The following is a 57671-nucleotide window of genomic DNA, read 5'->3' on the forward strand; positions in this document are numbered from 1 at the left end:
CAGACACGGATACCGATGCCGACACTGACACCGACACCGATGCAGATACGGACGCTGATGCGGATGCAGACACTGATACTGACGCTGATGCCGACACCGACGCTGACGCGGATGCAGACACAGATGCGGACACGGACACAGATACCGACACGGATGCAGACGCTGACGCAGATACGGATGCCGATGCAGACACAGACACCGACACTGACGCAGATACCGACGCCGATATTCATTTGAGCGTGAGCGTCACGCCGGCGGGTGATTCAGAAAATACGTCTGACAGCGGTGTTCTGCATATCAACGGCGGCAGCGACGATCCGAATGGCTACGACGTGAAGGATGGCGTGATCGTCTCTATCGGCGACAATGTCCAGATCTGGCTGACGCCGGACAGCCCGGACGGCGCGATCCAGGGCGATCACGTACCGGAAAGCAGCAATCCCGATCAGATCCACTATTACGACAGCAACGGTAACGTCAACGCAAGTTCGGGCGAACACACGGATATCTTTGTTGTTGGCGATCATACCGGTGGTTATTACCAGCAGGGCGACTGGTCAAACGATCACTACGACTTCAGGCCGGTGAACAATATCACCGGCAACCAGGGCGTTCCTGAAGGTGAGGCGGGCAAAGACTACATCTTTGTGAGTGGCGACAGCGCCAATTACAACGTGACGGGCGTCGATCATCCTGACAATCATCAAAACAACTCGGTTGATAATGTACAAATCACCAACAATGCAAATGGATCTCACCCGATAGGAAATGCCAACGGTATCGAAGGGATCGTCTTTGCCGATGGCCCGTCCGCCACGCTGGGTGGCGACACGGACATTAGCCATTCGGTAGCGCTGGACGTGGATATCGATCTGCAAAGCCCGGACAGCAGCGAACATATCAACTCTGTGACGATCGATGGCCTGCCCGAAGGCGCGCAATTTAGCGGCGAGTACGAGAGCGTCACCTACGATCCTGAAAACGGCTCGTACACCCTGACGTTTGATGAAAACAGTACCCATTATGAAGGGCAAATAACCGTTGCGTTGCCGGAAGGGCAAACGCTCGGTGAGATAACCCTGGATGTCAACTCGACGGCTTCCGATCAAATCGATCACGAATTTACGTTTGATGGCGAGGAAGGCGGGCAGTTTGCCAGCGCATCGGACACCGGCGAAAGCAGCGAAGCCGCACCGGAAGAGACCACCGATCTTACGTCTCTGATGGCCGACAATGTTCTTGCAGGCGAGGCTGAGCACGATGACGGGCAAGCGGCGGCCACGCCTGAGGAGTCAGCAGGCGCAACCGTGGACGTGGAAGATACCGCCCTGGTGTCGTTAATCTCCGACGTCAGCCCTACCAGCGCCGAAGCCGTTGATGTACACCTGCTGGTCGATGTCACACCGGGTAACAGCTCCGACTCACCCGCTGACAATAGCATTATGCATATCAATGGCGGCAGCGACGATCCGAACGGCTACGACGTGCAAAACGGCGTCATTATTTCAATTGGCGACAACGTGCAAATCTGGCTAACACCAGACAGCCCGGACGGCGCGATTCAGGGCGATCATGTGCCGCAGAGCAGCGATCCAGGCCAGATCCACTACTACGACAGCCACGGTAACGCCCATGCCACGGGCGGAAATGCGCACACCGACATCTTTGTCGTGGGCGATCACACCGGTGGCTACTACCAGCAGGGCGACTGGGCAAACGATCATTACGACTTCAGGCCGGTGAACAGCATCACCGGCAATCAGGGCGTGCATGAAGGCGAGGGCGGCAAAGACTATATCTTTGTGAATGGAGACAGTGAGAATTATCACGTCACAGGGGTGGATCATCCGGGCAATCATCAATACAACGCTATTGATAACCTGCAAATCACCCATGCCGAAAATGGCTCGCACCCGATCGGTAACGCGAATGGTATCGAAGGGGTTGTCTTTGGCGACGGGCCATCCGCAACGCACGGCGGTGATACTGACGTCACTCACTCGGTCACGCTCAATATTGATGTCAATCTGGAAAGTGCAGACAGTAGCGATCATTTGACATCGCTGACCTTAAACGGCCTGCCGGAAGGGGCTGAGTTTAGCGGTGAATATAGCGAGGTCGCGTATGACAGCGACAGCGGTTCTTACACCCTGACCTTTGATGAGCACAGCTCCCATTATGACGGGCAGGTCTCCGTTGAATTGCCACAAGGGCAGCACGAGATAGGCGATGTCTCGCTGGAGGTGAACTCCACGGCTTCTGAACACCATGACACCACCTTCGACTTTAACGGCGAAGAGGGCGGGCAATTTGTCAGCGGCACGGATACCACCGGTAATGAAGAGCAACCTGCCGACGAGACGCATGAGGCCCCGACTGAGATAGCAAGCCTGGGTACGGATGATCTAGCTCCGGATGCGGCCCACGGCGAAACCGATATCAACCCGGACGCGAACGGCCACCAGCCGATGCTTATCGACAGCCAGGATTTCTATATGGACTTTGGCGGCGAGGGCGTTCAAACCCACGCCGAACAGAGTCTGGCGATGGCCCCTGACTCGTCGCTGAATAATCTGCTGGAAGGTCATGACGGCGGCGATAACGATTCGCAACCTGATAGCAGCACGGAGCCAGCAGGCACGGAGCTGGCGCAAGCCGACACGAGCGATAACGGCACATTCAGCCTGAATCAGGAACAGCCCGTCAGCTTCAGCGACATCATCCTTGATGGCGACGAACATCAGGATCTGGCAAGCCTTATTAAGGGGGCCAGCGCACCGATCGAGGCGGCACAAACAGACCAGGCCGTGCCGATCGATCCGGCGGCAGACGGTATTAACGTCGCAGACAGCGACGGCGGTGGCGGTCACGATGATATGGATAACCTAATTGCTAAACCTGACACCGATGCAAATTCCTGATGAAAAGCAAAGGTGTTTTGTGCTTCACCATCGTTGATGCGTCTCGATTAAGGAACATGAACGCGGACCAGGAGGCATTATGTTATATCGCAACATGCTGTTATACGGAGCCTGGCTCCCGCTGCTGCTCGGTGCAGACGCGGGCGCGACCACGCTTGAACAGGCGGTAAAAGACGCCATCCTCTGGCATCCGGAGGTCAGTTCATCCAGTAATCGTCGCTTTTCCGCAGAGCAGGATCTGCGTGCAGCCAGGGGAGGGTATTACCCGACTGTAGATCTGAACGCCGGCACGGGCTGGGAGCAGACGGATAACTCCTCGACGCGCGCGTCAGGGCAGCATCTGCGTGATTTGCATCGCAGCGAATCCAGTATCACCGTCACGCAGAATCTGTTTAACGGTTTTGCGACGCAAAGCGAAATAGCCCGCCAGACGGCGACGGTAAATTCCCGTGCATGGACGGTGATGGACACCAGTGAAAACACGGCGCTGACGGCTATTCAAATCTATCTCGATGTGCTGCGCGGCCGCCAGATGGTCAAGCTTGCAGAAGAAAACCTGAAAAACCACGAACGGATTTTTGACCAGATTCGCCTGCGTACCGAGCAAGGCGTTGGCCGCCAGGCTGACTACGAGCAGGCCGAAGCGCGCCTGGCGCAGGCGCGCAATAACCTCCTGACCGAGCAGACCAACCTTGAGGACTCGCAGGCCAATTATTTCAGCGCGGTCGGCAAAGAGGCGGATGAACTTGTTATGCCGCCAGCGTTCCCGGCGCCCGCTTCGCTTGATGCTGCGCGCGAAGAGATGCTGCAAAACAGTCCGTTATTAAAACAGGCCGAAGCGGATGTTGAAGCCACTCGCCAGCAATATGAGACGGCAAAATCACGCTTTTACCCAAACGTAAATCTCGAGGTGGGGCGCACCATGGATAACAATATCGACGGCACGCGCGGCCATAGCCAGGAGTGGCAGGCGATGGTGCGGATGCGTTACAACCTCTATAACGGCGGCATCGATCAGGCGGCTTTACGCTCTGACGCGTACAAAATGCAGGAGGCGCAAGATGTCAAAAGAAATGCCATCCGCCAGTCAACGGAAGAGTTACGCCTTGCCTGGAATGCGTTAAAAAACGCCGAAAAACAGGTACCCATCGCTAAAGATTACGCCGAGCGTAGCAAAACGGTACGCACCGCGTATCAGGAGCAGTTCAGCCTTGGCGACCGTTCGCTTCTGGATATGCTTGACAGCGAAAACGAAGTCTTCACCTCGCAGCGGCGCTATGTAGAGCTGCAATTTACCGAAATGTTCTCTTCCTATCGTATCAGCGCGCGAACCGGAAAATTACTCCGGGCGCTGAATATTCAGCCGCCGACCCCGGCGCTGCCACTGGAAAAGACGCAAACAACCAACGCGGAGTTACCCGACATGAAATAGCTGGTCGGGTCAGGAGCGGGGGATGTCAGCCAGTCTCTCGCGGAATGTTTTCACCATAGCGGGCTTGCCGCTGGCCTGAGAGGTCAGAATATGACGCAAAATAGTGATTTTCACGATAATGCTGCATCGCCTTCTGATGACATTCTCAGAAGCGATCCGCGGCAGACGCATGATGATCCTCTGTTAGATTGTCTGATGATCGTCTGTACGCTACATAACATTATAACGACGCGGCATGCTCTGACGTCCGGGCTGCCGCTGAAAAATCATTCGTTGATCCTCAGCATTTTCCCCCGCGCGGCCCAGCGTGCGGGTTTGAAAGCCAGAACGCTCCAGCGATCGCTTGAGAGCATTTCCGTCCACTCGCTACCGGCTATCTTATTGCTGAAAAACGATCAGGCCGCCGTACTGATTGCCTGGGATGGTCAACAGGCGCGGCTGCTACCCAGCGAAACGGAAGGCGGAGAGATCACGCTTACGCGTGAAGCGCTGGAGGAGATGTACACCGGCAGGGCGATTTTTCTCCAGCCGGAACATGAGTACGATACGCACCCGACCGCGATGATCCCGCGTACCAAAAACTGGTTCCAGGACACGCTGAAACTCTCCAAATTCCTCTATGTCGATGCCATTATCGCCAGCCTGCTTATCAATATTATTGCGCTGGCCGCACCGCTGTTTGTCATGAACGTGTATGACCGGGTGGTGCCTAACCAGGCCACGGCGACGCTCTGGGTGCTGGCGATTGGTATCACGATAGCGTTTGTTTTTGACCTGATCCTTAAGACATTGCGCGGCATGTGCCTCGATCTGGCGGGGAAAAAGACCGATCTTATCGTCTCCGCTGCGCTATTTGAACGAATGCTGGGGATGAAAATGAAGCTGCGACCCAACCGCGTCGGGAGCTTCGCGCAAAACTTCCAGGAGTATCAGTCGGTGCGGGATTTTCTCTCCTCGCTGACGTTGACCGGCATGATCGATTTCCCGTTCACCCTGCTGATCCTGGTGGTCATTGGCGTTATCGGCGGCCCGCTGGTGGCTATCCCGCTGGTGGCTTACCCGGTGGCGCTGATTGGCAACTGGTTACTGCAACAGCCGCTGATGTCCCGCGTGCAGAAAACGTTCCGTCTGTCCAGCGAACGCCAGGCGATGCTGGTGGAAACGTTAACCGGGCTTGACGCCATCAAAGTCAATAACGCCCAGAGCGAGCGTCAGTATCAGTGGGAGCAGATAATTAGCCAGCTCAGCAAGCTGGAGCTGAAAGTGAAATCCCTCTCGTTTGTGGCGGTCAATTTTACCTCGTGGATACAGCAAGCGAGCGGCGTGGCGATCATTGTGCTCGGCGTGTATGTGATTATCAGCGGCAACCTCAGCCAGGGCGGGCTGGTGGCCTGCTACCTGTTACATCGCCGCGCCATGATGCCGGTCGGCCAGCTTTGCGGGCTTATCACCCGTTATCAGCGGGCAAAAACCACCAAAGCCACGGTCGATAAGATGATGGAGCTGGAGCAGGAGGTGCACGAAGAAGACGTGCCGCTCAAGCGCGAAAAACTCTCCGGCGCGATGGAGTTCCGCGATGTCACGTTCCGCTACCCATCTAACCAGTACAACTCGCTCAACGGTATCTCGCTGACCATCAAACCCGGCGAGAAAATTGGCATCATCGGGCGCAGCGGCTCGGGCAAAAGCTCGCTGGCGAAACTGCTGGTGGGGTTCTATCAGCCCGATGAAGGCAGCATCCTGATTGATGAAATCGATTCCCGCCAGCTCGATGTCCACGAACTACGCCACAACATCGGCTACGCGCCGCAGGATATCCACCTGTTTAGCGGTACGCTGCGCGACAACCTGCTTTACGGCGCCAGCTATATGGATGAAGAGACGATGCTACGGGTGGCAACTATCACCGGAGTGCATGAGTTTGCCCGCCGCCATCCGTCCGGCTACAACATGCGCGTGGGCGAACGCGGCATGAATCTCTCCGGCGGCCAGCGCCAGGCGGTGGCGCTGGCGCGGGCGCTGCTGCTCGATCCGCCCATTTTATTAATGGATGAACCGACCAGTTCGATGGATAACACCAGCGAAGAGCTGATCAAAAAAGCGCTCGGCCCGGTGGTGGCAAATAAAACCTTGCTGCTGGTAACTCACCGCGCCTCGCTGCTGTCATTGGTTGAGCGACTCATCATTCTGGATAACGGCAAAATCATCGCCGACGGGCCGAAAGAGAGCGTGATGAGCGCACTGAAAAAGGGGCAAATCCATGCGAATCGTTGATACGCTTAGCCGCCTGATGGGCTGGCTTTTCGGCGATCGAAAATCCTCGCCGATCGCCATAAACGAAGTCAATCAGGCCGTGATTGATGACTCTCCGCGCGTTATCCGTATTACGCTGTGGGCGATTCTGGCCTTTTTCATCGTGATGTTTCTCTGGTCAGCTATTTCACAGATTGATGAAGTCACGCGCGGCGAAGGCCGGGCTATCCCTTCGGCGCGTCTGCAAAAAATTCAGAACCTCGAAGGCGGCATCGTGGCGCAGGTGTATGTGCAGGAAGGCGATGTGGTGAACGCAGGCGCGCCACTCATTCGCCTGGATGATACCCGCTTTCGTTCCAACGCGGGCGAGACCGATGCCGATCGCCTGGCGTTGCTGGCGCGTGTTGAACGCCTGACCGCACAAATTAACGGCAGCACGACCCTGACGTTATCCCCCGAAATCACCCAACAAGCGCCGGATATTGCCAAAGGTGAAATGGAGCTGTTTGCCTCGGTCAATAATCGCCTGACCAGTACTATTGCCGGACTGAATGAGCAACTGGTGCAGAAAAAGCAGGAGCTTATCGATTTGCAGGCCAAAGCGGAGCAATACCGCAAAAGTCTTGGGCTGTTACAGCAAGAGATTAGCTTGTCTGAGCCGCTGATCGCGAAAGGGGCGATTTCACGCGTGGAAGTGTTACGCCTGCGGCGCACCGAAGTGGAGACGCGCGGGCAACTGGATTCCACGACCGTTGCCATTCCAGGGGCGAGTGCTGCGGTGAAAGAGATAGAGAGCAAGATAAGCGAGACGCGGGACACCAATCGTAGCGATGCCCTGACGCAGCTTAATGAAGCGCGCACCGATCTCAGTAAAGCGCAGGCAACTGGCAAAGCCATCGAAGACCGGGTCAACCGCACCATGGTGACGTCGCCGGTGCGGGGCATTGTGCAACAGATTATGGTCAACACCATCGGCGGCGTTATCCAGCCGGGCAGCGATATGGTGGAGATTGTCCCGCTCGATGATACGCTGCTGATTGAAGCGAAAATCCGCCCGCAGGATATTGCGTTTCTCCATCCCGGCCAGCAAGCGATGGTGAAGTTCTCAGCCTATGATTATACGATTTACGGTGGTCTGCCGGGGAAACTGGTACAGATAAGCCCGGATACCGTGACCGATAAAGACGGCAACAGTTTTTATGTTATTCGCCTGCGTACCGAGAGAAATCACCTGGGCACCGATGCAAAACCGCTGCTTATCATTCCAGGCATGGTGGCGTCCGTTGATATCATTACCGGCAGCAGAACCATTTTACACTACCTGCTCAAACCTATCCTGCGTGCCAGAGAGGATGCGTTGCATGAACGGTAAAGTCTAGAGTAAACAAGGTGTTATAATCGTAAAGGCCCCTTTATTCACGTGATGGGGCTTTTACGGTAGAAGATAATTTTACTTAATCGCTTGCTTTCATATTCATAATATGAGTAAATGCATTCGTCGGTTTGATGCAACATCATTATCCCCAGTAGTTCACTAAAGTTTTTCTCATATCTAAGTACCTCCTTGCTACTTCGTGTTTGGGTCATCGCTTTACACTCTGAAAGAAATAATGTCTCAGACCATTAATTGCCAAAATGGCTCACGAAATACAAGGTAAGAAAACATGTCTACTAAAATGACTGGTATCGTAAAATGGTTCAACGCTGAGAAAGGCTTTGGTTTTATCACGCCTAAAGATGGCGGCAAAGATGTGTTCGTACACTTCTCTGCTATCCAGAGCGATAACTACCGTACTCTTGACGAAAATCAGGAAGTTGAGTTCTCCATCGAGAACGGCCCTAAAGGCCCGGCTGCGGCCAACGTCGTACCGCGCTAAGGATTAGCTATTACTAATCGCACGCATTTTCGCTGCCCGTGCTGTGACGGGTCGCAATATAGAATTTCCAGTTATGATATGACTGAAAAAAATCCAGCAGGCGCTAAATGTATTTTCTGCAAATCTGCAATGAGTATATTTAATAATTTCGCCGCTTTTATTCAGTCCGGGCAAACCCCACTGGATTTTCGCAAGTAAAAAAACAGGCCATTTTTATGGCCTGTTTTTTTTTGCCTTATTTTCCCCTCCCGCTCTATCTTTCCTGCTTTCATAAATACCGCTTAGCCAAAAAAACACCGTTTTGTTTGATCTTGCAGCACTCTAATGCGCGACATATAGTCTTTTGCAGGAGCGTTTTCATCACACTCAAGAAGGAAAACACGATGGCAGTCGATCACCATGCATTAACAAGGCAGCAGTTTGGCGACCAGGCACAGGCTTACCTTACAAGCCAGGTGCATGCCCAGGGGAATGACTTGCTCATGCTGGCGCAATGGCTAAGTGATGATGCTGATGCTTCTGTCCTGGATTTAGGCTGTGGCGCCGGGCATGCGAGCTTTGTTGCAGCGGCGGCGTGCCGGGAGGTCGTGGCTTATGATTTGTCGGAAAAGATGCTTAATGTGGTGCGTGAAGCCGCCGCAGAACGCAAGCTTTCCCATCTCAGCACCGTCCACGGCGCGGCGGAAGAATTGCCCTTCGATAAGAACACATTTGAGGTGGTTATCAGCCGCTATTCCGCGCACCACTGGCACGATGTGCCGCAGGCGATGCGTGAAGTGAAGCGTGTGCTGAAACCGGGCGGGAAATTTATCCTGATGGATATCACTTCGCCCGGTCGCCCGGTGCTGGATATTTTTTTGCAAACCATCGAAGTGCTGCGTGACCCGTCGCATGTGCGCAACTACTCTCCGGCCGAGTGGTTACAGATGGCGCAGCAGAGCGGGATGAGCGTGCAAAAGCTGCTTACCGACCGGCTGGTGCTGGAGTACAACTCATGGGTTGAGCGCATGAAAACGCCGGAGCTGCTCCGTTCGGCCATCCGTTACTTACAGGAAAACAGCTCCCACGAAGTCAAACAGCACTTCGCACTCTGTGAAGACGGCTCGTTTACCTCCGACACCATCATGTTTGAGCTTCGGGCCTGAAACACAGTGCGCCCGTGCAGGGCGCACAAAACCTCAACCTAACACCTCTTTAATACGCTTTGCTATCCAGGGCGCATGTGTCTCCAGTGCAAAATGCCCGGTATCGAGTAGCTCAACCACCGCATTAGGGTTGTCGCGCTTATAGGCGTGCGCGCCAGGCGGGATAAAAAACGGATCGTGCTCGCCCCAGATAATGAGCGCGGGCGGCTGCACGGTGCGGAAAAAGTGCTGAAATTCCGGGTAGCGTTTCAGGTTGTTGGCGTAATCGAGAAACAGATCGAGCTGGATATCTTTGTTGCCGGGACGCTCCATCAGCAGCGTATCGAGATAATACCCCTCCGGCGCGACGGTTTCCGGCTCTTTGACCCCGTGCAGATACTGCCAGCGGGTGCCCTCCAGATTCAGCATCGCATCTGCCAGGCGCTGGCGGTTTTCCTGCGTTGGGTTGTCCCAGTAAGCGCGCACCGGCGCCCAGGCATCCCCAAGACCTTCCAGATAAGCGTTACCGTTTTGCGACACAAACCCGCTCACCCGCTCCGGGTAACGCAGCGCCAGGCGCAGACCCGTCGGCGCGCCGTAATCGAACACATACATGGCATAACGCGTGAGTTCGAGCGCATCGACAAACGCCGCCAGCGTCTGTGCCAGGGCGTCGAAGCTGTAAACATAGCGCCGCTCGTCAGGCACGTCGGTGAAACCAAACCCCGGCAGGTCAGGGGCTATCAGATGGAAACTCTCCGCCAGGTGTGGGATCAGCGCGCGAAATTGATGCGACGAGCTGGGAAACCCGTGCAGCAGCAGGAGCACGGGTTTTTGCGGATCGCCTGCTTCACGGTAGAAAACACGGACACCGTCGGCCTCGGCAAAACGGTAGCGTACAGGAAACTGCGATGTGTCAGCCATAGTGATACCTCATTTTGAAACCGGTTAAAGTGCGTTTAAATGGTTACGGCAGAGGTGAGTATGGTTGAACATTGTAACTGTGTAAAATGCTTTTTATCGGTTACAATGCAAAGAAAGAAAAAACAGCAAGGGGAGAGAATGGCACAATCAACACCGGCGCGGCCTGAGGGGCCGTGGTTTATCGCAGAAAATATGGCGCTGGATTTTATCAATACGCTGGCGATGTCCGAAAAGGGCCAGTATGACTTTTTGCAGTCGGATGACGATGTGCGCGACTGGTTGCAGCAAGCCGGGGTGCAGGCTGCGCCCGATAAGCCAGGCGCACTACTGGCGCAAGCGCGGGCGTTGCGCGAGGCTATTCGCCAGCTCATCGAGGCAAGGAAAAACGGCCATCCTCTGACGTTGGATACGCTGAACGATTTCCTTGCCACCGCGCAGAGCCACCTGCAACTCAGCGCGGATGAGAGCGGCACGGTACAGGTGCAGCGCCTGTTCCCGCACAACCCGCTGGGCGTTATCGCCGAGCAGGCTGCTGAATTACTGGCGCACGGGCAGTTTGCGTATATCCGCCAGTGTGAGCACCCGGAGTGCACGTTGTGGTTTTATGATAAAACCAAAGCACATCGCCGACGCTGGTGCAGCATGGCGCTGTGCGGCAACCGGGCGAAAGTCGCGCGTTTTCGCCAGAACAAACAGGCAGAGCAGCGCTAAGCGTTACTCAGGGATGACCTTTTCCTGTTTCAGGCGATCGAACAGCCGGGTGAAGGCATCCAGCGTGCTGCGATAACCGCTAAAGCCTGCTTTGCGGCTCTTGCTCATATCGGCAAAGGCTTCCATCGGGCGGCCAAGATCCGCATCGGTGTGCCACCAGGAGGCCAGCTTGCTGATGTCTGCTTCGCGCAGCTGATATTGTTGCGCGATCTCGCTCCAGGCTGCCTGTGCCTCCTGCATACGCCCTTCCAGCGGCATCATGTGCTGCGGATATGCCGCCGCTTCGATGCCAAAGTACGCCGCCAGCCGTGGCCACAGCCAGTTCCAGCGAAAGACGTCGCCGTTGACGGTATTGAAATCTTCGTTTGCCGCCTGCGCGCTTTGTGCCGCCCAGCTTAGCTGCTCGGCTAAAAGCCCGGCGTCGGTGACATCCGAAACACCGTTCCACTGCTCAGGGGAGCCCGGGAAGATAAACGGCCAGCCTTTTTCCCGGCACAGCGTGGCATAGACCGCCAGCGTCAGCCCCATATTCATCGCATTGCCGAGCGCGTAGCCAATAATGCTGTGCGGGCGATGCACGCTCCAGCGGTAGCCATATTTTTTCGCCCCGGCGAAGAGTTCATCTTCCTGGGCATAATAGAAGTTCTCGACCGGCTGGCGGCCTTGTTCTTCGCGAAACGGCGTCACCGGAACCTTGCCTTTGCCGTAGGCTTCAAACGGGCCGAGGTAGTGTTTCATACCGGTAACCAGCGCGACATGCGCCCCGGAAAGCCGCTCGCCCAGCGCGTCGATAACGTTTTTCACCATCGCGCTATTCACACGAATGTTCGCTTGTTCATTTTCCTGGCGCGCCCAGACGCTAAAGAACACCGCATCCGGCGTGAGGCCTTGTAGCGCCGCGCTTACCGTTGGCGCATCGGTCAGATCCGCCGTCAGGCTGATGCAGCCCGAAGGTACTTCGCCGCGCCCGCGTGATAGACCATAAACTTGCCAGCCTTCTTTGCTTAGCTGTTCGGCTAACGCGCGGCCAATAACGCCGCTAATACCGACAATCAGTGCTTTCTTTTGCATAAAAATTCCTCATCAATGCGTGTTCTACAAGACTAATAGAGAATTTCATTCTTATCTCTGGTATTAATTCACGACTTTATTGAACAGAATTCACTAATACGATGAGCGATCGCCGCCTGAAAGATATCGTCCCGTTTGTTGCCTGCGTCGAAGAGGGCAGCTTTACCCGCGCGGCAGAGCGCCTGCATCTGACCGGCTCGGCGGTCAGTAAAAGCATCACCCGCCTGGAAGCGCGACTTGGGTCGCGCCTGCTGGAGCGCACCACGCGCCGCCTTGAGCTGACCGATGCCGGGCATGCGTATTACCAGACCTGTATTCGTATCCTTGAAGAGCTTGCCGAAGCCGAATCGGTGCTGGCTGCTCATCGCACCATTCCCTCCGGGCGGTTGCGGCTGGCGGTTCCCACCACTTACGGTCGGCTGGGCGTGATGCCGCTGCTGATCCCTTTTTGCCAGCAGCACCCGGAGATTGAACTGAGCCTGACGTTCTCGGACCGATTTGTTGATCTGTTTGAGGAGGGCATTGATGTGGCCGTACGCATTGGCAGCAACACTGAACTTCCGGCTTCGCTGGGCAGCCGCCAGTTGGGTCGCGAAAAGATGGTGTTTTGTGCCTCGCCAGATTACCTGCGACGCCACGGGACGCCGCAAACCGAAGCGCAACTGTTAACGCACCGGGCGCTCCTTTATGAACGCGTGGATGGCAGCGCCAAGCCCTGGCTTTTTACAACTAACGACGGCCACCCGGACTGGCGTGCCGTTCCCTGGCGGATGGCGCTGGGCGATGTGGATGCCCAGGTGCAGGCGGTTTGCGGCGGGCTTGGCGTGGCGCAGATGCCAACCTGGCTGATCCACGGCCCTTTGCAGCGCGGGGAACTTGAGATAATTCTGCCGCATCAGCAGCCGGACGGCCTGGCGCTGTCGCTGGTGTGGCCACGGCGCAAACAACTGCTGCCAAAAGTGGATGCGCTGCTGGCCGCACTCGCACATCTGGTAATTTCACCACCGGCATCTTGACCAATGACAAGGCGAGCGGGAGGGGAGTCTCTTTATAATTCCCGCGTTTCCCTTTTCACTGGTGTGGACCTATGGCTTACCAACTTAACCTTAACTGGCCGGAATTTTTAGAAAAGTACTGGCAAAAACAACCTGTGGTTTTAAAACATGCCTTTGTGGACTTCGTCGATCCCATCACGCCCGATGAGCTGGCGGGGCTGGCGATGGAGCCGGAGGTGGACAGCCGTATTGTCAGCCATGTCAATGGTCAGTGGCAGGCATGGAACGGGCCTTTCGAGCAGTTCGATAATCTGGGGGAAACCAACTGGTCGCTGCTGGCCCAGGCGGTGAACCACTGGCATGCGCCCGCCGCTGAGCTGGTTAAGCCGTTCCAGGTGCTGCCGCAGTGGCGTTTTGACGATTTGATGATCTCTTTCTCCGTGCCCGGCGGCGGTGTCGGGCCGCATATCGATCAATATGATGTGTTTATTATTCAGGGCATGGGCAGCCGCCGCTGGCGCGTGGGAGACAAGCTGCCGATGCGCCAGTTCTGCCCGCACCCGGCGCTGCTGCACGTCGATCCTTTTACACCAATTATTGATGAAGATCTGGAACCGGGCGATATCCTGTATATTCCGCCCGGTTTCCCGCACGACGGCTTTACCCATGAGACAGCGATGAACTACTCCATCGGTTTTCGTGGGCCGAACGGGCGCGATCTGATAAGCAGCTTTGCCGATTATGCGCTGGAAAACGATCTTGGCGGCGAGCACTACAGCGATCCGGACTTAACCTGCCGCGAGCATACGGGGCGCGTGGAAGCGTATGAGCTGGAGCGCCTGCGCGGGATGATGATTTCGATGATCAATGACCCCGAGCACTTTGAAAAGTGGTTTGGCAGCTTTATTACCACGCCGCGCCATGAGCTGGATATCGCGCCGGAAGCAGATGATTACACGGCGCAAGAGATTGTCGATGCGCTCAAAGAGGGGCAGGTGCTGACGCGCCTTAGCGGGCTGCGCGTGTTGCGCGTGGGCGATCGCTTCTTTATTAATAGCGAATGCCTGGAGACGGTCGATGCACAGGCTGCCGATGCGCTGTGCCGCTACACGGTTATTGGTCAGCAGGAACTGGGCAGCGCGCTGGATAACCCGGCGTTTGCCGGGGAACTGACCGCGCTGGTAAACCAGGGCTACTGGTACTTCGACGAGTGATCCTGCGCCGGTGGCGCTAACGCTACCGGCCTGGATTTAACGGGCGACGATAAACCGTTTGTCGTCGTCAATAAACGTTTTCGCATCAGCGGGGGCGACGATGTTGCCGAAGTTCATTTCTGCGCGCAGTTTCCAGCTTTCAGGGATCGCCCACGCCGCCCGCACGGCGTTATCTATCAGCGGATTATAGTGCTGTAAATTCGCGCCAATCTGCTTTTCCGCCAGCGCGAGCCACACCGCATACTGCGCGATACCACTGCTCTGTTCTGACCACAACGGGAAATTATCCGCCCAGGCGATGTACTGTTTTTGCAGCGCGGTCACCACCGCCTGATCTTCAAAAAACAGTACCGATCCTGCCGCCGCGCTAAACCCGTCGAGCTTATCGGACGTTGCATGGAAACTTTCTGCCGGGATCACGTTGCGCAACTGTTCCCGCACCAGTTGCCAGAACCTTTCGTGCTCTTTGCCAAGCAGGATTAGCGCCCGCGAGCTTTGCGAGTTAAACGCCGACGGCGCCTGGCGGATCGCTTCTTTAATTATCTCCACAACCTTCTCTTCATCGATCGGCAGCGCCTTACCCAGCGTATAAATAGTGCGGCGCGCTTTGGCGAGCGCGAGAAAATCGTCCGGCATGCTACCAGGGGCAAGCGGCACCGGTTCAGGCACTACGGGGGGCGGTGTCGCCGCCTGCGGCGCGTTACCGGTGCGGGCAATAGCAGAGTTCAGAATTTGCAAAAACGGATCCATGATAGCTGTTCCTGTTCCAGGCATTGATCCGGTGATCAGAACATGCGCCGGGGTTTATCCATCATGCAAATAAATGAACTAAACAGGGGTATTTACCGCCCTCACGTCGGGCGGTAAGTTTTTTTTACGCCGGAGGCTGGCCGTGCAGGATGCGCAGCGCTTCATCGTGCGTTAACGGATAGTCGAAGAAGCGGCGGTAAAAATCGCGGGTAATGCTGACCATATCCGTGTCGGCAAACAGCGCCGGATGCAGCTGATGCGCGGCCCACAAAAGCTGTAGCGCGCTCTCGGTTCCGTAGCGATCCCAGGGAAACACCCCGGCCGGGTTCGGCCAGGTTCTCTTTTCCTTTACCGCTTTCAGCCCGGAAAAGAGCGCCGCGTAATGCGAGGCGCTGATATCGCCACACCCCTGGCCCAGGATAATCACATCCGGCTGCCAGGCGAGCACCCTTTCGGGCGACACCTCTTTCATATTGCCCCTGATGCTTTGCGCCGCGTTTCGTCCCCCGGCAAGGGTAATCCAGGTATCGATCAGCGTGTCGCTGCCATCGACTTTCAACGGATTTAGCGACTGGATATGCAGCACGGAGGGGCGCTGCGTATCGCTGAGCGAAACGGTTTTCGCCAGCACCGATGCCACGCTGTCTTCCAGGTAGCGGTTATAAAGCTCTGCGCGTTTGCGTGCCTGCGTGGTGCCTAAGACCTCCGCCGTGGTGCGCACGGAGCGCTCCAGCGACGGGTAATCGGTAAAAGCCATCTCCAGTACCGGCAGGTTGGCCTGGCGATACGCCGCGACATCCGGGTTGCCGCGGGCGACGAACACCACATCAGCCTGGCGTACCAGCAACGCCTCCGGGTTAAAAGCGATGCCTTTGACTTGCAGCGCCTTGTTAAGGGCCGGATTGATTTTAAACATCCACGGCCTGTCGGCGGGATGATTCACGGTAGCGACGATTTTGCTGCCTGCGCCGAGTGTCATCAGCACCGAATGATGAGCAAACCAGGCATCGGCAATGCGCGAAACCTGTTCCGGCACCGCGACGCTGTGACCGGCGTCATCAACAACCTGGCGGGAAGCCAGCGCCGGGAAAGCGCAAACCGCACACAGCAACAGCCAACGAGCTTTCATGCAGTCTCCTTAAAAATCCACCTGCATTGAGAGGCGGGCTTCACGCGGCGCACCGGGCTGCGCGCTGGCATTGCCCGCGCCGGTATAGCCGTTAAGCGCGCCGGGCACAATGTTGGTCCAGTAGTGGCGATTGGTCAAGTTCGTCACGCTCAGGCGAAAGGTGGTATCAGTGCTGAATAAGCGGGTACGGTAGCTGCTGCCCGCATCGAAGGTGGTGTAGCCGCTAACCCAGCTGTCATTACTGTTATCCGTCGCGCGCCGTCCGGTGTAGCGCACGCCTGCGTCCACATCCAGGCCCGGTAGCTGGCGAAGGGTGTAAATAGCGAGCAGGCTGGTGGTAAAGCGCGGCAGGCCGACTATCTGTTTATCTTCCGTGCTACTGCTGGCTGTGCCATGCAAACGAGGGTCCAGCCACATCGCGCCGCCAAGCAGACGCAGATTGGGCGTGGCACGGCCATCCACCATCAGCTCCAGACCACGGTTTTTCTGCGTACCGCCTTCGGCGAACTCGCCGCTGTCGCGCGTCCAGGCGAAGGGGCGTTTTGCTTCGAACAGCGCCGCTGTCAGAAGCAAATCTTGCATCGGGGCGTATTTCGCGCCGATTTCTATCTGCTTGCTGCGATAGGGAGAGAGGATCTGCCCGGCGTTGCTGGCGCCGCCTGGCGCGGTATCGCCCTGTTGCAGGCTATCGGCCCAGCTGGTGTAAAGCGTGATGTTCTCCTGCGGTTTATACATCAAGCTTGCCGAACCACTGGCACCGCTCTGGCTGGCACTGCTGCTCTGCTTTCCGGCTTTGTTGTAATTGGCAACACTCAGCAAGTTTTCACTGCCAGAAAGTAACAGGCTCCACTGTGGAGTAAAGGTCAGCGTATCGCTGAGCAAAAACGCATGCTGGGTGGCGCTGGCAGAGTGGTAACGGCGGGTGAAGTCCGGGTAGTCGGGTTTGGCAAACACGCGCGGGTTATCCAGCGAGGCTGAGCCGAGCGTTTGCGTGCCGCCTTGTGCCGGGTTGTAGTTTTTCCAGACAAACCCGCGCATTCCCACCGCGACGTCATGGCCCAGCCAGCCGGTATCCATATGGCCGGTCAGATTTGCCAGATAACTGTTGATGGTAAAACGGCTGGCGGTCGCGCTGGAGGAGGTGGTGGTGTAATCCCCCAGATTATCGGTCAGCGTATTGGTGACAGCGGTGGATTCGCGATCGGCAATCTGGCGTAGTACGCCCACGTCAAGCAGCCAGTTACCGTCAAAATCATGCTTCACATGCAGGCTGGCGGTGGTGGTTTTATCGTTATGCCCGGCGTAAGACTGGCCGTATTTACGGTTCGTCGGATCGACGGCGGCAGGGAAATGCGTGCCTTTCGCCAGCGCGAAAGTGCCCGGTAGCCCTTTCTCATAGTATTGGTAATAGCTGAAATTGCTCTCCAGTACCGTGTGGTCAGTGAGCTGAAAATCCAGCCCTAAGCCTGCGTACTGGCGGCGGTTACGGCTGCCGTGAGTGTAGCCGCGCCCCTCTTCATTGAGCAGATTGAGCCGGTATTTCACCCGGTCGTTGTTGTCCAGCGGGCCGCTAAAATCTAATGACGTGAGCGCTCCGCTGCCGGTGCCGGCACCGACGGTGAGACGGTGCAACGGAACATCGGTCGGTCGTTTGGAGAGCAGGTTAAACATGCCTGCCGGGTTAGCGGGGCCGTACAATGAACCCGCCAGTCCATCAAGCACATCAATGCGTTCGAACTGATCCGCCGGGTACTCGGTCGTTGAGACAGCATTCATCCCATCAATTAAATGGTTTTGCACCACGCTACCCTGCATGCCGCGGGTTTGCGGGCGTGCGCCGTCGCCCTGCACCGATGGCAGATAACGGTAGACATCTTTCACGCTGCTCAGTTGCTGGTGGGTGATAAGCGCGCTGGATACGGTCTGCATGGACACGGGGGTGTCCAGCACCCGGCGTTTACCGAGATTACCCACGGTCGCCTGTTTCTCTGCGGCGGGGGAGTCCTTATCCAGCGAGGGAGCCTGCGGTGTTGCGGTGACCACCACGGTTTCTTCGGCCATTGCCTGCGTCGCGGCCAGTAAAGAACAAAAAGAGAGCATCCCCAGCGTCAGGGGAGAACGATTTTTATCTGTAAATAACATTGAGGTGTTTCGTCGTCAGTGAAAAAGAGACGGACTTGTAAAGCCGCCATCCTGGCAGGGGACAGTTATTATTTTTACGGGCAATACAAACACAGTATCGCTATATATATCAATATATAGCGCATGGCTATTTGTGCTGTTAATCAAAACGTTGGCAAGCGGGCGCAGGGCGCGCCCGTGGGAGAGGTTAGGCCAGCGCCTGCTGCCAGTCGGCAATCAGATCGTTTTCATCTTCGATACCAACAGACAGGCGAATGAGCTGCGGCGTGATGCCGTTTGCCAGGCGCTGCTCCAGCGGAATGGAGGCGTGCGTCATGCTAAACGGCTGGCTTACCAGGCTCTCGACGCCGCCGAGGCTTTCCGCCAGCGTAAACAGTTTCAATTTATTGATTATCTCTGCGGCGCGGGAATCGCTGCCTTTAATGACCACAGAGATCATCCCGCCCGGCAGCGCCATCTGTTTGCGCGCCAGCGCATAGTGCGGGTGCGACTCCAGCCACGGGAACCACACCTTTTCCACCTGCGGTTGTTGCTCAAGCCAGCGGGCCAGCGCCAGCGCATTGCTGCTGTGGCGCTCAACGCGCAGGCTAAGGGTGCGAATGCCGCGTAAGGTCAGGAAGCTGCTGAAGGGATCGAGCACCCCGCCCACGGCGTTTTGCAGATACGCCAGTTTTTCCGCAAGCGGCGGGTTATCACCGACCACCGCCAGCCCGGCGACCACATCCGAGTGGCCGTTGAGGTATTTTGTGGCTGAATGCACCACGATATCAAAACCGAACTCCAGCGGGCGATGAATCACCGGCGAGGCGAAGGTGTTATCCGCCACGCTCAGCACATTGTGGCGTTTGGCGATGGCGGCAATGGCCGCTAAATCTGCCAGCTTTAATAGCGGGTTGGTGGGGGTTTCCACCCAAATCATCCTGGTGTCCGGGCGAATAGCGGCTTCCAGCCCCGCCAGGTCGTCCGGTTTTACCCAGCTTACCTGCAACCCGGTGCTGCGACGGCGTACGTTTTCAATCAGCCGATAAGTGCCGCCATACACGTCATCAATGGCAACCAGGTGGCTGTCCTTATCGAGCAGCTCCAGCACGGTGGCAATACTGGCGAGGCCGGACGCGAATGCATAGCCTTGTGTGCCCCCTTCCAGTTCGGCGATAGCGGTTTCCAGCGCGTGGCGCGTCGGGTTGCCGCTGCGGGAATATTCATAGCCGGTATGCTGCCCCGGCGCGGGTTGGGCAAAGGTTGAGGTGGCGTAAATCGGCGGCATGACCGCGCCGTGCTGATCGTTAAAGACGCCGCTGTGGACGCTGCGGGTGGCAAGAGTGGTCATCGTATATTCCTTATTGTTCAAGACGGTTACGCCAGGTGGTGAGCACATCGCTGCGGGTAATGAGGCCGATAAACTGGCCCTTGTCAGCGATAACCGCCACCAGCCCGCGATCGAAAATATCGCGCAGGGCGCTTTCGGGCGCATGTTTGTCGAGGGTTTCAACGTTACGGGTCATCGCTTCTTTCACCGGTAGCGCAAAGCGCTGGCTGTCTCCCTGCACATGGCTTATCAAATCCCACTCATCGACAATCCCGACCAGTTGACCGTTTTCCAGCACCGGAAGCTGTGAGATGTCATACAGACGCATCCGCGCCAGCACGGCGGCGAGGCTGTCGTCCGGTGCGGCAGTCACCGTCGCCCCTTCATCATGGCGCAGGGCGATAAAATCCGTCAGATCGCTCTGCGTCGGGCTGCTGAGCAGTCCTTGCTGGCGCAGCCAGTCATCGTTGAACATTTTTGACAGGTATTTGTTGCCGCTATCGCAGGCGAATGTCACCACCCGTTTTGGCGTGGTTTGCGCCTGGCAATAGCGCAGCGCCGCGCTCAATAACGTGCCGGTAGAAGAACCTGCCAGCACGCCCTCTTTTTGCAAAAGCAGACGAGCAGCGGCGAAGGCTTCTTTATCGGTTACGCGAAACGCCTTGTGTACGCCGTCTATCTGCGCCAGCGGCGGCACAAAATCTTCACCGATCCCCTCAACCAGCCAGGACCCAGGTTCTCCGACATCGCGCTTCTCTACCCAGTCAGCGAGGATTGAACCGGCGGGATCGGCGAGCACAAATTCGGTGTCGGGGGAGTGTTCGGCAAACCAGGCCTGAAGCCCGCCGAGCGTGCCGCCGGAGCCGACGCCCAGCACAATGGCATCAATTTTGCCGTCCAGCTGGGCAAAAAGTTCCGGCGCGGTGGTGGTCGCGTGCGCCAGCGGATTCGCTTCGTTATTAAACTGGTCAATATAAAACGCGCCGGGTGTTTCCTGTGCCAGGCGGCGGGCGACATCCTGATAATACGCCGGGTGGCCTTTATTCACGTCGGAGCGGGTCAGTACCACTTTGGCACCGAGCGCCCGCAGATGATAAATCTTCTCGCGGCTCATTTTGTCCGGCACTACCAGTATCAGCGAATAGCCTTTTTGCGCCGCAATTAGCGCCAGCCCTAAACCGGTGTTCCCGGCGGTGGCTTCAATAATAGTCCCGCCAGGGGCAAGCAAGCCTTGCCGCTCGGCTTCAGTGATCATCGAGAGCGCTACCCGGTCTTTTATCGAACCGCCGGGATTTTGATTCTCCAGCTTAAGGAATAATTCACAGTTTCCGCTTTCGAGCTTATGTAATTGCAGCAACGGTGTATGACCAATTAATCCGGTAACAGAATGAAAAACAGACATATAGCGATCACCCATGAATAGATGCGATGAATGGATGATAGGACTGTGATAGTGAGGTTTTAAAGAATGTTTCATTGGTCTTTAGAACCGGTGGGAATATAAAGCTCTGTTTGGCTATCAGGATGGCAAGCCATTTAGTCGTCCGGATGGATTGATAGCTAAAGAGTGACTTTTTGCCTCTGTTTTCAGGAATTTTCGCTGTCTTTTCGCTGCTATTATGCGATTTTCGGCAATGCAATGCTGAATAATTTCTTATCGCTTGAGGAGGCGTTTTCTGGCGGTTAGCGCATTTTGTTATAAGTAATGTCTATTTGGTTATTTGAAATATAATTGCGGCTGATTATTATCATCTGGACATCCATACTGCTAAACCGCCAAACGGAAACATCAACGAATGATCGTCCTCAGGAATATTTCCAAAATTTTCGACCAGGGAAAGGCATCGATTACCGCCGTCGATAGCGTCAATCTGACGGTTGAGCAGGGGCAGATTTACGGCATTATCGGCTACAGCGGCGCCGGGAAAAGTACGCTTATCCGGCTACTTAACGGCCTGGAGAAACCCACCCACGGCAGCGTGGTGATTAACGGCCAGGATATTGGCACCGCGCGTGGCGAAAACCTGCGCCAGGCACGCCTGAAGATAAGCATGGTTTTTCAGCACTTCAACCTGCTGTGGTCGCGCACCGTGAGCGAAAACATCGCTTTTTCTCTGCAGATAGCGGGCGCGCCGAAAGCGCAAATTAAAACACGCGTGGCGGAGCTGATTGAACTGGTCGGGCTGAAAGGGCGTGAACAGGCTTACCCGTCGCAGCTTAGCGGCGGGCAGAAGCAGCGCGTGGGGATTGCCCGTGCGCTGGCGAATAACCCGGATGTGTTGCTCTGTGATGAAGCGACCTCGGCGCTGGACCCGCAAACTACCGATCAGATCCTCGATCTGCTGCTGGATATTAACCGCCGCTTCGGGCTGACAATTGTCCTGATCACGCATGAAATGCACGTGGTGCGCAAAATTTGCGACCGCGTGGCGGTGATGGAAAACGGCAAAGTGGTGGAAGAGGGCGATGTGCTAAGTGTCTTTACGCACCCGCAGATGCCTATAACGCAGCAGTTTGTGCGCCAGGTCAGCCAGTATAAAGAAGACGAAGCGTTTAACCCGGAGCTGGCAAGCGATTTGGCCGGAACGGTAATCAAACTCACCTTCACCGGGCACAGCACACATCAACCGGTGGTGGGCGATCTGACGCTGCGCTACGGTCTGCCGTTCAATATTCTGCATGGCAAGATGTCGCAGACCGCGCACGGCGTTTTTGGGCAATTATGGGTGCACGTTGTCGCCACCCCGGAACAATTAAGCAATATCCTCGCGGACTTACGCAACAGCGATATTGAAAGCGAGGTCATCACCCATGTCTGAGACATTTTTTCCTCATCTGAAGTGGGCGCAGCTGTGGGCCGCCACGCAGGAAACGCTGTATATGACGGCGCTCTCCGGCGCAGCGACGTTTGTGCTGGGTATTCTTCTGGGGCTGGCGCTGTTTTTAACGGCGCGCGGCGGGCTGTTTCAAAACCGCGCCTTGTACAGCGTTATCTCTATTGTGGTGAATGTTTTTCGCTCTATTCCATTCATCATTTTGATTGTATTGCTGATCCCTTTTACCAAAACCATCGTCGGTACCATTCTCGGTGCCAACGCGGCGCTGCCCGCGCTGATTGTCGGGGCGGCACCTTTTTACGCACGTCTGGTCGAGATTGCGCTGCGTGAAGTGGATAAAGGCGTTATTGAGGCGACGCGCTCGATGGGCGCACGCCTGAGTACCTTAGTCTTTCGGGTGTTATTGCCCGAATCTTCACCTGCGCTGGTGTCCGGTATTACCGTGACGCTGATTGCGCTGGTGAGCTACAGCGCCATGGCCGGTGTTATCGGTGCGGGCGGGTTGGGCAACCTTGCTTATCTGGAAGGATTCCAGCGGAACCACAACGACGTCACGCTGGTGGCGACGGTGACTATCCTTATCATCGTCTTCATTATCCAGTTCTGCGGCGACGTGATTACTTCTCTGTTAGATAAACGATAATTATTGGAAACCAACATCATGAAAAAAACACTGACACTGATTGCCGCAGCCACCCTGAGCGTTCTGAGTTTCTCTTCCTGGGCGGATACGCTGACCGTTGGCGCATCGAATGTGCCGCATGCCGAAATTCTGGAGCAGGCAAAACCCATCCTGGCGAAACAGGGTATTGATTTAGAGATTAAACCGTTCCAGGACTATATTTTGCCTAACACGGCGCTGGCGAGCCGTGAACTGGATGCGAACTACTTCCAGCATATTCCTTATTTGAACAGCGTTATCAAAGATCACGCAGGCGATAAAACCTATGATTTCGTCAGCGCGGGCGCGATTCATATTGAGCCGATTGGTATCTATTCGAAAAAATTCAAATCGCTGAAAGACCTGCCGGAAGGCGGCAAAATCATCATGCGTGACGCGGTTTCTGAAGAGGGGCGTATTCTCTCCATCTTTGAAAAAGAGGGCGTGATTAAGCTCAAGCCAGGCATCGATAAAGTGACGGCGCGTATTGATGATATCGTTGAGAACCCGAAAAAGCTGAAGTTTCTGCCAAACGTAGAAGCTGCGCTGCTGCCGCAGATGTACAACAACGATGAAGGTGACGCGGTGGTCATTAACGCGAACTATGCCATCGATGCGGGCCTTGATCCGGTGCACGATCCTATCGCGGTAGAAAGCGGTGAGAACAACCCGTATGCCAACATCATCACCGTACACCGTGGCGACGAGAAGAAAAAAGATATCGTTGCGCTGGTGAATGTTCTGCACTCCAAAGAGATTCAGGAGTGGATCCGCACCAAATATAAAGGTGCGGTGATCCCGGTTAACAATTAATCCTGCCTGTGCGCGGCCATCGCTGCCGCGCGCTTTTTTATGATTCATCTCACCAATTTTTAAACATTCTCGTTAACTCATTTTAACAATGCTCTAGTATGGCCGGGTTTAATCCGCGCTGAGGTAGAGATGAAAGAGGTTGTGATCGTCGGGGCCGTCCGTACGCCAATCGGCTGTTTTCAGGGCGCGCTGTCTCGCCATTCGGCCGTAGAGCTGGGCAGTCTGGTGGTGCAGGCCCTGATTGCACGCAGCGGTGTGCTGGCGCAGGATATCGATGAAGTGATTTTAGGCCAGGTGCTCACCGCCGGGGCCGGGCAAAACCCTGCCCGCCAGTCGGCCATTAAAGGCGGGCTACCGAACACGGTGTCGGCTATCACTATCAATGATGTTTGCGGCTCCGGGCTGAAAGCGCTGCATCTGGCCTCGCAAGCGATTCAGTGCGGTGAAGCCGATGTGGTGATTGCCGGTGGGCAAGAGAATATGAGCCGTGCGCCGCATGTGCTGACCGACAGCCGTACCGGCGCGCAGCTTGGCAACAGCCAGTTAATTGATAGCCTGGTGCATGATGGCCTGTGGGACGCGTTTAACGATTACCATATGGGCGTGACGGCAGAAAACCTGGCGCGGGAGTACGGGATAAGCCGCGAGCGCCAGGATGAGTGGGCGCTCAGTTCTCAGCATAAAGCCCGCGCGGCAATTGATGCCGGGCGCTTTCGCGATGAAATCGTGCCGGTCAAGGCGGTGACCGCGGAGGGCAAGCAGGTGCTGGTGGACACTGACGAGCAGCCGCGCACGGATACCAGTGCTGAAGCGCTGGCGCAGCTTAGTCCCTCTTTCGAGCTGACAGGATCGGTCACCGCCGGGAACGCCTCGCCGCTCAATGATGGCGCGGCGGCAGTTTTGATGATGAGCGAAAGCAAAGCGCGCTCGCTCAATCTGCCGATACTGGCGCGCATTCGCGCTTTTGCCAGCGTCGGCGTCGACCCGGCATTGATGGGGATAGCGCCGGTATATGCGATGCGGCGCTGCCTGGAACGCGCAGGCTGGCAGTTAGATGAGGTGGATTTGATTGAAGCCAATGAAGCCTACGCAGCGCAGGCGCTGTCGGTCGGTAAAATCCTCGAGTGGGATGAATCGCGCGTGAACGTCAACGGTGGGGCGATAGCGCTCGGCCACCCGATAGGTGCGTCCGGCTGCCGAATTCTGGTTTCGTTGGTTCATGAGATGCAAAAACGCAGCGCGCGTAAAGGGCTGGCGACGCTATGCATCGGCGGCGGCCAGGGAGTGGCGCTGGCCATCGAACGTGATTAACCTTCCTTATTTTTTATAACGCCTTCCACCGGAAGGCGTTATTTTTTGTGACACCGCTCGCAGCGCGTGTTTCATTTAAAATAAAACTTCCTCGTTTTCTTTTCATTATTTCACTTATTACCCTGCTTTATTTCACTTATTGGAAAATTAAATTATAACCCGCGTGACAATTTAAACGTCATGAAATAAGCAAGCTTATTATTAGGTGATTTTTTAATTTAGCCTTGCTTTTTTGGCGCCTGTTTTTAATTTGTATTTGTTTTTGTAATTATAAGGTTAATAAAATTCTGTGTGATCTTAAGCATGGTTTTTTGGATTTAATGGGAATTTTTATTGATATTCATCACGGCGTTAAACACCGCAATTTTATCGACAAATATTTACGATCCAGATCACTAAAATAAAGTTCCCTTAAAAATAAAATAGAATTCCATAAAAATGGAACATAATTTTAATTTGAGGTAACTCATGTTTAGAAAATCTCTGGCTCTTGCTTCTCTTCTTGGCGCGTCCTTCGCTTCACAGGCTGTCACTGTTGACTTACGTCACGAATACATTGACAGCGGCTCTAACGCTGACCGCGTAGCGGTATCTCACCGTTTTGATAATGGTCTTGGGTTTGGTGTTGAAGCGAAATGGAAATCTGGCGGCGATGATGCCGACAAACCGTTAACGGAAATCGTGGGCAACGGCCACGAAGAGTCCATTAACTGGCGCTGGGCAGCGACCAAGAACATTGCACTGACACCAGGCTTTAATATCGAAAGCAAAGACACTAACTCAATCTATAAACCTTATATTCACGCACAATACAGCTTTGATAGCGGCGTTTATATTGCTGGCCGTTACCGTTATGAATACACACGTAACCCGGATTCCGACGTTGTTGATAATAAAGTGAACAAATTCGATACGTGGATTGGCTGGGCGATGGGCGACTTCCGCGCTGAGCTGAACTATGTTTATGCCAAGAGCACCGAAGACGTTATTCGCGAGAATAACAAAACTTATTCCAACGAATATAATGCCAAGCTGGCTTATAAATGGGATAAAAACTGGTCTCCGTATGTTGAAGTGGGCAACGTGGGTGTGAAAAATACCGACGAGCGCCAGACACGTTTCCGCCTTGGTGTGGCTTATTCTTTCTGATTGTCTGTATTACCCTCAAATTATCCCCGGCTTTGGCCGGGGATTTTTTATATCTGCACAATGCCCGAAATACTTCGCCCCTATGGCGCGTTGGCTAATCCCTGAGATTGTCCCGTTCGGGAGCAATGCGACTGGCCCTGACAGCTCGTCAGATTTACCAATATTATTAGCAAATTTACCCGGAAATTATTTTTGTGTTTGATCACGCTTGCCCTAAATAATTCGCGTCACAGGAAGGCGGCGACGCAGCTAATCCCCAGGAGCTTACATAAGTAAGTGACTGGGGTTAGCGAGGAAAGCCAACGCGCCTGTGGCGTGAAGTATGACGGGCATTATAGGCACAAAAAAAGGCCCCCAGGAGGGGGCCAAGGCCAGTTACAGAAACACAAACTTATTTTGCTTGCAACATCTCACGTTGCTCGGGAAGTTTCGCAATATAGAGGGCAGGTTTGCCGTCTTTATCCGAACTAAACAGGACTGCACTGTCGTCAGGCGTGAACGACGGGTGCGGGTGTGTGACCTGGCGGCTATTAGCAAATGTCGCCCACGAGGTATCGTGGCGCGCGACGCGGAAATAAGCCTTTTTCGCCACATCAAACACATATAAATAAGGATCGTTATCAATGGAGTAGCCACCGGTATCTTTCACATCGACCGGCGTGCCGGAACCATCGCCAACCAACAGCGTGCCGTCAAAATTACTCATCAGGTGCGAGCACGAAGGCATCGACATAAGCGTCTCGTTAACGCCTGTATCCGGGTTAAAGCTGCAAATCATGCGGCCCTGTTGCCCCTTCAGATACGAGACGTACACCAGCGCGGAGCCGTTCGGCACCCAGAATTCATGCGTACAGCTTTCGCCCTCGGCGTGATCTTTCACCTTGCGTACATTGCTGCCATCTTCGTTTACCAGCCACATCCGCGCATCGACCAAATCGTGCGGGCCTTCGTGGCAAAACGCCACGGTTGCGTCGTCGAACGGGCGATAAATCGGATGGCCCAGCCAGATTTTCTCTTCATGAATAACGCTGCTTACGCCACTTTGCAAATCGACGCGCAGCAGGCGGCAGTGGGGGCCTTTATGGAAGAAATCATGGAATAACTGCCAGTCATTCAGCGGCGTCCAGTCGCTGGCGGAAATCTCAATGCCCACCAGTTTGGTGCAATCGCTGTTCGCCACCCAGGTACCGTAGCCTACCCACTCTTCTGGTACGCGATACACTTCGCGCTCTGCCAGCGTTTGTAACTTCACTTCACGCAGTGTGCGATCGTTCTTCACATAATAGAGCGCGCTGTCATCAGGCGAGAGGAAACCACCAAAGGTGTTATCACCGACGCCTTCCGTCAGCTGCACCGCTTCTGCTTTTGCGATATCCAGCAGGTAATAATTCCAGTTGCCATCAAATTCACCGGCAAATAACAGGTGGCTGCCATCATTGAAAAAACATTTTTGATAAAAATAATTCCGGTGGCAGGTCACTTCCGGTGGAGTTAAGCGGGTGATTTCCGCGCCGGTATCCGGATCGCGGCTGACTGCATATTCAAGTTTTACCCGCATGCCTTTTGCCATATCTCGCTCCTTTCGAGGGGCCATCGGTACGCGTGTTGCCCCAGCTGCTAACAAGTTTAAAAACTGGGTATTAATTTATCAAAACAATGTTTCAATATGTGTGACAGGCGACGCAATTATAAGAAAATTCCAGCTGTTACGCAGATTGAGAGTCGAAAAATGCGTGCTAATAGCCGCTGGCTTTGTTTTTTAACCGAAAATCTTCCATCGGGTGTCAAAAATCAAAGATAGGCTTAACTTATTGTTTGATATGATTTATTTAAATTCAATTTACGGCAAGTCATTTTTATTTTCCCCCGCCCACCCTGCACATTCGTGATCGGACTTACAAATCCAATAATATGTCACAGAAAAACTGAAACGTTGTTTTAGTTGAGATTGAAAACATGTTTTAGTCAGGATAAGATGAAGAAATACAATAAACGGAACGGTGTTTCTACTCTCCGTTGACTCTTTTTATGCTGAACAATGCTTTCGGAGGTTATTGTGGAAGTAAGACAGAGCATCCACAGTGCGCACGCAAAAACGCTGGATACCCAGGGGCTGCGCAATGAGTTTTTAGTGGAGAAAGTATTCGTTGATGACGAATACACCATGGTCTACAGCCATATCGACCGCATTATCGTGGGCGGTATTAAACCGGTGAAAAAAACCGTCAGCGTGGGCGGCGAAGTGGGCAAACAGCTGGGCGTGACCTATTTTCTTGAGCGTCGCGAACTGGGCGTTATCAATATCGGCGGGCCGGGCACTATCACCGTTGATGGGCAGTGTTTTGAGATTGGCCATCGCGATGCGCTTTATGTCGGCAAAGGCGCAAAAGAAGTGGTGTTTGCCAGCATCGATAGCGCGCAACCGGCGAAGTTTTACTATAACTGCGCGCCAGCCCATACCACCTTCCCGACGAAAAAAGTGACGCCTGCTGATGTCTCTCCGGTAACGCTTGGCGATCCGCTGACCAGTAACCGCCGCACTATCAATAAATATTTTGTACCGGACGTGCTGGAAACCTGCCAGCTGAGCATGGGTCTGACCGAGCTTGCCCCTGGCAATCTGTGGAACACCATGCCATGTCATACCCATGAACGCCGCATGGAAGTCTACTTCTATTTCAATATGGAAGAAGACGCCTGCGTGTTCCACATGATGGGCCAGCCGCAGGAAACGCGGCATATCGTGATGCATAACGAACAAGCTGTTATTTCACCGAGCTGGTCAATCCACTCGGGCGTAGGCACTCGTGCTTATACCTTCATCTGGGGCATGGTGGGTGAGAACCAGGTCTTCGATGACATGGACCACGTCGCTGTAAAAGATCTGCGCTAATCGCTGCAGGATAAAACCAAGCCTGTCAGGGTACAGGCGCTGATAGAGTAAGGAAAAAAAATGATTCTGGATGCTTTTTCGCTTCAAGGTAAGGTGGCGGTCGTAAGCGGTTGCGATACCGGTCTGGGCCAGGGCATGGCGCTGGGTCTGGCGGAAGCAGGCTGCGATATCGTGGGGATCAACATCGTTGAACCGACGGAAACTATCGAGCGTGTTACGGCGCTGGGCCGCCGTTTTCTGAGCCTCACCGCCGATCTGCGCAAGATAGACGGTATCCCGGCGCTGCTGGAACGTGCGGTATCTGAGTTCGGCAAGATTGATATTCTGGTGAATAACGCAGGGCTTATCCGCCGTGAAGATGCGATCAATTTTAGCGAGCGGGACTGGGACGATGTAATGAACCTGAACATCAAGAGCGTGTTCTTTATGTCTCAGGCGGCAGCGAAACACTTTATTGCTCAGGGCAGCGGCGGAAAAATCATTAATATCGCCTCTATGCTCTCCTTCCAGGGCGGGATCCGCGTACCGTCTTACACCGCTTCCAAAAGCGGCGTGATGGGCGTAACGCGTCTGCTGGCGAATGAGTGGGCGAAGCACAATATCAACGTCAATGCGATTGCGCCGGGGTATATGGCAACCAACAATACCCAGCAACTGCGTGCCGATGAGCAGCGCAGCGCCGAGATCCTCGACCGTATTCCTGCGGGTCGCTGGGGTCTGCCGAGCGATCTGATGGGGCCGGCTGTGTTTCTGTCGTCCAAAGCCTCTGATTATATTAATGGCTACACCATTGCGGTAGACGGCGGCTGGCTGGCGCGCTAATACGTCAATAAAGCTGGAAAACCTGCCTGCGGGCAGGTTTTTTTATGTCTGCATATTATTTGTCCATATGCATTTGCGTGAAAAATCCATACCTTTTTATCTTATTTTTAGTTTTCTATAAATTAACTTCTAATAATTAGTAAGTTAAAAATTATTGATGACTTAAATCATATTTTCAAAATTGTAAACTCCATCACAAAACGATATGCCATAGCTATTTTATCCATATCTTCACGGATTCCTGTGCTGACCGTGTTCCCGGTAATGACGTACTTTTTTAAGGTGTCTTATTCTGTTCAGGCAGGAAAACAATGACTTCTATCAGTAATGACTCTGTATCCGTACCGCGCGGGCTGCGCGATACCCGGCGTATGAATCTTTTTGTCTCTGTTTCCGCAGCCGTCGCCGGGCTGCTGTTTGGTCTGGATATTGGCGTGATTGCCGGTGCGTTGCCATTTATCACCGACCATTTTGTGCTAAGTAGCCGTTTGCAGGAGTGGGTGGTGAGCAGCATGATGCTCGGCGCGGCGCTCGGCGCGATATTTAATGGCTGGCTCTCTTTCCGCCTTGGACGCAAATACAGCCTGATGATTGGCGCGGTATTGTTTGTGCTCGGCTCAGTAGGCTCGGCGTTTGCCAGCACGGTTGAGATCCTTATTCTTTCCCGCGTGGTGTTGGGTGTTGCCGTTGGTATCGCTTCGTATACTGCGCCGCTCTATCTTTCTGAAATGGCGAGCGAAAACGTGCGCGGCAAGATGATCAGTATGTACCAGCTGATGGTTACGCTGGGGATTGTGCTGGCGTTTCTTTCCGATACGGCGTTCAGTTACACCGGCAACTGGCGCGCAATGCTCGGCGTGCTGGCGCTTCCGGCAGTGGTGCTGATTGTGCTGGTGATTTTCCTGCCCAACAGCCCGCGCTGGCTGGCGCAAAAAGGGCGGCATATCGAAGCAGAAGAAGTGTTGCGTATGCTGCGCGATACGTCAGAAAAGGCGCGCGATGAGTTAAATGAAATCCGTGAAAGTCTGAAGTTAAAACAGGGCGGTTTCCGGTTATTTAAAACCAACCGTAATGTGCGCCGCGCGGTGTTTCTTGGCATGTTGTTGCAGGCGATGCAGCAATTTACCGGGATGAATATCATCATGTATTACGCGCCGCGCATTTTTAAAATGGCCGGTTTCACCACGACCGAGCAGCAGATGATCGCCACGCTGGTTGTCGGGCTGACTTTTATGTTTGCCACGTTTATTGCTGTGTTTACGGTCGATAAAGCCGGGCGCAAACCGGCGCTGAAAATTGGTTTTAGCGTGATGGCGCTGGGTACGCTGGTGCTGGGCTATTGCCTGATGCAGTTCGATAACGGCACGGCATCGGGTAGCCTCTCCTGGCTTTCTGTGGGCATGACGATGATGTGTATCGCCGGGTATGCGATGAGCGCTGCGCCTGTGGTGTGGATTTTGTGCTCGGAAATTCAGCCGCTGAAATGCCGCGATTTTGGTATCACCTGTTCGACCACCACCAACTGGGTGTCGAATATGATTATCGGCGCGACCTTCCTGACATTGCTGGATGCGATTGGCGCTGCGGGCACGTTCTGGCTCTATACGGCGCTGAACCTGGCGTTTGTCGGCATCACTTTCTGGCTGGTGCCGGAAACCAAAAACGTCACGCTGGAGCATATCGAACGCCGCTTGATGGCAGGCGAGAAACTGCGCGATATCGGGGTGTAATATTTACCCGTGGCGCAGGTAAGCGCCACGGGAAAGTAAGGAAAAAACGAAACTATCGGCACAAAGGAGGCGGGGAAAAAGAGATTTTATTAGTAGACATTCCTTAAGGCGGTCTTTGTTTAACTAATTATTTTTAAGCCGGTAATTTCTTTCATTTATAATAGCCATATTGTAAATGGATGGCGTGAGAATTTTGAGCAGTTCGTCAAGCAATGCCTCTGACCCGAACTGACCATGATGCAATTATTGTGAATGACTCTATCTGGCAAGAAGCAGCAGGTAATATTACATATTACGATGTTTGGCAAGCCACTGTCCGGCGGTTGTGGTTTCAATTCCCTGATGATAATTGAACGTATTTTCTTTACGCCATGCAACCCCATCAGGCCGGGCAAAAGCAAGCCGATAAGCAGCGCCTGGATCATGCGGATTAAGCTGTACGTCTTCCAGCAGTTTTTTCCTGTCCAGCAATCTTCTGTTTAACTTACCTTCCCAGCGAGCCTGCATTAAATCAGCAAGTTCATCGTAGGTCAGCGTATCTCCTGCGATAAAAACGATCTCGTTTCGCAAAGCAGGCTGATGGAAAAAAATATCGGCAGTCAGCCGGCCAATATCTTCAGGCGTCGTCAGCGTCACCGCATATTTCCAGTCTCCCAGGGCACAGACCGTTTTACTTTGCGCGTCAACCACCCCAAAACCTGGTTCAAAAAGGTAGCTGGTAAAAATTCCCGTAGATACAATTACCCACTCAGTTATGCTCTGCGCGCGCAGCAGGTGGCGAACTTCTAACTGTTCGTCCCATACCTGCTGTCCGCTGCCTTTACCAACAACATCATAGTCAACACCGAATTGCCACGGAAAGTAACGAGCCACGCCCGCCTTGAATACTGCCTGTGTAATCTTTATTTGTGTTCCCGGTCCTCCGACAAAACCACTGCAATTGATAATGGCATCAAAGGGGAGAAACCGTTCGCTTAGCTCATCAATGCTGTTTTTCTGTAAATCACCTTCAACCACAGTAATTCCCAGTTTGGTTAGCTCTTCGCGCCGTGCCCGGCGTGACCCGGAAACAGCATGCGCAGCTTCACTTCTGAGTAACACGCTGATTGTTACCTGCGGGTGCTCTTGCGCTTTTCTGCTCATTGCGCGCAATACCGGCATTCCCAGCTCTCCTGCACCAAGGACGAGGATGTTTTTTTCAGATTTCATAGTTGTCTCCTGTCGTATCACTACGTCATCCTGACAGCTGAAAGAACCTGGTTCAATTAGGTACATGAATGATACCGGAGAGAAATATGGAGAGTGATCGGCAAGCGTTGCTGCAATTTTCAAAAACATTTTGTGAGGAGTTAAGTAACGATGACGAGGGGCTGAAACGTGAGATTCTGGCACATGCAGGAAACCGCTGGTCGCTGGGTGTGCTGCATATACTGGGCACGAGCGGGCCGCTTCGCCACACCGAGATACGGCGCTACCTTGCTGGTGTCACCCAGAGAATGCTGACGCGAACGCTGCGCCATCTGGAGCGTGACGGGCTTATTTCCCGCCATGATTATCAGGAAAAACTCCCCAGGGTGGTTTATACAATTACCGAAGCGGGGGAAGAAATGCTGTTGAAAATGATGCCGTTATGGTCATGGATTATCTCATCGACAGAGTATTTCAGAAAAGCGAGGTCAGAGTACGATAAACGCTAGGAATTGCCTCCAGAAAATAATCGTGTTTAATAACGTTGGCAGAAACCGGTTTTTACGACGTGTTAATTTTTTACAGGCGCAATCCGTGAGGAATGACTGGACTCAATCCTCGCGTACACCATTGAGTAAATGTAGGTTTCACGAGAAAGCGTCAGCGCGTATTAGCTGATAAAAAAATACCCTGCCATCAATGACAGGGTATCGTATTACCAACACGTTTTAGCGCATGGCGCGTTTGAGGATACGTTCAGCCTGGCGCTGGAAATCGGCAGCGGTTTCTTCTACCGTTTTCTGGCCATAGTCAATGTACTGAATCGCGGTACCAAACTGCGCAACAATTTGCGGATCGTCAAAGTACGGCGATACCGACAGTTTGGCTGGCAAGGATTGCGCAAGGCGCAGACCCGCAACGGCCGGATCGTTATCTTTAATCGCGCCGCTGGCCGTCAGCGTTTCCACCGCCGCTTTACTCAGCGGCACACCGCGCTCCAGCCCCAGCGTTTGCGCCCCTTCTTTGCTGTTCAGCAGGAAGTTAATCACCTGAGCAGCTTCTTTCGGATGTTTGGTTGATTTACCAATCGACAGCATCTGCGCCGGTTTAAAGAACAGGCCCGCATCCGTTGCGCCTGGCAGCATCGGGTATTCACCCAGTACCAGTTTGGCCGGAGGCTTCAGGTTGTCAGAATATTTGGTAATGGTGGAGTTCCACATATAGGTACCGGCCCATTCCCCTTCAATCCACGGCTTCATTTCATACATATTGCTCTTGCCGAACGACGCGTAATATTTCGCATCCGGCATCACGTGGTTATCGACCAGATTTTTATACATCTGGAAGAATTCCACCCACTGCTCTTTGCTGTAGCTGAATTTCTTCGCTTTTTCATCGACCGCCGGAATATTGTATTTCTGCGTCATATAGGAATTCAGCAGCGCCAGCGAATCCTGGTGCTCCAGCACTACCGGGTAATATTGTTTACCCAGCTTGCTTTCAAACGTTTTCCCGGCGCTTAACAGCTCGTCCCAGGTTTTCGGGAAAGCAACGCCCGCTTTTTTCCACTGCTCATCGTTAAAATAGAAAACGCGCGCCGTCACGGAGATAGGAATACCGTTCAGCTTGCCGTTAACGGTGGTGGATTGCAGTTCCTTCGCATCGAACTGGCTTAAATCAATCACATCTTTCACCTGATTCAGGTCGTAAAAACCCTCGCCAGTTTTCGAAAAGATGGGCAGCCAGTTCCAGTTGGTTTGCATCACGTCCGGCTCGGTGCCGCCCGCAATTTGTGTCGTCAGGCGAGAGAGGTGCCCGTCCCAGCCGGTGTATTCAGACTTAACGTTAATATTCGGATGTTGCTTGTGAAATTCTTCCAGCGCTTTCAATGTTACCTGATGACGACCGTTGCCCCCCCACCAGGACATACGCAGGTCTACATTATCAGCGGCCATAGAGGGTACAGCGCACATGCCCAGAGTTGCGGAGATGACGGCGCCTAACAGCACTTTTTTCATTTTTATACTCCAACGTTTATTTTAACTTCACTCTTCAGGCTGCCTGATATCTGGCAGCATCTGCTCGCGATTACCGCGTTGCGAGCAGATACGGCTCTGGGGCATCCCGAAATATTGCGTTTAAAGAGAGATGTTCTGTTCTGTTTTTGCGTCAAAAATATGACACTTATCCATATCAAACTTAAAATACACCTTGCGATGAAGACCCTTTGCAATCATCGGTTTAGCTTCATCTGAAGGAATACGTGCAGTCAGCTCATATTCGCCGACTTTCAGGTACATAAAGAATTCATGGCCCATGTTTTCTACGCGCACCAAATCCCCGGAGCCGCAATCATCGCTGTAGGGTTCATCGGCAACCGAGACATACTCCGGGCGAACGCCAAAGAACACGTCCTGACCAGCGTAGGCGGCAACTTTCTCCTGCTGGCGGGTATTGAGCGCCAGCGTTTCGTGGCCGACGGTGATATGCAGACCGTCGTCTTTTTGCACAATTTTCGCCGGTTTGATGTTCATCTCCGGCGCGCCGATAAAGCCCGCGACAAACATATTTTTCGGGAAGTGATAGAGGTTATCCGGCGTATCCACCTGCATGATATGGCCCAGCTTCATCACGCAAATACGATCGCCCATGGTCATCGCTTCGGTCTGATCGTGGGTAACGTAAACGGTGGTCGCCGGTTTGCCCGATTTCTTTAACTGCTTATGCAGGTCGGAAATACGGATACGCATCGAGGCGCGCAGCTTCGCATCGAGGTTAGAGAGCGGCTCGTCGAACAAGAACACGTCCGGTTTTTTCACAATCGCGCGGCCGACCGCCACACGCTGCGCCTGGCCGCCGGAAAGCTGGCGAGGCAGGCGGTCCATCAGCTCTTCCAGTTCGAGGATTTTCGCTGCTTCATCTACCTGTTTAGCAATTTCATCTTTCGGCAGCTTGCTCAGCTTGAGGCCAAACGCCAGGTTTTCCCGCACGGTCATATGTGGGTATAGCGCATAGTTCTGGAACACCATCGCGATGCCGCGAGATTTTGGCGCAAGGTTGTTAACAATTTTCTCGCCGATACGCACTTCGCCGCCGCTAATTGTTTCCAGCCCCGCCAGCATGCGCAGGGTGGTGGATTTTGCGCAGCCCGACGGGCCGACAATCACCATAAATTCACCGTCGGCGATTTTCAGGTCGATACCATGTACCGCTTTGAAGCCGTTGGAGTACACCTTTTCCAGTTTGTTGAAAATAACTTCAGCCATGATACTTCCCTCTTAACCTTTAATTCCGCTGCTGGTCACGCCCTGTACGAAGTAGCGCTGTGCCAGGAAGAAAACAATGATGGACGGCAGGATGGAGATACTCGCCATTGCCAGAATTTCGTTCCACGGCGCGCCTTCGGTAACATCGATGGACATTTTCAGCGCCAGTGCTATCGGGTATTTATCCACGCTGTAGACGTAAATCAGCGGGCCGATAAAGTCGTTCATGGACCACATAAACTGGAACAGTGCCACGGAGATAATCGCCGGTTTCAGGATTGGCACAACCACGTACCACAACACCTGCCATGAGTTACAGCCATCAATCTGCGCGGCTTCTTCCATGTCGCGCGGTACGCCGCGTAAAAACTGAATCAGCATAAAGACGAAGAAGCCTTGCGTAGCGAATGCCAGCGGCAGATACAGCGGCATATAGCTATTGAGCATGCCCATTTCGCGGAACATCAGATATTGCGGGATCAGCAGCACGGTGCTTGGCAGCAGCATGGTGGCAATCAACGTCGCAAACCAGAAGTTCTTCCACGGGATCTCAAAGCGGGCAAAGCCGTAGGCCACCACGGTGGAGGAGATAATGGTCAGAATAACTTTCGGGATGACATACTTAAACGTGTTGAGCATGTAATGGCCGAAGGTGTACTCGGTGCCGGTTTTCCAGCCGTTGATAAAACCATCCCAGGTGGCGTTCGCAGGCCACAGGCCGAGCGTGGTAAAGATCTCATGGTTCGGTTTGAACGATGCCGAGAACATCCACGCCAGCGGGTAGAGCATCAACAGGCCGACAAACAAAAGGATCACATAACGAATCGTCCGGCTTATTTTTTCACGGCGCAGGGTGCGCGCCACTTCGCGTTCAGCCTCGCTCGCTCCCGGCGTGATGTGTTGAATATCAGCCATTTTTGCCTCCCTTATCGGCAGAGTAGAACACCCAATATTTCGACGATTTAAAGGCGATGGAGGCAAAGACCGCCACGACGAGGAACAGAACCCAGGCCAGCGCCGCACCATAGCCCATATCAAAGTACTTAAAGGCGGTATCGTAGATATACAGTGAGAACAGATAGGTGTAATAAGTCGGGCCGCCGCCGGTTATCACGTACGGGCCGGTAAACTCCTGGAATGCCTGAGTGGTTTGCATAATAAAGTTGAAGAAAATCACCGGGGTAATCAGCGGCACGGTCACTTTCATAAACATCTGCCACTTGCTGGCCCCGTCGATCATCGCAGCTTCATATTGCGACTGCGGCACGTTTTGTAACGCCGCGAGGAAAATCACCATCGCAGAACCAAACTGCCATACGCGCAGTAATGTCACCGACATCAGTGCCAGCGATGGTTCACCCAGCCAGTTGATGGGATCAAGACCAAACACGCCGATAAAGCTGTTCAGCAGGCCATCGATAGCAAACAGCGCGCGCCACAGAACGGCTATCGCGACGGAACTCCCCAGAATTGACGGAATATAATAAGCGGTGCGGAAAAAGCCGATGCCGCGTAATTTAAAATTAAGAACGAAAGCAATACCCAGCGCGAAGGCGAGCTTCAGCGGGATGGTTAAAAATACATAGGCGAAAGTGACGCCCATTGATTTCCAGAAGAGCGTGTCTTCGGTAAACATGTAGCGATAATTTTCTATGCCGTTAAATACCGGCGGACTCATCAGGTCATACTCAGTAAAACTGAGAAAGAACGATGAGATGAACGGGAAAGCCGTAAAGACTATCAACCCAATAATGTAGGGCGATATCCAGGCCAATCCCAGTAGTCTGTTTTCATTCATACATACCTACCTGGCGAACAATTGTGTAATACGGATTCTGTGTGTTGTCGACTGCTGTTGTTAGCATAATCAACAACCTGATATTCAGTAACTACCAGAAATTACTCACTATGTTCTGGGTTTTAAAATCCTCTGAACTTGCGTCCTTGATTTGTAAAACATCGTTTTAAAATATTTTATTGGGTTTTATTTTGCCGTCATGCGTTTAATTCGTGAAATGTGATCAAAGTCGAAACGATGTTTCAATAAGGTGAGGTGGGTGACATTTTTGCCGAAAAAACACGGAGTTTCGTTTCATAATTGATAAGCCGCTAAATTAAATAAAAGCGTTTAAGTATCGTCTTATGAAATAATTCAAACTAAGAATCATTACCGCGCGAACTAATAATTAACAGCGGGCAGAAATAAAAACGCCGCCCCAAAAGGACGGCGCAAAAATAATGTGCTTTGCGTCACGATTTTAAAAAGTCTTCCCGCACTGGCGTGAAGGTATCGAGCAGCGTGCCGGGCTTGAGGCAAACGCAGCCGTGCATAATGTGCGGTCGCTTATAAAGTGTATCCCCTGCGGTGACGATATGTTTCTCATCACCAATAGTAAATTCGAACTCACCGGATAAGACATAAGTGAGTTGTTCATGAGGATGATTATGCATAGGTCCAATGGCACCCTGTTCGAACATAACTTCTACCGCCATCATTTTGCCGTCATGGGCCAGAATGCGGCGCGTCACGCCGTTGCCCAAATCGTCAAGCTGAGTGTCTTTATGAAAGATAAACATCGGGCTGTCCTGTAGTTGAAAAAGTACGAGATGAAACGTTGTTTCAAAATAATTTATAACACTGTCGCGTAAAAATAAACGCGCGGCCAGAGAAGTTGAAAGCCGATCACAACTTTGCTTGATTGGCAGACTAATACCCACGGAGACACGCTATGAAAACGATCGGACTGCTGGGCGGCATGAGCTGGGAATCAACCATCCCTTACTATCGCCTGATCAATGAGGGCGTCAAAGCCCGCCTCGGCGGGTTGCACTCCGCGAGCTTACTGCTGCACAGCCTGGATTTTCATGAGATTGAAACCTGCCAGGCGACAGCGCAATGGCACAAAGCCGGAGAGATCCTTGCACAGGCTGCGGTCGGGCTGGAGCAGGCTGGCGCGCAGGCGATTGTGCTGTGCACCAACACCATGCACAAAGTGGCCGGGCAAATAGAAGAGCGCTGCAATATTCCGTTTTTGCATATTGCCGACGCCACAGGGCATGCCATCGAAAACGCTGGTTTGCGTAAAGTCGCGCTGCTCGGTACACGCTACACCATGGAGCAGGATTTTTACCGTGGGCGACTGGAGAGAAAATTTGGCGTGAAAACCCTGGTGCCGGACGCCGACGATCGCGAACGCGTGAATGAAATCATCTTTGACGAGTTGTGTATGGGCACGCTGAGTGATGTCTCGCGTCAGTATTTCCTCAAATTGATTGCGCAGATGGCAGGCCAGGGCGTGGAGGGCGTTATTTTCGGCTGTACCGAGATTGGCTTACTGGTGCCGCCTGAGCGCAGCCCGGTACCGGTGTTTGATACCGCCGCGCTGCACGCCGCCGATGCCGTAAACTTTATGCTTTCTTAACATCCAGCATGGCAGCCAGCGGCCTGGCGATAAGCGGTATGGCTGCCTGTAAATGGTCACTGAAGGCCTCGACCAGCGCCGACGAAGGGCGATGGAGCGGGCGAATCAGGCTGACGGTAAAAGGAACGTCAATACTAAAGCGGCGTACCGCTACTTCGCCGCTGGCATAATCCAGCGCGGTCAGCGGGTTGACCACCGAAATCCCCACGCCTGCGCGCACCATCGCGCAGACCGAGGCGGCGCTATGGGTTTCCAGCACCATGCGCCGCTTCACCTGGTGCTCGTTAAATAAGCTATCCAGTAGCTGGCGGTAGCTGTCCGTGCGCGACAGGCTGATGTAATTCTCTCCCTGGAAATCCTCCGGCGTCAGCACGCTTTTTCGCGCCAGCGGGTGATTTTTGGGCAGCACGCAAACTTCGTTACAGGTGAGCAGCGGCGTGCGTTCGGTTCCCGCAGGCGTACTGAGCGTTTCCGTTAACCCTAAATCGTGACGCTGAGCAGAGAGCCACTCCTCCAGCAGCGGCGACTCCTGCGGCACAATATTCAGGCTAACGTCCGGGTAGCGCGCCAGAAAGGGTTGCAGCAGCAGCGGCAAAAAGGACTGGGAGAAAACCGGCAGGCAAGCCACCGACAGCTCGCCCTGGCGAAACTCGCGCAGGCTTTCGGCAGCGCTGACAATCCTGTCCAGCCCGTACCACGAGCGCTGTACTTCCTCAAACAGCCGTAACCCCTGAACCGTTGGGTGCAGGCGCCCGCGCGTGCGTTCAAACAGTTTCAGACCCAGTACTTTTTCAAAGCGTGCCAGCTCGCGGCTCACGGTGGGTTGCGAGGTGTGCAGCAGAGCGGCGGCCTCGGTCAAATTGCCCGTGGTCATCACCGCGTGAAAAATTTCGATATGGCGTAAGTTAACGGCTGGCATAGCAACATCCGGTTAGAGTTAGCTATATCATTTTTGCATAGAGTCCGGATAAAACGATATTTTTTATTCTTCTTCGGCTGTGGCGAAATCATAAAAAAATCAGGAGTTCGCCATGCCACGTTCATTACACCAGACCGATACCGCGCTTAACGCCGACAATTTGCTAAAACTGCCTGCGCAGTTTGGCTGCCCTGTGTGGGTTTACGACGCACATATTATCCGCGAGCAGATTGCGAAATTGCGCGATTTTGACGTGATTCGCTTTGCGCAAAAAGCGTGTTCAAACATCCATATCCTGCGCCTGATGCGCGAGCAGGGGGTGAAAGTGGACTCGGTATCGCTGGGGGAAATTGAGCGCGCGCTGGCGGCAGGTTTTGACCCCAAAGAAGAAATCGTTTTCACCGCCGACATGATCGATGAGCCAACGCTTGCGCGCGTGAGCGAGCTGGGAATTGCGGTCAATGCCGGGTCGGTGGATATGCTGGCGCAGCTCGGCGCGGTGTCGCCAGGGCATCCGGTCTGGCTGCGTGTGAACCCCGGCTTTGGGCATGGTCACAGCCAGAAAACCAATACCGGCGGTGAAAACAGTAAACACGGTATCTGGTATAGCGATTTGCAGGCTGCGCTGAGCGTAATGCAGCGCTATCAGCTCAGGCTGGTGGGTATCCATATGCATATTGGCTCCGGGGTGGATTACGCGCACCTTGAGCAGGTGTGCGGCGCGATGGTGCGCCAGGTGGTGGAATTTGGTCAGGATTTGCAGGCTATCTCGGCAGGCGGCGGCCTTTCCATTCCTTATCGTCCCGGCGAAGAACCGGTCGATACCGGGCACTATTACGGCCTGTGGAACGCCGCGCGTGAGCGGATTGCACAGCATCTGGGCCACCCGGTAAAACTCGAAATCGAGCCGGGGCGTTTTCTGGTGGCGGAGTCTGGCGTGTTGATAGCACAGGTACGTAGCGTTAAATCGATGGGCAGCCGCCATTTTGTGCTGATCGATGCCGGTTTTAACGATCTGATGCGCCCGGCGATGTACGGCAGCTATCACCATATTACTGCGCTGGCAGGAGATGGCCGCGACTTAAGTCAGGCGGTGCAAAGAGAGACGGTGGTTGCCGGGCCGCTGTGTGAATCCGGCGATGTGTTTACCCAGCAAGAGGGCGGAAAAGTGGAAACCCGACTGTTGCCTGCGCTGGTGCCGGGTGACTATCTGGTGTTGCATGATACCGGCGCGTACGGCGCATCGATGTCCTCCAACTACAATAGCCGCCCGCTGCTGCCGGAAGTGCTGTTTGATGGCGGCGTCGCGCGTTTGATTCGCCGCCGCCAGACCATCGAAGAGCTTATCGCGCTGGAGCAGTGCTAAGCCTTTGACCACGGCCCCGCCGCAACGGATTCGCGCAGCACCAGCGTTCCGGTAAACGGCGGGATCGCGGCAACGTCTTCTTTATTGGCAAGCCGGATAGCCTGATCGATAGCGGTGGTAATCATGGTATCGATGGGCAGATAAACTGTGGACAGCCCCGGCTCCAGCCAGCGGGCGCTTGGCGCATCATCAAAGCCAAACAGCGAGATATCCTGCGGAATGCGTAAACCCGCCTGCCAGATAGCTTTCGACGCGCCCAGCGCCATGTCGTCATTACAGGCGAAGAGGGCGCTAAAACCGACGCCTTCCTGCAACATCTGCTGGCACAACTCATAACCGCGCGTCATGGTGGCATCGCCGTGGCGCACACGGGCGGGTTCCCAGGCAATACCGTGCTGCTCCAGCGCCTTACGGTAGCCCATGAGCCGCGCTTTACCGGTTGGTGTGTGCATCGGCACGGTAATACAGGCTATCTCCCGGTGACCCTGGTTCACCAGATAATCGACGGCCTGAAATGCGGCGTCCTGTTGCTCAAAGAAAACGCAGCGCTCATGCGCCTGTTCTAATGCGCGGTTAATCACGATAAGCGGCATTGGCGTGTCGTCGATAAGGCGCAGAAGCGTTTTTTCGCTCATAAAGCGGGTGTAGAGAATGATGGCATCGCAGCGCCTGTCCGCCAGCATCTGCACCGCCAGCGCTTCGCGCTCTGGCGTGTCGTGACCATCGGTGACAATCAGCTGTTTTCCGTGCAGTTCAACTTGGCGGGACGCTTGCTGTAACAGGCGACCAAAGTAGAAACCATCAAAACTGGAAACCACCAGCCCGATACTGTTACTGGTACGGTTCGCCAGCGAGCGGGCGAGAAAATTAGGCCGATAACCCAACTCTTCCATCGCAGTAAACACCTGGCGACGCGTGCTTTCTTTGACTTGCCCCGTTCCATTGAGTACGCGGGAAACAGTTGCTTTCGAAACGCCCGCGCGTAATGAGACATCCAGCATGGTAACCATAACGAGTTCCCTTTTCGCGTAACTGCCCACACTTTACCACACTCATTCAGTGCCTTACCGCACCGCGTGAAAGTGGTATGCCAATGTTGGTGGTTTTCTTATTTTTGGAATGCCGCACGTGGCGGTGGGAGGTCAGTCACAGAACTTTTGCTGGCGCGTCGCTATTTTTGGTATGCCAAAAGGGAGAGAGCTGTATCCCTGTATCTCCAGGAAAGCCCCTTAACAGAGGTGTTAACTCATGGCCCTACAAGAAAAGCTGATCGATTCTCTGGGTAGTTTTGCGACAAAATTCAACAGCTATCGCTATATCATGGCGATCAAGTCCTCCTTTATTACCCTGATGCCGGTGATTATCGTCGGCGCTTTTTCCGTACTTATCTCTAATATGGTGCTGGACCCTAAAAACGGTCTCGCCAGTTTCCAGGCGCTCTCTTTCCTCGCTGCGCTAAAACCGATAACCAGCGCAATTAACTACGCCACGCTCAACTTTCTCAATATTGGCGCGGTGTTTTTGATAGGCATTGAGCTTGGGCGCATCAACGGCATCAAAACCCTTTTCCCCGGCCTGCTGGCGGTTATCTGTTTTATCTGCGTCACGCCAACTACCGTGCAGATGATGGTCGATGGTCAAATGGTGGAGGTCAAAGATGTGCTGCTGCGCCAGTTCTCCGACACCCGCAGCCTGTTCCTCGGCATGTTTATCGCTATTTTGTCGGTGGAGATCTACACCTGGCTTGAGAACCGCAGCAGCCTGAAGATAAAAATGCCCGACACGGTGCCGCCCAACGTCGCCGCATCGTTCTCTGCGCTGATCCCGGCGATTATCACCACCACGGTGATTGCAACCTTCGGGTTTGTTTTCCACAGGCTTAGCGGTATGTACCTGTATGACGCAGTATACCAGGTGGTACAACAGCCGCTGGAACGCGTGGTGCAAAGCCTGCCGGGCATCCTGCTACTGATGTTTGTGGCGCAAATATTCTGGGTGATTGGTATTCACGGCAACCAGATGATTAAACCTATCCGCGAGCCGCTGCTGCTTGGCGCAATTGCGGTCAATATGAGCGCTTTCGAGCAGGGCAAAGAGGTGCCGAACATCATCACCATGCCTTTCTGGGATGTCTATATGAGCATCGGCGGCTCCGGGCTGACCATCGGTTTGCTGATTGCGGTGATGATTGCCACCAAACGCAAAGAGATGAAAGAGATAGCCAAACTCTCTATCGGGCCGGGGGTTTTCAATATTAATGAACCGGTGATTTTCGGCATGCCTATCATGCTCAACCCGATCCTCGCGATCCCGTTTATCATCACTCCGTTGGTGACAGGCACTATCGGCTACTTCGCCACGGCGGCGGGTTTTGCCGGTAAAGCGGTGGTGATGGTGCCGTGGACTACGCCGCCGCTGATTAACGCCTGGCTCTCGACCGCCGGTTCGATGGGCGCGGTGGTGACGCAGCTTGTCTGCATTCTGACCTCGGTCATTATCTACCTGCCGTTTGTGAAAATCGCCTCGCGTCGTGCAGAGCAGGCGCAGTTGCAGGCGCAAGCCACCGACAATACCTGAGGGTAAAATGAGCACAAAAACTATCGCTATCCCGCCGTCGTTTATTCTTGGCGCGGCGGCATCCGCCTGGCAAACCGAAGGCTGGGAAGGTAAGAAAGAAGGGCAGGATTCCTGGCCCGATCTCTGGTACAAGTTCGATCGGCACGTCTGGCACGAGGGCTACGGCCCGGCGGTGGCGACGAATTTTTATCAGCGTTATCGCGAAGATGTCGCGCTGATGAAGCAGGCAGGCCTGACGCACTATCGCACCTCAATAAACTGGGCGCGCTTTCTGACCGACTATGAGCGCGGCGTGGTGGATGAAACTTACGCGGCGTATTACGACGCGCTGTTTGATGAGATGCAGCGCCAGGGTATTGAGCCGATGATTTGCCTGGAGCATTACGAGCTGCCGGGGTATCTGCTGGAAAAGTACGGCGGCTGGGCATCGAAAAAAGTCGTCGAGCTGTTTGTGCTCTATACAGAAAAAGTCTTTGCGCGTTTTCACCAAAAAGTGACGCGCTGGTTTACCTTTAACGAGCCGGTTGTGGTGCAAACCCGCGTCTATCTGGATGCGCTACGCTGGCCTTACGAGCAGAACACCAGTACCTGGATGCAGTGGAATCATCACAAAAATCTGGCGACGGCAAAAGTGGTGCGGCTGTTTCGTGAAAAGGGGTATGCGGGCAGCGTTGGCTGCATTCTCAACCCGGAAGTGACCTACCCACGCTCCAGCGCGCCGCACGATGTGCTGGCCGCGGAACGTTACGATCTCTTTTACAACCGCATGTTTCTCGACCCGATGGTGAAAGGGCGCTACCCGCCGGAGCTGTTTGCGCTGCTTAAAGAGCATCAGGTGGCGTGGGATTACACAGACGACGAACTGGCGGTCATTCGCGATAATACCGTCGATGAGCTGGGCATTAATCTCTACTACCCGCACCGGGTAAAAGCGCCTTCCCGCGCCTGGCACGCGCAGACGCCTTTTCACCCGGCCTGGTATTACGAACCGTTTGAGTTACCCGGCAGGCGCATGAATAAGTCCCGCGGCTGGGAAATTTTTCCGCAGATTATTTATGACATGGCGATGCGTATCAAAAACGAGTACGGCAATATTCCGTGGTTCGTGGCGGAAAGCGGGATGGGGGTTGAGAACGAAGGGCAGTTTCGTAACGCCCAGGGCACCATTGAGGACGATTACCGTATTGCGTTTATCAGCGAGCATTTATGGCAAACGTTGCGGGCAAGAGAAGCAGGCGCTAACTGCCAGGGCTTTATGCTGTGGGCTTTTACCGATAACGTCTCACCCATGAACGCCTTCAAAAACCGCTACGGCTTGGTTGAGATAGATCTCCTCAATAACCGCGACCGCCGGGCGAAAAAGTCGCTGGCGTGGTTTCGTCAACTGAGCGATGAACGTCAGTTGACCCTTACCCTTGATGATGAAATAAAGTAGTTATTTACCGATAAGTGCAGGTGATACCGTGGAGAAGGTCGTTGTACCGCCGGAGAAAAAGCAGTACCAGGAGATAGGCGAGGATTTACGCGAGCAAATTATTCAGGGGCATTATCCCGTCGGACAGCGTTTGCCGCCGGAGCGCAATATCGCTGAAAAGTACGGCGTCAGCCGCACCATCGTGCGCGAAGCATTATTGATGCTCGAACTTCAGGGCACCGTCGATATCCGCCAGGGTTCCGGCGTGTATGTGATGCGTATTCCGCAGGCGCACGAAAACGAAGAGGAGCGCTTGCTCAGTAGCGATGTTGGCCCGTTTGAAATTTTGCAGGCGCGCCAGCTGCTGGAAAGCAACATCGCCGCTTTCGCCGCTAAAATGGCGACGCGGGCAGATATTGATAATCTGCGGCGCATTCTGGAGCAAGAGCAGCGGGCGATTGCGCTAAACGATACCTCGCAGGATAACAGCAAGATGTTTCACCTGCTGCTGGCGGGCGCTTCGCAAAACCAGATGCTGCTGGCGACGGTGGAATCTATCTGGCACCAGATGGATTGCAGCCCGCTCTGGCAACAGTTTAACGCACACATTGCCAGCCGCCCGTACCGTCTGAAGTGGCTTGGCGATCGCCAGACCTTGCTGGCGGCGCTGCGTCGCCGTGATGTGATGGGGGCCTGGCAGGGGATGTGGCAGCATCTTGAAAACGTAAAAAAGAGTCTGCTGGAGCTTTCCGACGAGGATGCGCCGGACTTTGACGGCTACCTTTTTGAGTCTGTACCCATCTTTCAGGGGAAATTGATGTGACCATCCTTGCGCTTCACCAGGCGCCGCATTTTGCAGAGCAGGTTATCGACTGGTTGTGGCAGGAGTTTGGCGACGGCTTACCGCGTGCGTTTTTTGCCAGCATTATTCATCACAGCCAGACGCCGGGGCAGCTACCGCTGACCTGGGTTGTGGTGGAAAACGATGAGCTTTTAGCGACGGTTGGGTTATGGCGCTGCGACTTGCTCACCCGCCAGGACTTGTATCCCTGGCTTGCCGCGCTGTATGTAAAAGCGAGTGCGCGCGGGCAGGGACTGGCGGCAAAATTGCAGCGCTACGTGCTGGCGCAGGCGCATGAGATGGGTTTTCACCAGCTCCATCTCTTTACCACATTGCACGGTTATTACGAGCGGTCTGGCTGGCAATACATCGGTGACGGCCTTGATTACCCGGACAAGACCGTGCGTATTTACCGTATCGACTGTTAACTCTCCTGCGCCGCCAGCACCGAGTGGCGGCGTACCAGCGTCGGGTTAAACAGGTGGGTGACCTCCGGCAACGGGCGGTTTTCCGCCAGCGCCAGCGCCAGCTCTGCGGCCTGGGTCGCCATGGTGACAACAGGATAACGCACCGTGGTCAGGCGTGGGCGCACGTAGCGTGAAATCAACACATCGTCGAAGCCAATCAGCGAAATCTCGCGCGGTACATCGATACCGTTATCGTTAAGCACGCCCATAGCGCCAGCCGCCATGGAGTCGTTATAACAGGCGACGGCGGTGAAATTTCTGCCGCGCCCAAGAAGCTCCGTCATCGCCTGCTCGCCGCCGCTCTCGTCCGGCTCGGCAAAGGTCACCAGCCTGTCGTTACAGGGCAGACCGTTTTCCCGCAGCGCATCGTAATAACCCTGCAAACGGTCTTCGGCATCGGAAATCGCGTGGTTGGAGCAAAGATAACCAATACGCGTATGGCCCTGCTGGATAAGATGGCGCGTGGCCAGCCAGGCGCCGTAGCGATCGTCCAGCGCGACGCAGCGCTGCTCAAAGCCCGGCACGATACGGTTAATCAGCACCATGCCCGGCATTTGCTGCATCAGCGCGGCCAGCTCATCATCAGGCAGGATTTTGGCGTGCACCACCAGCGCCGCGCAGCGATGGCGAATCAACTGCTCAATCGCTTTGCGCTCTTTCTCTTCGTTATGGTAGCCGTTGCCAATCAGCAGAAAATTACCCGTAGCAGAAGCCACTTGCTCGACGGCTTTTACCATCGCGCCGAAAAAGGGATCGGACACATCGCCCACCACCAGGCCAATGGTTTCTGTCGATTGTTGCGCCAGCGCGCGGGCGTTAGCGTTGGGGTGATAGTTCAGCGCATCCATTGCGCTTTGTACTGCCTGGCGGGACGCTTCGCTCGCTTTCGGTGAAGCGTTAATTACACGGGACACGGTTGCCACAGAGACACCCGCCATCCGCGCTACATCTTTAATCGTCGCCATTACGCACCTTCCTTTGGGTAAGCGTTTACACGCCGAACAGTTTTACGGAAAAGCGGCATCTAATCAAGAAAAGAGCGCGGAGAGATAGCGCAAACGTGAGCTGAAACGAAGGAAGTAATGAAAACGTTACACGAGGAATTTTGCTAAATAATACAGATAAAAATTTTGCTTACACTTTGCGAAAAGCTGTTTCGATTCTCTGCTGGTGGCGTTTTGCTTCTCATGACACTCTGAATGTCCCAGAGGTATTGATAGGTGAGTGCCACCCAAAAGGTTGTACTACTGCATTACACCAGCCTGCGCAGATGCGCAGGTTTTTTTTTGCCCGCCGCGCATTTGTAACTTATTCAGAGAAAAGTCACACCTCGTTGCATTTGCGCGAATTCTCTTGCTTTTTCCCGCTGGCGATAGTGCGCGCGGCCCGCCACAATCAAGATCCCAGAGGTATTGATTGGTGATTTATTCGGTACGCTTTTCGTACCCCATGCATTACACCGACCTGCGCAGAAGCGCAGGTTTTTTTTGCCTGCATTTTACTCCCTGCACTTCTGGTGTAATCTGCCACACTTTGTGCATAACTTGCTTAATTGTCTGGCAAAAGGAGTTGAAATGCTACTGGGCTTTTTCCGCGGCCTGTTTCGTGTGCTGTTCCGGGTTAAGCTTACCGGGAACGCAGAGGCGTTGCAGGGTGAGCGTGTCCTTATCACCCCAAACCATGTCTCTTTTATTGATGGCATTTTACTGGCGCTCTTCCTGCCGGTACGCCCGGTATTTGCAGTTTATTCCTCCATCAGCAGCCAGTGGTATATGCGCGCGCTGAAAGCGTTCTGTGATTTTGTCCCGCTCGATCCGACAAAACCCATGTCGATAAAATATCTGGTGCGCCAGGTGGAAGAGGGGCGCCCGGTGGTGATTTTCCCGGAAGGGCGCATTTCTGTCTCCGGTTCATTAATGAAGATTTATGACGGCGCGGGCTTCGTGGCCGCAAAGTCCGGGGCAACCGTGGTGCCCGTGCGCATTGAAGGCGCGGAGCTGACCTTTTTTAGCCGCCTGAAAGGTCTGGTTAAACAGCGCCTGTTCCCACGCATTCAGCTGCATATCCTCCCGCCAACGAAACTGCCCATGCCGGACGCACCCCGCGCGCGCGATCGCCGCAAGCTTGCCGGGGAGATGCTGCATCAAATTATGATGGAAGCGCGTATGGCCGTGCGCCCGCGCGAAACGTTGTTTGAAGCGCTGCTTGCCGCACAGGCGCGTTTTGGCGCAAACAAACACTGCGTGGAAGATATCAATTTTAAACCCGACAGCTACCGCAAGCTTCTGACCAAGACGCTGTTCGTCGCCCGCATTCTGGAAAAATATAGCGAACAGGGGGAAAAAATTGGTCTTATGCTGCCAAATGCGGCGATCAGCGCAGCGGTGATTTTCGGTGCCATTGCCCGCGGGCGTATTCCGGCAATGATGAATTACACCGCCGGGGTGAAAGGGCTGAGCAGCGCCATCACGGCGGCGCAAATCAAGACCATCTTCACCTCGCGCACCTTTATGGATAAAGGCAAACTCTGGCATCTGCCGGAGCAGCTCACCCAGGTCCGCTGGGTCTATCTGGAAGATTTAAAATCCACGGTGACGCGGGACGATAAGCTGTGGATTTTCCGCCATCTGCTGACGCCGCAGCGCGCGCAGGTGCCGCAAAACCCGGAAGACCCGGCGCTGATCCTCTTTACCTCCGGCTCGGAAGGCAACCCAAAAGGCGTGGTGCATAGCCATAAAAGCTTGCTTGCGAACGTCGAGCAGATCAAAACCATTGCCGATTTTACCGCCAACGACCGCTTTATGTCGGCGCTGCCGCTGTTTCACTCTTTCGGTTTAACCGTGGGGTTGCTTACGCCTTTGCTGACCGGTGCCGAAGTGTTTCTCTACCCAAGCCCGCTGCACTACCGCATTGTGCCGGAGCTGGTGTATGACCGTAACTGCACCGTGCTGTTTGGCACCTCGACTTTCCTGGGCCACTATGCGCGGTTCGCCAACCCTTATGATTTCTATCGCCTGCGTTATGTGGTGGCGGGGGCTGAGAAGCTTCAGGAGAGCACGCGCCAGCTATGGCAGGACAAGTTTGGCCTGCGCATTCTTGAAGGCTACGGTGTGACTGAATGCGCGCCGGTGGTTTCAATTAATGTACCGATGGCGGCCAAACCCGGCACCGTCGGGCGTATTCTCCCGGCGATGGATGCGCGCCTGATGGCTGTGCCGGGCATTGAGGAGGGGGGTCGGTTACAGCTTAAAGGGCCAAACGTGATGACCGGCTACCTGCGGGTGGAAAACCCCGGCGTGCTGGAAGCGCCAATGGCGGAAAACATTCACGGCGAGCAGGAAGCTGGCTGGTACGACACCGGCGATATTGTGCGCTTTGATGAGCAAGGGTTTGTGCAGATTCTGGGGCGCGCGAAGCGTTTTGCCAAAATCGCCGGGGAGATGATCTCCCTTGAGATGGTCGAGCAGCTGGCGCTGCAAGCTTCGCCGGAAAAAATGCATGCGACGGTGATTAAAAGCGATGCCAGCAAGGGCGAAGCGCTGGTGATGTTTACCACGGATGCGTCGCTGACGCGCGAAAAACTGCAACAGCAGGCGCGTACGCTGGGAATTCCTGAGCTGGCGGTGCCGCGCGATATCCGTTTCCTCAAACAGTTACCGGTACTGGGCAGCGGCAAACCGGATTTTGTCACCCTGAAAGGAATGCTCGACGAGGCGCAAACCCAACATGCTTGAGTCAGTAAGTACTAACACTTCGCTGAAGTCACGGGGGATGCTGGCGGTGCTTGCCGCCCAGTTTTTGTCGGCATTTGGTGATAATGCCCTGCTGTTTGCCACCCTGGCGCTGCTGAAAGCGCAGTTTTACCCGGACTGGAGCCAGCCGATTTTGCAGATGGTGTTTGTGGGCGCTTACATTCTATTCGCGCCGTTTGTCGGCCAGGTGGCCGACAGCTTTGCCAAAGGCCGCGTGATGATGGTGGCAAACAGTTTGAAGCTGCTCGGTGCGGCAAGCATCTGCGTGGGCATAAACCCGTTCGTTGGTTACTTACTGGTGGGCGTTGGCGCGGCGGCATATTCTCCGGCCAAATACGGTATCCTGGGCGAAATAACGACCGGTGATAAGTTAGTGAAAGCTAACGGCCTGATGGAGTCCTCGACCATTGCCGCCATCCTGCTTGGTTCGATGGCGGGCGGCGTGCTGGCTGACTGGCATGTGCTGGCGGCGCTTGGCGTCTGCGCGCTGGTCTATGCGGGGGCGGTGGCGGCCAATCTGATGATCCCCAAACTCCCGGCAGCGCGACCGGGCCAGTCCTGGCGCTTTAAACCAATGACCCACAGCTTTTTCAGCGCCTGCTGCACGCTATGGCGTAACGGCGAAACCCGCTTTTCGCTGGTCGGCACCAGTCTTTTCTGGGGCGCGGGGGTGACGCTGCGTTTTCTGCTGGTGCTGTGGGTGCCCCAGGCGTTGGGCATTACGGATAACGCGACGCCAACCTATTTGAATGCCATGGTGGCGGTCGGGATCGTGGTAGGTGCCGGGCTTGCCGGGAAGCTGGTGACGCTCGAAACCGTCGCCCGCTGCATGCCTGCGGGGATTTTGATTGGCGTGGCGGTGGCATTCTTTTCCCTGCAACACGCTTTGCTTCCCGCGTATGGCACGCTGATGCTAATTGGTATGCTGGGCGGTTTTTTTGTGGTGCCGCTCAATGCGCTGTTGCAGGCATTGGGGAAAGTCTCCGTTGGCGCGGGCAATGCCATCGCGGTGCAAAATCTCGGCGAAAACGCCGCCATGCTGCTGATGCTGGGACTGTACTCCCTGGCGGTGAAAGCAGGCGCGCCGGTGGTGGGCGTCGGGGTTGGCTTTGGCGTGTTGTTTGCGCTAGCGATTGCGGCGCTGTGGTTCTGGCAGCGCCGCCGTTAACTTATGGCGCGGGGTAGGTGTAAACCTGGTGCACCGCTTCAATTTCGGCAAGCACCTCTTCACTGAGTTCCAGGTGCAGGCTGTCGATATTGTTTTTCAACTGTTCCATCGTCGTCGCGCCCAGCAGGGTGCTGGCGACGAAGGGCTGGCGGCGCACAAATGCCAGCGCCATCTGCGCCGGGTCCAGGCCGTGACGCCTGGCGATATCCACATACGCGGCGACCGCTTTTTGCGCCTGCTCGCCGCTGTAACGCGTAAAGCGGCTAAACAGCGTGTTGCGCGCACCGGCAGGCTTCGCACCGTTGAGATATTTACCCGTTAACGTACCGAAAGCCAGGCTGGAGTAGGCCAGCAGTTCAACGCCCTCATACTGATTCACTTCCGCCAGACCTACTTCGTAGCTGCGATTTAGCAAACTGTAAGGGTTTTGGATCGTGACAATTCGTGGCAGTTCGTGCTTTTCCGCCAGATGCAGATAGCGCATCACGCCGAAGGCCGTTTCGTTGGAGACGCCGATATAACGGATTTTCCCCGCCCGCTGAAACTCGCTAAGCGCATCGAGAGTTTCCAGTAGCGTGATGACCGGCGCGCTCTCAACCCAGCTATAACCCAGCTTACCGAAGCAGTTGGTCGGGCGCTGCGGCCAGTGAACCTGATACAGATCGAGATAATCGGTTTGCAGGCGCTTGAGGCTTGCGTCCAGCGCCGCGCGGATATTTTTGCGATCCAGCGCCTGATCCGGGCGAATTGCGCTGTCGCTGTTACGGCTTGGGCCGCTGACTTTGGAGGCGATAATCAGCCGCTCGCGATTCGCGCGTTTTGCCAGCCAGTTGCCAACGAACGTTTCCGTCAAACCCTGGGTTTCAGGGCGCGGCGGGACGGGGTACATCTCAGCGACATCAATCAGATTGATACCCTGACTGACGGCGTAATCGAGCTGTGCATGGGCATCGGCTTCGCTGTTTTGTTCACCAAATGTCATAGTGCCCAGCCCCAGGGTGCTTATTTCAAGCGTACTGTGGGGGATACGGTGATAGTGCATAGCCGGCTTCCTCAAAAAACATCAGATGACCTGACAAAGGAATATAAACATGGCAGAGGGGAGAGAAAAGGGGAAGGAATAAATCAAAAAGGCCAGTAGATTACTGACCTTTAAAAGAATTCGTTAACGCTCGATAATCTGGGATACGTCATCACGGTTAATCTGCATATTATTGCCTTGCTGATCGCGATAGCTCACAAGACCGGTATCTTCATCGACCACTGGCTTGCCTTCTGTCAGGATCATTCTGCCATCTTTCGTTGCCATAACGTAATCGCTGCTGCACCCGGAAACGGTAAAAGCCAACCCTACTGCGGAAATAATCACCGCCCATTTTTTCATCATTCTTATCCTCTGAATGTAAGCGCCACACACAAGTGTAGTAATAACCTGCCAAACGTGAATGAAAAAGCAGGATAATCTGAAAATATATTCAATGAAATGATGAAAAAAGCGAAAGGCTTCTGCGGACGGAGAAGCCCTGTTTTCACAGCGGATTTTTTTTGTTTCGCACCAGGTTAAGTGTTTCTACGGCAATGGAGAAGAACATCGCGAAATAGATGTACCCTTTCGGCACGTGAATAGACACGCTTTCGAGTAACAGCGTAAAACCGACGAGGATCAAAAATGCCAGCGCCAGCATTTTGACTGACGGGTGGCGGTCAACAAAATCGCCAATCGGACGCGCAGCGAACATCATCACCCCCACAGAGAGCACCACGGCGGCCATCATAATAAACAGATGATCGGACAGACCCACCGCGGTTATCACCGAGTCGAGGCTAAAAATAATATCCAGCAGCATTATCTGCACGATTGCGCCGATAAACGAGTGGACGTTGGTGCTTATCCCACCTTCCTCGCCTTCAATGGACTCATGGATCTCTTTGCTTGCCTTCCAGATAAGAAACAGGCCGCCGAGGAACAGGATGATATCCCTGGCGGAGACAGCGTGGTCAAAAAGGGTAAAAAGAGGATGCGTCAGGCGGATAACCCAGGCAATCGAGGCCAGCAGTAACAGGCGCATCACCATCGCTGCCGTAAGCCCAAGCCGACGCGCACGGTTGCGTTGCGCCACAGGAAGTTTAGCGACAATCAGCGAGAGGAAAATGATGTTATCGATCCCGAGCACAATTTCCAGCAGTGTCAGCGTGCCGAGCGCCATCCAGGCATTGGGATCGGTAATCCATGCAAATAACATTGTAAAACCCTGCAAAAGATAGACGCGCTAATTATAAGTGATAAGCACGACTCAGGCCGGGTTAAACCTTAAAAGGCTGAGGCGCAGAAGTGTCTTTCCAGCAGCGCGCGGGTAAAGTTCTTCTTCAGGTAAAAACCGCGCGGCAGGGTCAGTATCGGCTGACCATGTTCGCCGATAGCTTCCGTCAGCGCTTTATTGTTCGCCGCTTTCGGGCGCAGCTGAAGCACTTCGCCGTGGCGCGCGGTGATACGCGTAACCTGGCCGAGCACAATTAAATCCATCAGCTCTTCCCAGTCCATGCGCAACTGCTGCTCTTCTTCCTCGTTCGGACTCCATAACAAAGGCGAACCCACCCGGCGCTCGGCCAGGGGGATCTCGCGCGATCCTTCAACCGGCACCCACAGTACGCGCTTAAGCTTATGGCGCACATGGCTGGTTTCCCACACCACGCCGCTATTACCGGTTAAGGGGGCGACGCAAACAAACGTGGTCTCCAGCGGGCGGCCAAGCGCATCCACCGGGATGGTTTTTAGCTCGACGCCCAGCGCGGCGAAGTCCTGCTCCGGTTTGCTGCCTGCGCTCGCGCCTAGCCACAGCTCCAGCAGCACACCCGTCCAGCCTTTATCACGCTTTAAATCGCGCGGAACGGGCAAACCTGCCAGCGCGCCCAGCTCGCCGAGTGAATAACCTGCCAGCCGTTGTGCCTGGGCAAGCAATTGAGCTTCTGATTCAGGCGGTGTGGAGAGCGGTAACAACGCAGACATGCTGAAAACCTTTTGATTAAAAAATGAGCGGCAATTTTATACCGGCGACGTCCAGTTTACCTTTTTCTTTGCTGCTAGTTCAATTTGATGATTTTTAAGATAATTTATAGTGAAGCAGCATGAGTTGCGCAACGGATTGCCGGGTTTTCCAAATCTGGTCACTGACAATGAACAGGATCTTACACCCTGTTATCCACAGAAAAGTGGGATAACTGGGGAAAAGCGTCACTACTGTTTCGATTTACAGCCTTGACGTGCGACGAAACTCGAATTTTTGCACAAAATTCGTTTAACATACTGGCATAATCTGTGGATAAAAACATCTCTGTTCGATCTTTCATCAGTCATGAGATCGTTCAGGTGATGATCGTCACATTATGCTGTGTGAAAGTGCAAGGAAAGAGTTTAACTTACTAAATAATATGATTTTATTTTTTTCTTTCAATTATCGGTTATTCAGACAAGTCTGGGTTTTCCCGTAGTAATTCCGTACTTCTGCACAACTCTATCCACAGAAAAGGTGAATAAAACGGGCGTATTAACCAGGTTGCTGTTTATAACTCCCGCTTTAACTGTGAGTTATTCAAATGTTATCCGATAGTAAGCCGTGAATAGAGTGGTTTACCGTTTTCCGCGAGTGTGAAACAATCGCTTCATTCAAGTTTATTTTGAGGTAGTCCGGTGATTGATGACGATGGCTACCGCCCAAATGTTGGGATCGTAATCTGTAATCGACAGGGTCAGGTCATGTGGGCCAGGCGCTTCGGGCAGCACTCATGGCAATTCCCTCAAGGAGGAATTAATCCTGGGGAATCTCCGGAGCAGGCAATGTACCGGGAACTGTTCGAGGAAGTGGGCTTAAGTCGTAAAGATGTTCGTATCCTTGCTTCTACCCGTAACTGGTTGCGTTACAAGTTACCGAAACGTTTGGTGCGTTGGGACACAAAGCCGGTTTGTATCGGCCAGAAACAGAAGTGGTTTCTTTTGCAGTTGGTCAGCAGCGATGCTGATATCAATATGCAAACCAGTAGTACACCGGAGTTTGATGGCTGGCGTTGGGTAAGCTACTGGTATCCTGTTCGTCAGGTGGTGTCGTTTAAACGCGACGTCTACCGGCGGGTGATGAAAGAATTTGCAAGTGCGGTGATGTCGCTTCAGGAAACGCCTCCTAAGCCGCAAAACGCGCCTGCCTGGCGACGTAAAAGAGGTTAAGCCACCCACATCATGCTCACCCGACTGCGAGAAATAGTTGAGAAAGTTGCCAGCGCGCCACGTCTTAACGAAGCGCTGGAAATTTTAGTTACTGACGTTTGCCTGGCGATGGAAACCGAAGTGTGCTCGGTCTATCTCGCAGATCACGACAGGCGTTGCTATTACCTGATGGCGACGCGCGGTTTGAAAAAGCCGCGCGGTCGCACCGTCGCGCTCGCTTTTGATCAAGGGATCGTCGGTCTTGTAGGCAGGCTGGCGGAACCTATCAACCTTGCCGATGCGCAGAAGCACCCAAGCTTTAAATATATCCCTTCGGTAAAAGAAGAGCGTTTTCGCGCTTTTCTCGGTGTGCCCATTATCCAGCGCCGTCAGCTTCTGGGCGTGCTGGTCGTTCAGCAACGCGAACTGCGTCAGTATGACGAGAGCGAAGAGTCCTTCCTTGTTACGCTTGCCACGCAGATGGCGGCCATTCTTTCCCAGTCTCAGCTAAATGCGCTCTTTGGCCAGTACCGGCAGACGCGTATCCGCGCGCTCCCGGCATCGCCTGGCGTGGCGATAGCCGAAGGCTGGATAGATGAGACGCTGCCGCTGATGGAGCAGGTTTATCCAGCGTCTGCGCTGGATGTCCCCTGGGAGCGCGAACGCCTCACCAGCGCGCTGGAAGAGGCGGCCAGCGAGTTTCGCCGCTACAGCAAGCGTTTCTCTGCCGGTGCGCAAAAAGAGACGGCGGCCATTTTCGATCTCTATTCACACCTGCTTTCCGATGCCCGTTTACGCCGTGAACTGTTTGAGGAAGTGGACAGCGGCGTGGTGGCTGAATGGGCGGTAAAAACCGTTATTGAGCGCTTTGCGGCGCAGTTTGCTGCTCTCGGCGATGGTTATCTCAAAGAGCGGGCCGGTGATTTACGCACTCTTGGGCAGCGGTTGTTGTTTCATCTTGACGATAACATTCAGGGGCCGAATAGCTGGCCTGAACGTTTCGTGTTAGTCGCCGACGAACTGTC

The 57671-nt window shown here is 54.2% G+C and carries 50 protein-coding genes (1 of these 50 running past the window's edge); 29 read left to right on the forward strand and 21 right to left on the reverse strand.

Annotated features, from left to right (window positions below; translation table 11 throughout):
* From ACTU3N_RS04010 to ACTU3N_RS04040, 7 genes are all read left to right on the forward strand, one after another.
* Positions 1–2921, forward strand: a 2921-nt coding sequence (locus ACTU3N_RS04010) for a hypothetical protein (RefSeq protein ID WP_443084847.1), incomplete at its 5' end; no start/stop codon positions are given.
* Positions 2922–3000: 79 nt separating this feature from the next.
* Complete coding sequence (locus ACTU3N_RS04015) at positions 3001–4353, forward strand: TolC family outer membrane protein (RefSeq protein ID WP_443084848.1); 1353 nt, start codon at positions 3001–3003, stop codon at positions 4351–4353.
* Between the two features lie 90 nt (positions 4354–4443).
* Positions 4444–6627, forward strand: a complete 2184-nt coding sequence (locus ACTU3N_RS04020) for a type I secretion system permease/ATPase (RefSeq protein WP_443084849.1) — start codon at positions 4444–4446, stop codon at positions 6625–6627.
* Complete coding sequence (locus ACTU3N_RS04025) at positions 6614–7978, forward strand: HlyD family type I secretion periplasmic adaptor subunit (protein ID WP_443084850.1); 1365 nt, start codon at positions 6614–6616, stop codon at positions 7976–7978. The genes ACTU3N_RS04020 and ACTU3N_RS04025 overlap by 14 nt, the downstream gene beginning before the upstream one ends.
* Positions 7979–8270: 292 nt before the next feature.
* Entirely contained in the window at positions 8271–8483 is a 213-nt protein-coding gene (gene cspE, locus ACTU3N_RS04030; protein WP_443084851.1) for a transcription antiterminator/RNA stability regulator CspE, read from the forward strand.
* A 9-nt stretch (positions 8484–8492) separates the two neighbouring features.
* A complete protein-coding gene (ymcF, locus tag ACTU3N_RS04035) occupies positions 8493–8681 on the forward strand; it encodes a cold shock small protein YmcF (RefSeq protein ID WP_443085097.1) in 189 nt (62 codons plus the stop codon).
* A gap of 185 nt (positions 8682–8866) precedes the next feature.
* Positions 8867–9628, forward strand: a complete 762-nt coding sequence (locus ACTU3N_RS04040; protein WP_443084852.1) for a class I SAM-dependent methyltransferase — start codon at positions 8867–8869, stop codon at positions 9626–9628.
* A gap of 33 nt (positions 9629–9661) precedes the next feature.
* Here ACTU3N_RS04040 and ACTU3N_RS04045 read toward each other — a convergent pair whose 3' ends face one another.
* The gene (locus ACTU3N_RS04045; RefSeq protein ID WP_443084853.1) at positions 9662–10531 is read right to left on the reverse strand and encodes an alpha/beta fold hydrolase; all 870 of its coding nucleotides are present in this window, start codon (positions 10529–10531) and stop codon (positions 9662–9664) included.
* Positions 10532–10669: 138 nt separating this feature from the next.
* On the opposite strand from ACTU3N_RS04045, the gene ACTU3N_RS04050 reads away from it, so the two are divergent.
* The gene (locus ACTU3N_RS04050) at positions 10670–11242 is read left to right on the forward strand and encodes a CGNR zinc finger domain-containing protein (RefSeq protein WP_443084854.1); all 573 of its coding nucleotides are present in this window, start codon (positions 10670–10672) and stop codon (positions 11240–11242) included.
* A gap of 3 nt (positions 11243–11245) precedes the next feature.
* On the opposite strand, the gene ACTU3N_RS04055 is transcribed toward ACTU3N_RS04050, so the two are convergent.
* Positions 11246–12313, reverse strand: a complete 1068-nt coding sequence (locus ACTU3N_RS04055; RefSeq protein WP_443084855.1) for an SDR family oxidoreductase — start codon at positions 12311–12313, stop codon at positions 11246–11248.
* 101 nt (positions 12314–12414) lie between these two features.
* On the opposite strand from ACTU3N_RS04055, the gene ACTU3N_RS04060 reads away from it, so the two are divergent.
* Together ACTU3N_RS04060 and ACTU3N_RS04065 are read left to right on the forward strand one after the other, a co-directional pair.
* Positions 12415–13329 (forward strand): LysR family transcriptional regulator, encoded by a 915-nt coding sequence (locus ACTU3N_RS04060; RefSeq protein ID WP_443084856.1) that lies wholly within the window; start codon positions 12415–12417, stop codon positions 13327–13329.
* 71 nt (positions 13330–13400) lie between these two features.
* Positions 13401–14522, forward strand: coding sequence for a ribosomal protein uL16 3-hydroxylase (locus ACTU3N_RS04065; RefSeq protein ID WP_443084858.1), 1122 nt, complete (start codon positions 13401–13403; stop codon positions 14520–14522).
* A 36-nt stretch (positions 14523–14558) separates the two neighbouring features.
* Here the strand turns inward: ACTU3N_RS04065 and ACTU3N_RS04070 are convergent, their stop codons facing one another.
* From ACTU3N_RS04070 to ACTU3N_RS04090, 5 genes are all read right to left on the reverse strand, one after another.
* Entirely contained in the window at positions 14559–15158 is a 600-nt protein-coding gene (locus ACTU3N_RS04070; RefSeq protein ID WP_443085098.1) for a nitroreductase family protein, read from the reverse strand.
* 238 nt (positions 15159–15396) lie between these two features.
* On the reverse strand, positions 15397–16401 hold the full coding sequence (locus ACTU3N_RS04075) for an ABC transporter substrate-binding protein (protein WP_443084859.1): 1005 nt from the start codon (positions 16399–16401) through the stop codon (positions 15397–15399).
* 9 nt (positions 16402–16410) lie between these two features.
* Positions 16411–18543, reverse strand: a complete 2133-nt coding sequence (locus tag ACTU3N_RS04080) for a TonB-dependent receptor (RefSeq protein ID WP_443084860.1) — start codon at positions 18541–18543, stop codon at positions 16411–16413.
* Between the two features lie 187 nt (positions 18544–18730).
* Positions 18731–19873 (reverse strand): trans-sulfuration enzyme family protein, encoded by a 1143-nt coding sequence (locus tag ACTU3N_RS04085; RefSeq protein ID WP_443084861.1) that lies wholly within the window; start codon positions 19871–19873, stop codon positions 18731–18733.
* 10 nt (positions 19874–19883) lie between these two features.
* Positions 19884–21254: a pyridoxal-phosphate dependent enzyme gene (locus ACTU3N_RS04090; RefSeq protein WP_443084862.1), complete on the reverse strand. Its 1371-nt coding sequence runs from the start codon at positions 21252–21254 to the stop codon at positions 19884–19886.
* A 394-nt stretch (positions 21255–21648) separates the two neighbouring features.
* On the opposite strand from ACTU3N_RS04090, the gene ACTU3N_RS04095 reads away from it, so the two are divergent.
* The 5 genes from ACTU3N_RS04095 to ACTU3N_RS04115 all read left to right on the forward strand — a co-directional run bounded on the left by ACTU3N_RS04095 (position 21649) and on the right by ACTU3N_RS04115 (position 26623).
* The gene (locus ACTU3N_RS04095) at positions 21649–22671 is read left to right on the forward strand and encodes a methionine ABC transporter ATP-binding protein (RefSeq protein WP_443084863.1); all 1023 of its coding nucleotides are present in this window, start codon (positions 21649–21651) and stop codon (positions 22669–22671) included.
* The gene (locus ACTU3N_RS04100) at positions 22664–23332 is read left to right on the forward strand and encodes a methionine ABC transporter permease (RefSeq protein WP_443084864.1); all 669 of its coding nucleotides are present in this window, start codon (positions 22664–22666) and stop codon (positions 23330–23332) included. The genes ACTU3N_RS04095 and ACTU3N_RS04100 overlap by 8 nt, the downstream gene beginning before the upstream one ends.
* Positions 23333–23350: 18 nt before the next feature.
* Positions 23351–24163 (forward strand): MetQ/NlpA family ABC transporter substrate-binding protein, encoded by an 813-nt coding sequence (locus ACTU3N_RS04105; protein WP_443084865.1) that lies wholly within the window; start codon positions 23351–23353, stop codon positions 24161–24163.
* A gap of 129 nt (positions 24164–24292) precedes the next feature.
* The gene (locus tag ACTU3N_RS04110) at positions 24293–25474 is read left to right on the forward strand and encodes an acetyl-CoA C-acetyltransferase (protein WP_443084866.1); all 1182 of its coding nucleotides are present in this window, start codon (positions 24293–24295) and stop codon (positions 25472–25474) included.
* A gap of 468 nt (positions 25475–25942) precedes the next feature.
* Positions 25943–26623 (forward strand): oligogalacturonate-specific porin KdgM family protein, encoded by a 681-nt coding sequence (locus ACTU3N_RS04115; protein WP_443084867.1) that lies wholly within the window; start codon positions 25943–25945, stop codon positions 26621–26623.
* Positions 26624–27014: 391 nt separating this feature from the next.
* Here ACTU3N_RS04115 and ACTU3N_RS04120 read toward each other — a convergent pair whose 3' ends face one another.
* Positions 27015–28193 (reverse strand): oligogalacturonate lyase family protein, encoded by a 1179-nt coding sequence (locus ACTU3N_RS04120; protein ID WP_443084868.1) that lies wholly within the window; start codon positions 28191–28193, stop codon positions 27015–27017.
* Positions 28194–28661: 468 nt separating this feature from the next.
* Between ACTU3N_RS04120 and kduI the strand changes: the two genes are divergently transcribed.
* From kduI to araE, 3 genes are all read left to right on the forward strand, one after another.
* Complete coding sequence (kduI, locus tag ACTU3N_RS04125; protein ID WP_443084869.1) at positions 28662–29516, forward strand: 5-dehydro-4-deoxy-D-glucuronate isomerase; 855 nt, start codon at positions 28662–28664, stop codon at positions 29514–29516.
* 60 nt (positions 29517–29576) lie between these two features.
* Complete coding sequence (gene kduD, locus ACTU3N_RS04130) at positions 29577–30338, forward strand: 2-dehydro-3-deoxy-D-gluconate 5-dehydrogenase KduD (RefSeq protein WP_443084870.1); 762 nt, start codon at positions 29577–29579, stop codon at positions 30336–30338.
* A gap of 311 nt (positions 30339–30649) precedes the next feature.
* Positions 30650–32068, forward strand: coding sequence for an arabinose-proton symporter AraE (gene araE / locus ACTU3N_RS04135; protein ID WP_443084871.1), 1419 nt, complete (start codon positions 30650–30652; stop codon positions 32066–32068).
* Positions 32069–32353: 285 nt separating this feature from the next.
* Here the strand turns inward: araE and ACTU3N_RS04140 are convergent, their stop codons facing one another.
* Entirely contained in the window at positions 32354–33277 is a 924-nt protein-coding gene (locus ACTU3N_RS04140; RefSeq protein ID WP_443084872.1) for an aromatic alcohol reductase, read from the reverse strand.
* An 86-nt stretch (positions 33278–33363) separates the two neighbouring features.
* Here ACTU3N_RS04140 and ACTU3N_RS04145 point away from each other — a divergent pair, with 86 nt between their 5' ends.
* Positions 33364–33765: a winged helix-turn-helix transcriptional regulator gene (locus ACTU3N_RS04145; RefSeq protein WP_443084873.1), complete on the forward strand. Its 402-nt coding sequence runs from the start codon at positions 33364–33366 to the stop codon at positions 33763–33765.
* A gap of 219 nt (positions 33766–33984) precedes the next feature.
* Here ACTU3N_RS04145 and ACTU3N_RS04150 read toward each other — a convergent pair whose 3' ends face one another.
* From ACTU3N_RS04150 to ACTU3N_RS04170, 5 genes are all read right to left on the reverse strand, one after another.
* Positions 33985–35274 carry an ABC transporter substrate-binding protein gene (locus tag ACTU3N_RS04150; RefSeq protein ID WP_443084874.1) on the reverse strand — a complete coding sequence of 430 codons (1290 nt, stop codon included), beginning with the start codon at positions 35272–35274 and terminating at the stop codon, positions 33985–33987.
* A 120-nt stretch (positions 35275–35394) separates the two neighbouring features.
* The gene (locus tag ACTU3N_RS04155; RefSeq protein ID WP_443084875.1) at positions 35395–36522 is read right to left on the reverse strand and encodes an ABC transporter ATP-binding protein; all 1128 of its coding nucleotides are present in this window, start codon (positions 36520–36522) and stop codon (positions 35395–35397) included.
* A gap of 12 nt (positions 36523–36534) precedes the next feature.
* Entirely contained in the window at positions 36535–37437 is a 903-nt protein-coding gene (locus ACTU3N_RS04160) for a carbohydrate ABC transporter permease (protein ID WP_443084876.1), read from the reverse strand.
* A complete protein-coding gene (locus tag ACTU3N_RS04165; protein WP_443084877.1) occupies positions 37430–38320 on the reverse strand; it encodes a carbohydrate ABC transporter permease in 891 nt (296 codons plus the stop codon). The genes ACTU3N_RS04160 and ACTU3N_RS04165 overlap by 8 nt, the downstream gene beginning before the upstream one ends.
* Positions 38321–38772: 452 nt before the next feature.
* Positions 38773–39240: a cupin domain-containing protein gene (locus ACTU3N_RS04170; RefSeq protein ID WP_443084878.1), complete on the reverse strand. Its 468-nt coding sequence runs from the start codon at positions 39238–39240 to the stop codon at positions 38773–38775.
* A gap of 11 nt (positions 39241–39251) precedes the next feature.
* Here ACTU3N_RS04170 and ACTU3N_RS04175 point away from each other — a divergent pair, with 11 nt between their 5' ends.
* On the forward strand, positions 39252–39944 hold the full coding sequence (locus ACTU3N_RS04175) for an aspartate/glutamate racemase (RefSeq protein WP_443084879.1): 693 nt from the start codon (positions 39252–39254) through the stop codon (positions 39942–39944).
* On the opposite strand, the gene ACTU3N_RS04180 is transcribed toward ACTU3N_RS04175, so the two are convergent.
* A complete protein-coding gene (locus ACTU3N_RS04180; protein ID WP_443084880.1) occupies positions 39931–40863 on the reverse strand; it encodes a LysR family transcriptional regulator in 933 nt (310 codons plus the stop codon). The genes ACTU3N_RS04175 and ACTU3N_RS04180 overlap by 14 nt on opposite strands.
* A 112-nt stretch (positions 40864–40975) precedes the next feature.
* On the opposite strand from ACTU3N_RS04180, the gene lysA reads away from it, so the two are divergent.
* Entirely contained in the window at positions 40976–42229 is a 1254-nt protein-coding gene (gene lysA, locus ACTU3N_RS04185) for a diaminopimelate decarboxylase (protein WP_443084881.1), read from the forward strand.
* Here the strand turns inward: lysA and ACTU3N_RS04190 are convergent.
* Positions 42226–43239 carry a LacI family DNA-binding transcriptional regulator gene (locus ACTU3N_RS04190; protein ID WP_443084882.1) on the reverse strand — a complete coding sequence of 338 codons (1014 nt, stop codon included), beginning with the start codon at positions 43237–43239 and terminating at the stop codon, positions 42226–42228. The two genes, lysA and ACTU3N_RS04190, sit on opposite strands and share 4 nt — an antisense overlap.
* A gap of 238 nt (positions 43240–43477) precedes the next feature.
* Between ACTU3N_RS04190 and ACTU3N_RS04195 the strand changes: the two genes are divergently transcribed.
* Genes ACTU3N_RS04195 through ACTU3N_RS04210 form a run of 4 tightly spaced genes read left to right on the forward strand, consistent with a single transcriptional unit; the run spans position 43478 to position 47489 of the window.
* On the forward strand, positions 43478–44806 hold the full coding sequence (locus tag ACTU3N_RS04195) for a PTS sugar transporter subunit IIC (RefSeq protein WP_443084883.1): 1329 nt from the start codon (positions 43478–43480) through the stop codon (positions 44804–44806).
* A 7-nt stretch (positions 44807–44813) separates the two neighbouring features.
* On the forward strand, positions 44814–46241 hold the full coding sequence (locus ACTU3N_RS04200; RefSeq protein ID WP_443084884.1) for a glycoside hydrolase family 1 protein: 1428 nt from the start codon (positions 44814–44816) through the stop codon (positions 46239–46241).
* Positions 46242–46269: 28 nt separating this feature from the next.
* On the forward strand, positions 46270–47043 hold the full coding sequence (locus tag ACTU3N_RS04205; RefSeq protein WP_443084885.1) for a GntR family transcriptional regulator: 774 nt from the start codon (positions 46270–46272) through the stop codon (positions 47041–47043).
* Positions 47040–47489: a GNAT family N-acetyltransferase gene (locus tag ACTU3N_RS04210; protein ID WP_443084886.1), complete on the forward strand. Its 450-nt coding sequence runs from the start codon at positions 47040–47042 to the stop codon at positions 47487–47489. The genes ACTU3N_RS04205 and ACTU3N_RS04210 overlap by 4 nt, the downstream gene beginning before the upstream one ends.
* On the opposite strand, the gene galR is transcribed toward ACTU3N_RS04210, so the two are convergent.
* On the reverse strand, positions 47486–48493 hold the full coding sequence (gene galR, locus ACTU3N_RS04215) for an HTH-type transcriptional regulator GalR (protein ID WP_443084887.1): 1008 nt from the start codon (positions 48491–48493) through the stop codon (positions 47486–47488). The genes ACTU3N_RS04210 and galR overlap by 4 nt on opposite strands.
* A 609-nt stretch (positions 48494–49102) precedes the next feature.
* On the opposite strand from galR, the gene aas reads away from it, so the two are divergent.
* A complete protein-coding gene (gene aas, locus ACTU3N_RS04220; RefSeq protein WP_443084888.1) occupies positions 49103–51262 on the forward strand; it encodes a bifunctional acyl-ACP--phospholipid O-acyltransferase/long-chain-fatty-acid--ACP ligase in 2160 nt (719 codons plus the stop codon).
* Positions 51255–52448: a lysophospholipid transporter LplT gene (gene lplT, locus ACTU3N_RS04225; RefSeq protein ID WP_443084889.1), complete on the forward strand. Its 1194-nt coding sequence runs from the start codon at positions 51255–51257 to the stop codon at positions 52446–52448. The genes aas and lplT overlap by 8 nt, the downstream gene beginning before the upstream one ends.
* A 1-nt stretch (position 52449) precedes the next feature.
* Here the strand turns inward: lplT and ACTU3N_RS04230 are convergent, their stop codons facing one another.
* The 4 genes from ACTU3N_RS04230 to mutH form a co-directional block, all read right to left on the reverse strand.
* Positions 52450–53490, reverse strand: a complete 1041-nt coding sequence (locus ACTU3N_RS04230) for an NADP(H)-dependent aldo-keto reductase (protein WP_443084890.1) — start codon at positions 53488–53490, stop codon at positions 52450–52452.
* 123 nt (positions 53491–53613) lie between these two features.
* Positions 53614–53832 carry a YgdI/YgdR family lipoprotein gene (locus ACTU3N_RS04235; protein WP_443085099.1) on the reverse strand — a complete coding sequence of 73 codons (219 nt, stop codon included), beginning with the start codon at positions 53830–53832 and terminating at the stop codon, positions 53614–53616.
* 145 nt (positions 53833–53977) lie between these two features.
* Positions 53978–54691, reverse strand: a complete 714-nt coding sequence (locus ACTU3N_RS04240) for a TerC family protein (RefSeq protein ID WP_443084891.1) — start codon at positions 54689–54691, stop codon at positions 53978–53980.
* 68 nt (positions 54692–54759) lie between these two features.
* Positions 54760–55455 (reverse strand): DNA mismatch repair endonuclease MutH, encoded by a 696-nt coding sequence (mutH, locus tag ACTU3N_RS04245; protein WP_443084892.1) that lies wholly within the window; start codon positions 55453–55455, stop codon positions 54760–54762.
* Positions 55456–56136: 681 nt separating this feature from the next.
* On the opposite strand from mutH, the gene rppH reads away from it, so the two are divergent.
* On the forward strand, positions 56137–56667 hold the full coding sequence (rppH, locus tag ACTU3N_RS04250; RefSeq protein ID WP_443084893.1) for an RNA pyrophosphohydrolase: 531 nt from the start codon (positions 56137–56139) through the stop codon (positions 56665–56667).
* A gap of 12 nt (positions 56668–56679) precedes the next feature.
* Positions 56680–57671 carry the start of a phosphoenolpyruvate--protein phosphotransferase gene (ptsP, locus tag ACTU3N_RS04255; RefSeq protein WP_443084894.1) on the forward strand. The gene runs 1255 nt beyond the window's last position, so 992 of the gene's 2247 nt are visible here — the first part of the coding sequence; its start codon is at positions 56680–56682; the stop codon falls past the right edge of the window.

This window comes from Vagococcus sp. WN89Y (assembly GCF_052220145.1).
Classification (GTDB): Bacteria; Pseudomonadota; Gammaproteobacteria; order Enterobacterales; family Enterobacteriaceae; genus Kosakonia.

What these genes read in the sequence shown, in the direction of transcription:
- ACTU3N_RS04045 (WP_443084853.1), bottom strand. Translation starts at nt 10,531, where the DNA reads ATGGCTGACACATCGCAGTTTCCTGTACGCTACCGTTTTGCCGAGGCC.
- ACTU3N_RS04195 (WP_443084883.1), top strand. Translation starts at nt 43,478, where the DNA reads ATGGCCCTACAAGAAAAGCTGATCGATTCTCTGGGTAGTTTTGCGACA.
- ACTU3N_RS04075 (WP_443084859.1), bottom strand. Translation starts at nt 16,401, where the DNA reads ATGAAAGCTCGTTGGCTGTTGCTGTGTGCGGTTTGCGCTTTCCCGGCG.
- lysA (WP_443084881.1), top strand. Translation starts at nt 40,976, where the DNA reads ATGCCACGTTCATTACACCAGACCGATACCGCGCTTAACGCCGACAAT.
- ACTU3N_RS04025 (WP_443084850.1), top strand. Translation starts at nt 6,614, where the DNA reads ATGCGAATCGTTGATACGCTTAGCCGCCTGATGGGCTGGCTTTTCGGC.
- ACTU3N_RS04145 (WP_443084873.1), top strand. Translation starts at nt 33,364, where the DNA reads ATGGAGAGTGATCGGCAAGCGTTGCTGCAATTTTCAAAAACATTTTGT.
- ACTU3N_RS04100 (WP_443084864.1), top strand. Translation starts at nt 22,664, where the DNA reads ATGTCTGAGACATTTTTTCCTCATCTGAAGTGGGCGCAGCTGTGGGCC.
- ACTU3N_RS04105 (WP_443084865.1), top strand. Translation starts at nt 23,351, where the DNA reads ATGAAAAAAACACTGACACTGATTGCCGCAGCCACCCTGAGCGTTCTG.
- ACTU3N_RS04070 (WP_443085098.1), bottom strand. Translation starts at nt 15,158, where the DNA reads ATGCCGGACGATTTTCTCGCGCTCGCCAAAGCGCGCCGCACTATTTAT.
- ACTU3N_RS04150 (WP_443084874.1), bottom strand. Translation starts at nt 35,274, where the DNA reads ATGAAAAAAGTGCTGTTAGGCGCCGTCATCTCCGCAACTCTGGGCATG.
- mutH (WP_443084892.1), bottom strand. Translation starts at nt 55,455, where the DNA reads ATGTCTGCGTTGTTACCGCTCTCCACACCGCCTGAATCAGAAGCTCAA.
- kduD (WP_443084870.1), top strand. Translation starts at nt 29,577, where the DNA reads ATGATTCTGGATGCTTTTTCGCTTCAAGGTAAGGTGGCGGTCGTAAGC.
- ACTU3N_RS04175 (WP_443084879.1), top strand. Translation starts at nt 39,252, where the DNA reads ATGAAAACGATCGGACTGCTGGGCGGCATGAGCTGGGAATCAACCATC.
- ACTU3N_RS04230 (WP_443084890.1), bottom strand. Translation starts at nt 53,490, where the DNA reads ATGCACTATCACCGTATCCCCCACAGTACGCTTGAAATAAGCACCCTG.
- galR (WP_443084887.1), bottom strand. Translation starts at nt 48,493, where the DNA reads ATGGCGACGATTAAAGATGTAGCGCGGATGGCGGGTGTCTCTGTGGCA.
- ACTU3N_RS04240 (WP_443084891.1), bottom strand. Translation starts at nt 54,691, where the DNA reads ATGTTATTTGCATGGATTACCGATCCCAATGCCTGGATGGCGCTCGGC.
- ACTU3N_RS04165 (WP_443084877.1), bottom strand. Translation starts at nt 38,320, where the DNA reads ATGAATGAAAACAGACTACTGGGATTGGCCTGGATATCGCCCTACATT.
- ACTU3N_RS04050 (WP_443084854.1), top strand. Translation starts at nt 10,670, where the DNA reads ATGGCACAATCAACACCGGCGCGGCCTGAGGGGCCGTGGTTTATCGCA.
- ACTU3N_RS04065 (WP_443084858.1), top strand. Translation starts at nt 13,401, where the DNA reads ATGGCTTACCAACTTAACCTTAACTGGCCGGAATTTTTAGAAAAGTAC.
- ACTU3N_RS04060 (WP_443084856.1), top strand. Translation starts at nt 12,415, where the DNA reads ATGAGCGATCGCCGCCTGAAAGATATCGTCCCGTTTGTTGCCTGCGTC.
- ACTU3N_RS04155 (WP_443084875.1), bottom strand. Translation starts at nt 36,522, where the DNA reads ATGGCTGAAGTTATTTTCAACAAACTGGAAAAGGTGTACTCCAACGGC.
- ACTU3N_RS04095 (WP_443084863.1), top strand. Translation starts at nt 21,649, where the DNA reads ATGATCGTCCTCAGGAATATTTCCAAAATTTTCGACCAGGGAAAGGCA.
- ACTU3N_RS04080 (WP_443084860.1), bottom strand. Translation starts at nt 18,543, where the DNA reads ATGTTATTTACAGATAAAAATCGTTCTCCCCTGACGCTGGGGATGCTC.
- lplT (WP_443084889.1), top strand. Translation starts at nt 51,255, where the DNA reads ATGCTTGAGTCAGTAAGTACTAACACTTCGCTGAAGTCACGGGGGATG.
- ACTU3N_RS04085 (WP_443084861.1), bottom strand. Translation starts at nt 19,873, where the DNA reads ATGACCACTCTTGCCACCCGCAGCGTCCACAGCGGCGTCTTTAACGAT.
- ACTU3N_RS04115 (WP_443084867.1), top strand. Translation starts at nt 25,943, where the DNA reads ATGTTTAGAAAATCTCTGGCTCTTGCTTCTCTTCTTGGCGCGTCCTTC.
- cspE (WP_443084851.1), top strand. Translation starts at nt 8,271, where the DNA reads ATGTCTACTAAAATGACTGGTATCGTAAAATGGTTCAACGCTGAGAAA.
- ACTU3N_RS04235 (WP_443085099.1), bottom strand. Translation starts at nt 53,832, where the DNA reads ATGAAAAAATGGGCGGTGATTATTTCCGCAGTAGGGTTGGCTTTTACC.
- ACTU3N_RS04180 (WP_443084880.1), bottom strand. Translation starts at nt 40,863, where the DNA reads ATGCCAGCCGTTAACTTACGCCATATCGAAATTTTTCACGCGGTGATG.
- ACTU3N_RS04040 (WP_443084852.1), top strand. Translation starts at nt 8,867, where the DNA reads ATGGCAGTCGATCACCATGCATTAACAAGGCAGCAGTTTGGCGACCAG.
- araE (WP_443084871.1), top strand. Translation starts at nt 30,650, where the DNA reads ATGACTTCTATCAGTAATGACTCTGTATCCGTACCGCGCGGGCTGCGC.
- ACTU3N_RS04200 (WP_443084884.1), top strand. Translation starts at nt 44,814, where the DNA reads ATGAGCACAAAAACTATCGCTATCCCGCCGTCGTTTATTCTTGGCGCG.
- ACTU3N_RS04110 (WP_443084866.1), top strand. Translation starts at nt 24,293, where the DNA reads ATGAAAGAGGTTGTGATCGTCGGGGCCGTCCGTACGCCAATCGGCTGT.
- aas (WP_443084888.1), top strand. Translation starts at nt 49,103, where the DNA reads ATGCTACTGGGCTTTTTCCGCGGCCTGTTTCGTGTGCTGTTCCGGGTT.
- ACTU3N_RS04055 (WP_443084855.1), bottom strand. Translation starts at nt 12,313, where the DNA reads ATGCAAAAGAAAGCACTGATTGTCGGTATTAGCGGCGTTATTGGCCGC.
- ACTU3N_RS04120 (WP_443084868.1), bottom strand. Translation starts at nt 28,193, where the DNA reads ATGGCAAAAGGCATGCGGGTAAAACTTGAATATGCAGTCAGCCGCGAT.
- ACTU3N_RS04015 (WP_443084848.1), top strand. Translation starts at nt 3,001, where the DNA reads ATGTTATATCGCAACATGCTGTTATACGGAGCCTGGCTCCCGCTGCTG.
- ACTU3N_RS04090 (WP_443084862.1), bottom strand. Translation starts at nt 21,254, where the DNA reads ATGTCTGTTTTTCATTCTGTTACCGGATTAATTGGTCATACACCGTTG.
- kduI (WP_443084869.1), top strand. Translation starts at nt 28,662, where the DNA reads ATGCTTTCGGAGGTTATTGTGGAAGTAAGACAGAGCATCCACAGTGCG.
- ACTU3N_RS04160 (WP_443084876.1), bottom strand. Translation starts at nt 37,437, where the DNA reads ATGGCTGATATTCAACACATCACGCCGGGAGCGAGCGAGGCTGAACGC.
- ACTU3N_RS04140 (WP_443084872.1), bottom strand. Translation starts at nt 33,277, where the DNA reads ATGAAATCTGAAAAAAACATCCTCGTCCTTGGTGCAGGAGAGCTGGGA.
- ACTU3N_RS04020 (WP_443084849.1), top strand. Translation starts at nt 4,444, where the DNA reads ATGACGCAAAATAGTGATTTTCACGATAATGCTGCATCGCCTTCTGAT.
- ACTU3N_RS04190 (WP_443084882.1), bottom strand. Translation starts at nt 43,239, where the DNA reads ATGGTTACCATGCTGGATGTCTCATTACGCGCGGGCGTTTCGAAAGCA.